At 52.1% G+C, this 55,735-nt stretch carries 69 protein-coding genes, 2 rRNA genes and 1 other annotated feature (1 of these 72 cut by a window edge); all 71 genes read left to right on the forward strand.

Annotated features, from left to right (window positions below):
- Positions 1-232: ribosomal RNA gene (locus HCN83_RS00005) — 23S ribosomal RNA — on the forward strand; the annotation flags it as partial.
- Between the two features lie 79 nt (positions 233-311).
- Positions 312-428: ribosomal RNA gene (gene rrf, locus HCN83_RS00010) — 5S ribosomal RNA — on the forward strand.
- A 706-nt stretch (positions 429-1,134) separates the two neighbouring features.
- Positions 1,135-1,608, forward strand: a complete 474-nt coding sequence (locus HCN83_RS00015; protein ID WP_168004264.1) for a CtsR family transcriptional regulator — start codon at positions 1,135-1,137, stop codon at positions 1,606-1,608.
- A gap of 13 nt (positions 1,609-1,621) precedes the next feature.
- Positions 1,622-2,170: a UvrB/UvrC motif-containing protein gene (locus HCN83_RS00020; RefSeq protein ID WP_168004265.1), complete on the forward strand. Its 549-nt coding sequence runs from the start codon at positions 1,622-1,624 to the stop codon at positions 2,168-2,170.
- Entirely contained in the window at positions 2,167-3,264 is a 1,098-nt protein-coding gene (locus HCN83_RS00025; RefSeq protein ID WP_168004266.1) for a protein arginine kinase, read from the forward strand. Before HCN83_RS00020 ends, HCN83_RS00025 begins: the two co-directional genes overlap by 4 nt.
- A complete protein-coding gene (clpC, locus tag HCN83_RS00030) occupies positions 3,261-5,708 on the forward strand; it encodes an ATP-dependent protease ATP-binding subunit ClpC (protein WP_168004267.1) in 2,448 nt (815 codons plus the stop codon). The genes HCN83_RS00025 and clpC overlap by 4 nt, the downstream gene beginning before the upstream one ends.
- Before the next feature lie 119 nt (positions 5,709-5,827).
- The gene (locus HCN83_RS00035) at positions 5,828-6,034 is read left to right on the forward strand and encodes a hypothetical protein (protein ID WP_168004268.1); all 207 of its coding nucleotides are present in this window, start codon (positions 5,828-5,830) and stop codon (positions 6,032-6,034) included.
- Positions 6,035-6,155: 121 nt separating this feature from the next.
- Complete coding sequence (gene radA, locus HCN83_RS00040) at positions 6,156-7,562, forward strand: DNA repair protein RadA (RefSeq protein WP_168004269.1); 1,407 nt, start codon at positions 6,156-6,158, stop codon at positions 7,560-7,562.
- Positions 7,537-8,619: a DNA integrity scanning diadenylate cyclase DisA gene (disA, locus tag HCN83_RS00045; protein ID WP_168004270.1), complete on the forward strand. Its 1,083-nt coding sequence runs from the start codon at positions 7,537-7,539 to the stop codon at positions 8,617-8,619. The genes radA and disA overlap by 26 nt, the downstream gene beginning before the upstream one ends.
- 89 nt (positions 8,620-8,708) lie before the next feature.
- Positions 8,709-9,812 (forward strand): PIN/TRAM domain-containing protein, encoded by a 1,104-nt coding sequence (locus HCN83_RS00050; protein WP_168004271.1) that lies wholly within the window; start codon positions 8,709-8,711, stop codon positions 9,810-9,812.
- 32 nt (positions 9,813-9,844) lie between these two features.
- A complete protein-coding gene (gene ispD, locus HCN83_RS00055; RefSeq protein WP_168004272.1) occupies positions 9,845-10,552 on the forward strand; it encodes a 2-C-methyl-D-erythritol 4-phosphate cytidylyltransferase in 708 nt (235 codons plus the stop codon).
- The gene (gene ispF / locus HCN83_RS00060; RefSeq protein ID WP_168004273.1) at positions 10,549-11,028 is read left to right on the forward strand and encodes a 2-C-methyl-D-erythritol 2,4-cyclodiphosphate synthase; all 480 of its coding nucleotides are present in this window, start codon (positions 10,549-10,551) and stop codon (positions 11,026-11,028) included. The genes ispD and ispF overlap by 4 nt, the downstream gene beginning before the upstream one ends.
- A gap of 63 nt (positions 11,029-11,091) precedes the next feature.
- Positions 11,092-12,552 (forward strand): glutamate--tRNA ligase, encoded by a 1,461-nt coding sequence (gene gltX, locus HCN83_RS00065; RefSeq protein WP_168004274.1) that lies wholly within the window; start codon positions 11,092-11,094, stop codon positions 12,550-12,552.
- A 378-nt stretch (positions 12,553-12,930) separates the two neighbouring features.
- The gene (gene epsC, locus HCN83_RS00070; RefSeq protein WP_168004275.1) at positions 12,931-13,596 is read left to right on the forward strand and encodes a serine O-acetyltransferase EpsC; all 666 of its coding nucleotides are present in this window, start codon (positions 12,931-12,933) and stop codon (positions 13,594-13,596) included.
- An 8-nt stretch (positions 13,597-13,604) separates the two neighbouring features.
- The gene (gene cysS, locus HCN83_RS00075) at positions 13,605-15,011 is read left to right on the forward strand and encodes a cysteine--tRNA ligase (RefSeq protein ID WP_168004534.1); all 1,407 of its coding nucleotides are present in this window, start codon (positions 13,605-13,607) and stop codon (positions 15,009-15,011) included.
- A gap of 14 nt (positions 15,012-15,025) precedes the next feature.
- Complete coding sequence (locus tag HCN83_RS00080) at positions 15,026-15,427, forward strand: Mini-ribonuclease 3 (protein ID WP_343033635.1); 402 nt, start codon at positions 15,026-15,028, stop codon at positions 15,425-15,427.
- Complete coding sequence (rlmB, locus tag HCN83_RS00085) at positions 15,424-16,176, forward strand: 23S rRNA (guanosine(2251)-2'-O)-methyltransferase RlmB (RefSeq protein ID WP_168004277.1); 753 nt, start codon at positions 15,424-15,426, stop codon at positions 16,174-16,176. Before HCN83_RS00080 ends, rlmB begins: the two co-directional genes overlap by 4 nt.
- Positions 16,177-16,179: 3 nt before the next feature.
- On the forward strand, positions 16,180-16,695 hold the full coding sequence (locus tag HCN83_RS00090) for an NYN domain-containing protein (RefSeq protein ID WP_168004278.1): 516 nt from the start codon (positions 16,180-16,182) through the stop codon (positions 16,693-16,695).
- Positions 16,696-16,826: 131 nt separating this feature from the next.
- Positions 16,827-17,468: an RNA polymerase sporulation sigma factor SigH gene (gene sigH / locus HCN83_RS00095; protein WP_168004535.1), complete on the forward strand. Its 642-nt coding sequence runs from the start codon at positions 16,827-16,829 to the stop codon at positions 17,466-17,468.
- Positions 17,469-17,612: 144 nt separating this feature from the next.
- On the forward strand, positions 17,613-17,756 hold the full coding sequence (rpmG, locus tag HCN83_RS00100; protein ID WP_168004279.1) for a 50S ribosomal protein L33: 144 nt from the start codon (positions 17,613-17,615) through the stop codon (positions 17,754-17,756).
- 70 nt (positions 17,757-17,826) lie between these two features.
- Positions 17,827-18,030 (forward strand): preprotein translocase subunit SecE, encoded by a 204-nt coding sequence (gene secE, locus HCN83_RS00105; protein WP_168004280.1) that lies wholly within the window; start codon positions 17,827-17,829, stop codon positions 18,028-18,030.
- A 57-nt stretch (positions 18,031-18,087) separates the two neighbouring features.
- On the forward strand, positions 18,088-18,624 hold the full coding sequence (nusG, locus tag HCN83_RS00110; RefSeq protein ID WP_168004281.1) for a transcription termination/antitermination protein NusG: 537 nt from the start codon (positions 18,088-18,090) through the stop codon (positions 18,622-18,624).
- A 171-nt stretch (positions 18,625-18,795) separates the two neighbouring features.
- Positions 18,796-19,221, forward strand: coding sequence for a 50S ribosomal protein L11 (rplK, locus tag HCN83_RS00115; protein ID WP_168004282.1), 426 nt, complete (start codon positions 18,796-18,798; stop codon positions 19,219-19,221).
- 126 nt (positions 19,222-19,347) lie between these two features.
- Positions 19,348-20,043, forward strand: a complete 696-nt coding sequence (gene rplA / locus HCN83_RS00120) for a 50S ribosomal protein L1 (RefSeq protein WP_168004283.1) — start codon at positions 19,348-19,350, stop codon at positions 20,041-20,043.
- A gap of 36 nt (positions 20,044-20,079) precedes the next feature.
- Positions 20,080-20,230: a sequence feature (ribosomal protein L10 leader region), on the forward strand.
- A 47-nt stretch (positions 20,231-20,277) separates the two neighbouring features.
- Positions 20,278-20,781, forward strand: a complete 504-nt coding sequence (gene rplJ / locus HCN83_RS00125; protein WP_168004284.1) for a 50S ribosomal protein L10 — start codon at positions 20,278-20,280, stop codon at positions 20,779-20,781.
- A 47-nt stretch (positions 20,782-20,828) separates the two neighbouring features.
- Positions 20,829-21,191, forward strand: coding sequence for a 50S ribosomal protein L7/L12 (gene rplL / locus HCN83_RS00130; RefSeq protein ID WP_168004285.1), 363 nt, complete (start codon positions 20,829-20,831; stop codon positions 21,189-21,191).
- 112 nt (positions 21,192-21,303) lie between these two features.
- Complete coding sequence (locus tag HCN83_RS00135; RefSeq protein WP_168004286.1) at positions 21,304-21,906, forward strand: class I SAM-dependent methyltransferase; 603 nt, start codon at positions 21,304-21,306, stop codon at positions 21,904-21,906.
- Positions 21,907-22,266: 360 nt separating this feature from the next.
- On the forward strand, positions 22,267-25,812 hold the full coding sequence (gene rpoB / locus HCN83_RS00140) for a DNA-directed RNA polymerase subunit beta (RefSeq protein ID WP_168004287.1): 3,546 nt from the start codon (positions 22,267-22,269) through the stop codon (positions 25,810-25,812).
- Positions 25,813-25,848: 36 nt separating this feature from the next.
- On the forward strand, positions 25,849-29,466 hold the full coding sequence (rpoC, locus tag HCN83_RS00145) for a DNA-directed RNA polymerase subunit beta' (RefSeq protein WP_168004288.1): 3,618 nt from the start codon (positions 25,849-25,851) through the stop codon (positions 29,464-29,466).
- A 113-nt stretch (positions 29,467-29,579) separates the two neighbouring features.
- On the forward strand, positions 29,580-29,828 hold the full coding sequence (locus HCN83_RS00150) for a 50S ribosomal protein L7ae-like protein (protein ID WP_168004289.1): 249 nt from the start codon (positions 29,580-29,582) through the stop codon (positions 29,826-29,828).
- A gap of 111 nt (positions 29,829-29,939) precedes the next feature.
- Complete coding sequence (rpsL, locus tag HCN83_RS00155) at positions 29,940-30,353, forward strand: 30S ribosomal protein S12 (RefSeq protein ID WP_168004290.1); 414 nt, start codon at positions 29,940-29,942, stop codon at positions 30,351-30,353.
- Positions 30,354-30,400: 47 nt separating this feature from the next.
- Positions 30,401-30,871 (forward strand): 30S ribosomal protein S7, encoded by a 471-nt coding sequence (gene rpsG / locus HCN83_RS00160; protein ID WP_168004291.1) that lies wholly within the window; start codon positions 30,401-30,403, stop codon positions 30,869-30,871.
- Positions 30,872-30,967: 96 nt separating this feature from the next.
- A complete protein-coding gene (gene fusA, locus HCN83_RS00165; protein ID WP_168004292.1) occupies positions 30,968-33,046 on the forward strand; it encodes an elongation factor G in 2,079 nt (692 codons plus the stop codon).
- A gap of 118 nt (positions 33,047-33,164) precedes the next feature.
- Positions 33,165-34,355, forward strand: coding sequence for an elongation factor Tu (gene tuf, locus HCN83_RS00170; RefSeq protein WP_168004293.1), 1,191 nt, complete (start codon positions 33,165-33,167; stop codon positions 34,353-34,355).
- A 366-nt stretch (positions 34,356-34,721) separates the two neighbouring features.
- Complete coding sequence (locus tag HCN83_RS00175; protein ID WP_168004294.1) at positions 34,722-35,555, forward strand: hypothetical protein; 834 nt, start codon at positions 34,722-34,724, stop codon at positions 35,553-35,555.
- 373 nt (positions 35,556-35,928) lie between these two features.
- The gene (locus tag HCN83_RS00180; protein WP_168004295.1) at positions 35,929-36,744 is read left to right on the forward strand and encodes a hypothetical protein; all 816 of its coding nucleotides are present in this window, start codon (positions 35,929-35,931) and stop codon (positions 36,742-36,744) included.
- Between the two features lie 376 nt (positions 36,745-37,120).
- Positions 37,121-37,429: a 30S ribosomal protein S10 gene (gene rpsJ / locus HCN83_RS00185; RefSeq protein ID WP_168004296.1), complete on the forward strand. Its 309-nt coding sequence runs from the start codon at positions 37,121-37,123 to the stop codon at positions 37,427-37,429.
- 45 nt (positions 37,430-37,474) lie between these two features.
- Positions 37,475-38,104 carry a 50S ribosomal protein L3 gene (gene rplC / locus HCN83_RS00190; protein ID WP_168004297.1) on the forward strand — a complete coding sequence of 210 codons (630 nt, stop codon included), beginning with the start codon at positions 37,475-37,477 and terminating at the stop codon, positions 38,102-38,104.
- A 26-nt stretch (positions 38,105-38,130) separates the two neighbouring features.
- The gene (gene rplD / locus HCN83_RS00195) at positions 38,131-38,754 is read left to right on the forward strand and encodes a 50S ribosomal protein L4 (RefSeq protein WP_168004298.1); all 624 of its coding nucleotides are present in this window, start codon (positions 38,131-38,133) and stop codon (positions 38,752-38,754) included.
- Positions 38,754-39,044, forward strand: a complete 291-nt coding sequence (gene rplW, locus HCN83_RS00200) for a 50S ribosomal protein L23 (protein ID WP_168004299.1) — start codon at positions 38,754-38,756, stop codon at positions 39,042-39,044. The genes rplD and rplW overlap by 1 nt, the downstream gene beginning before the upstream one ends.
- Positions 39,045-39,076: 32 nt before the next feature.
- Complete coding sequence (rplB, locus tag HCN83_RS00205; RefSeq protein ID WP_168004300.1) at positions 39,077-39,910, forward strand: 50S ribosomal protein L2; 834 nt, start codon at positions 39,077-39,079, stop codon at positions 39,908-39,910.
- 60 nt (positions 39,911-39,970) lie between these two features.
- Entirely contained in the window at positions 39,971-40,249 is a 279-nt protein-coding gene (rpsS, locus tag HCN83_RS00210) for a 30S ribosomal protein S19 (RefSeq protein WP_168004301.1), read from the forward strand.
- Positions 40,250-40,271: 22 nt separating this feature from the next.
- A complete protein-coding gene (gene rplV, locus HCN83_RS00215; RefSeq protein ID WP_168004302.1) occupies positions 40,272-40,613 on the forward strand; it encodes a 50S ribosomal protein L22 in 342 nt (113 codons plus the stop codon).
- A gap of 2 nt (positions 40,614-40,615) precedes the next feature.
- Positions 40,616-41,275 carry a 30S ribosomal protein S3 gene (gene rpsC, locus HCN83_RS00220; protein WP_168004303.1) on the forward strand — a complete coding sequence of 220 codons (660 nt, stop codon included), beginning with the start codon at positions 40,616-40,618 and terminating at the stop codon, positions 41,273-41,275.
- A 2-nt stretch (positions 41,276-41,277) separates the two neighbouring features.
- A complete protein-coding gene (gene rplP, locus HCN83_RS00225) occupies positions 41,278-41,712 on the forward strand; it encodes a 50S ribosomal protein L16 (protein WP_168004304.1) in 435 nt (144 codons plus the stop codon).
- Positions 41,702-41,902 carry a 50S ribosomal protein L29 gene (rpmC, locus tag HCN83_RS00230; RefSeq protein ID WP_168004305.1) on the forward strand — a complete coding sequence of 67 codons (201 nt, stop codon included), beginning with the start codon at positions 41,702-41,704 and terminating at the stop codon, positions 41,900-41,902. Before rplP ends, rpmC begins: the two co-directional genes overlap by 11 nt.
- Before the next feature lie 20 nt (positions 41,903-41,922).
- Positions 41,923-42,186: a 30S ribosomal protein S17 gene (gene rpsQ, locus HCN83_RS00235; RefSeq protein WP_168004306.1), complete on the forward strand. Its 264-nt coding sequence runs from the start codon at positions 41,923-41,925 to the stop codon at positions 42,184-42,186.
- Positions 42,187-42,230: 44 nt separating this feature from the next.
- The gene (rplN, locus tag HCN83_RS00240; protein WP_168004307.1) at positions 42,231-42,599 is read left to right on the forward strand and encodes a 50S ribosomal protein L14; all 369 of its coding nucleotides are present in this window, start codon (positions 42,231-42,233) and stop codon (positions 42,597-42,599) included.
- Positions 42,600-42,660: 61 nt separating this feature from the next.
- Positions 42,661-42,972, forward strand: coding sequence for a 50S ribosomal protein L24 (gene rplX, locus HCN83_RS00245; protein ID WP_168004536.1), 312 nt, complete (start codon positions 42,661-42,663; stop codon positions 42,970-42,972).
- 30 nt (positions 42,973-43,002) lie between these two features.
- Positions 43,003-43,542, forward strand: a complete 540-nt coding sequence (gene rplE / locus HCN83_RS00250) for a 50S ribosomal protein L5 (RefSeq protein ID WP_168004308.1) — start codon at positions 43,003-43,005, stop codon at positions 43,540-43,542.
- Positions 43,543-43,571: 29 nt separating this feature from the next.
- Complete coding sequence (locus HCN83_RS00255) at positions 43,572-43,757, forward strand: type Z 30S ribosomal protein S14 (protein ID WP_168004309.1); 186 nt, start codon at positions 43,572-43,574, stop codon at positions 43,755-43,757.
- A 28-nt stretch (positions 43,758-43,785) separates the two neighbouring features.
- Positions 43,786-44,184: a 30S ribosomal protein S8 gene (gene rpsH / locus HCN83_RS00260; protein ID WP_168004310.1), complete on the forward strand. Its 399-nt coding sequence runs from the start codon at positions 43,786-43,788 to the stop codon at positions 44,182-44,184.
- 31 nt (positions 44,185-44,215) lie between these two features.
- Complete coding sequence (gene rplF, locus HCN83_RS00265) at positions 44,216-44,752, forward strand: 50S ribosomal protein L6 (protein WP_168004311.1); 537 nt, start codon at positions 44,216-44,218, stop codon at positions 44,750-44,752.
- A gap of 35 nt (positions 44,753-44,787) precedes the next feature.
- Complete coding sequence (rplR, locus tag HCN83_RS00270) at positions 44,788-45,150, forward strand: 50S ribosomal protein L18 (RefSeq protein ID WP_168004312.1); 363 nt, start codon at positions 44,788-44,790, stop codon at positions 45,148-45,150.
- A gap of 26 nt (positions 45,151-45,176) precedes the next feature.
- Positions 45,177-45,674: a 30S ribosomal protein S5 gene (gene rpsE, locus HCN83_RS00275; RefSeq protein WP_168004313.1), complete on the forward strand. Its 498-nt coding sequence runs from the start codon at positions 45,177-45,179 to the stop codon at positions 45,672-45,674.
- Positions 45,675-45,686: 12 nt separating this feature from the next.
- Entirely contained in the window at positions 45,687-45,875 is a 189-nt protein-coding gene (gene rpmD, locus HCN83_RS00280; RefSeq protein WP_168004314.1) for a 50S ribosomal protein L30, read from the forward strand.
- 29 nt (positions 45,876-45,904) lie between these two features.
- Positions 45,905-46,345 carry a 50S ribosomal protein L15 gene (gene rplO / locus HCN83_RS00285; RefSeq protein WP_168004315.1) on the forward strand — a complete coding sequence of 147 codons (441 nt, stop codon included), beginning with the start codon at positions 45,905-45,907 and terminating at the stop codon, positions 46,343-46,345.
- 718 nt (positions 46,346-47,063) lie between these two features.
- Positions 47,064-47,717, forward strand: a complete 654-nt coding sequence (locus HCN83_RS00290) for an adenylate kinase (RefSeq protein ID WP_168004537.1) — start codon at positions 47,064-47,066, stop codon at positions 47,715-47,717.
- The gene (gene map, locus HCN83_RS00295) at positions 47,714-48,469 is read left to right on the forward strand and encodes a type I methionyl aminopeptidase (protein WP_168004316.1); all 756 of its coding nucleotides are present in this window, start codon (positions 47,714-47,716) and stop codon (positions 48,467-48,469) included. The genes HCN83_RS00290 and map overlap by 4 nt, the downstream gene beginning before the upstream one ends.
- Before the next feature lie 13 nt (positions 48,470-48,482).
- Positions 48,483-48,785 carry a KOW domain-containing RNA-binding protein gene (locus HCN83_RS00300; RefSeq protein WP_168004538.1) on the forward strand — a complete coding sequence of 101 codons (303 nt, stop codon included), beginning with the start codon at positions 48,483-48,485 and terminating at the stop codon, positions 48,783-48,785.
- 4 nt (positions 48,786-48,789) lie between these two features.
- Positions 48,790-49,008 (forward strand): translation initiation factor IF-1, encoded by a 219-nt coding sequence (gene infA / locus HCN83_RS00305; protein ID WP_090842671.1) that lies wholly within the window; start codon positions 48,790-48,792, stop codon positions 49,006-49,008.
- A gap of 48 nt (positions 49,009-49,056) precedes the next feature.
- Entirely contained in the window at positions 49,057-49,170 is a 114-nt protein-coding gene (rpmJ, locus tag HCN83_RS00310) for a 50S ribosomal protein L36 (RefSeq protein WP_090842670.1), read from the forward strand.
- A gap of 18 nt (positions 49,171-49,188) precedes the next feature.
- The gene (gene rpsM / locus HCN83_RS00315) at positions 49,189-49,554 is read left to right on the forward strand and encodes a 30S ribosomal protein S13 (RefSeq protein WP_168004317.1); all 366 of its coding nucleotides are present in this window, start codon (positions 49,189-49,191) and stop codon (positions 49,552-49,554) included.
- 18 nt (positions 49,555-49,572) lie between these two features.
- Complete coding sequence (rpsK, locus tag HCN83_RS00320) at positions 49,573-49,965, forward strand: 30S ribosomal protein S11 (protein WP_168004318.1); 393 nt, start codon at positions 49,573-49,575, stop codon at positions 49,963-49,965.
- Between the two features lie 133 nt (positions 49,966-50,098).
- Positions 50,099-51,043, forward strand: a complete 945-nt coding sequence (locus HCN83_RS00325) for a DNA-directed RNA polymerase subunit alpha (RefSeq protein WP_168004319.1) — start codon at positions 50,099-50,101, stop codon at positions 51,041-51,043.
- A gap of 54 nt (positions 51,044-51,097) precedes the next feature.
- Complete coding sequence (rplQ, locus tag HCN83_RS00330; RefSeq protein ID WP_168004320.1) at positions 51,098-51,460, forward strand: 50S ribosomal protein L17; 363 nt, start codon at positions 51,098-51,100, stop codon at positions 51,458-51,460.
- Positions 51,461-52,170: 710 nt separating this feature from the next.
- Positions 52,171-52,992: an energy-coupling factor transporter ATPase gene (locus tag HCN83_RS00335; RefSeq protein ID WP_168004321.1), complete on the forward strand. Its 822-nt coding sequence runs from the start codon at positions 52,171-52,173 to the stop codon at positions 52,990-52,992.
- Positions 52,977-53,852, forward strand: a complete 876-nt coding sequence (locus HCN83_RS00340) for an energy-coupling factor transporter ATPase (protein ID WP_168004322.1) — start codon at positions 52,977-52,979, stop codon at positions 53,850-53,852. The genes HCN83_RS00335 and HCN83_RS00340 overlap by 16 nt, the downstream gene beginning before the upstream one ends.
- Positions 53,845-54,642, forward strand: a complete 798-nt coding sequence (locus HCN83_RS00345) for an energy-coupling factor transporter transmembrane component T family protein (RefSeq protein WP_168004323.1) — start codon at positions 53,845-53,847, stop codon at positions 54,640-54,642. The genes HCN83_RS00340 and HCN83_RS00345 overlap by 8 nt, the downstream gene beginning before the upstream one ends.
- A gap of 15 nt (positions 54,643-54,657) precedes the next feature.
- Complete coding sequence (truA, locus tag HCN83_RS00350) at positions 54,658-55,443, forward strand: tRNA pseudouridine(38-40) synthase TruA (RefSeq protein ID WP_168004324.1); 786 nt, start codon at positions 54,658-54,660, stop codon at positions 55,441-55,443.
- Between the two features lie 168 nt (positions 55,444-55,611).
- A protein-coding gene (gene rplM, locus HCN83_RS00355; RefSeq protein WP_168004325.1) for a 50S ribosomal protein L13 crosses the window boundary here: on the forward strand, positions 55,612-55,735 show its 5' portion. Its footprint extends 314 nt past the window's final position; the window shows 124 of its 438 coding nt (coding positions 1-124); it begins with the start codon at positions 55,612-55,614; its stop codon lies off the right edge, out of view.

Genomic DNA, 55,735 nt, shown 5'->3' on the forward strand with positions numbered 1-55,735 from the left:
GGATGGACATACCGCTGGTGTACCAGTTGTTCCGCCAGGAGCATCGCTGGGTAGCTACGTGTGGACGGGATAAGTGCTGAAAGCATCTAAGCATGAAGCCCCCCTCAAGATGAGATTTCCCATCACATTTAGTGAGTAAGATCCCTCGGAGATGACGAGGTAGATAGGTCTCGCGTGGAAGCGTGGCGACACGTGCAGCGGAGAGATACTAATCGATCGAGGGCTTAACCAATGAACATCGTCGCTCGGCAGAGCGAGGAAGACACATGATTCGTTTTCGCGTTATCCGGTTTTGAGCGGGTACGCTCACATCCAGTAGCGACAGCGGTGAGGTCACACCCGTTCCCATGCCGAACACGGAAGTTAAGCTCACCAGCGCCGATGATAGTTGGGGGCTCTCCCCCTGCGAAAGTAGGACGTTGCTGGGTCACCTGAGAGGGTGTCTCCCGGAACCAGACCCTGGTTCCCGGGCGGCACCCTCTTTTTTTGCGTTCCGGAGCACGAATCGTCTGCAAGAAGATCAGAACGGGGCACGGATATTTAATCGTTCCGGATTGTACGCAACGTTATGCCGTCAACAAGGGATCTTAACAGCGTGAAGGAAAATTGTGTTCGCCGTTTTTAGCACTTCGCTCGCTTTTACTCAGGTCTGCTCCTGAATTCGTTTCAGCCTTACAAGCACGCGTGTCTATACCAGATATTTTTAAAACCTTGAACGTTCAGCTTCAAGCGTTTATTTTGGCAAAAAGGCTCTGCGAAAACTGTATCAGCCATATGCCTGATGCAAGAAAATCACTTTTTAAACAGCCTGCTGAACTGTGTTTCGTCATGAAGCACGGCTCGGCTTTTTTTGATCATGAACGCTTTATAAAGATCGAAACAATGAAGCTCCGTTTCAGCATGACAGCAGAGCAGGAATCAGAAAAGAAGTTTTAAAACGACGATTAATAAGTGTGTGAATGTGGAATAGATAGAAACGGCTTCATCCATCTGCCGGTGTTTTTCATGATATCTGAACGTCTTAGTTGTGTTTTAAAGCGTTCTTTTATATAATTATAGTCAAATATAGTCAAAGTCAGATAGTGTGCATATATCACCGGGTGTCTGCCTGGCACGAAAGAGAGGGATGATGCCATGAGGAATATTTCGGATGTCATTGAAAAGTATTTAAAACAGATTATAGAAGGAAATGAACAGGCATTAATTGAAGTTAAACGTAGTGAACTGGCCGACCAGTTTGACTGTGTCCCTTCTCAGATTAATTATGTTATCCGCACGCGTTTCACGGAGGAAAAAGGCTACGTTGTGGAGAGCAAGCGTGGAGGCGGCGGCTACATCCGTATCATTAAGGTGGAACTGACCGATCACGTCGACTTATATGACAGACTCATTGAACTGATTGGCACTCAGCTCAGCCAGCAGGCCGCTGAGGGAATCATCAGCCGGCTTGAAGAAGAGGAAGCAGTAACAGCCCGGGAAGCAAAGCTGATGAAAGCAGTGATGGACCGGGAAGTACTGACGGTTCCGCTTCCTGCACGTGATCAGCTTCGAGCTAAACTGATGGTCGCGCTGATCCGGACATTGAAATACAAATTATCGAACCAGTGAAGGAGGGATCTGCATGCTTTGTCAGGAGTGCGGGGAACGCGAAGCATCCCTTCATTTTACGAAAATTATAAACGGTGAGAAAACCGAGTTTCATATTTGCGACGTATGTGCGAAGGACAAAGGCGAATATTTACCGGGCGGAAAAAGCTTTTCGATTCATCAACTGCTGTCGGGTTTGCTTGATGCGAACCAGCCTTTTTCCCAGACAGCAAAGCAGCGCTCTTCGCAAAAGCCGCGGCCTCAGCTCCGCTGTGAATCATGCGGCATGACGTATAAGCAGTTTGCTGACATTGGACGCTTTGGCTGTGCAGACTGCTATCAGCACTTTGACCAGAAGCTGGATCCTGTTCTGAAGCGGATTCACGGAGGAAACTCAGTGCACGGTGGGAAAATTCCGAAGCGCAGAGGGAAGGACATGCATGTTTACCGGGAGATTGAAACACTTAAACAGCAGATGCAGGAACAAATTGAGGCAGAGGAATTTGAGCAGGCGGCAGAGACGCGGGATAAAATCCGCAGCCTTGAGGAAACCGTTCAGAAAAAGGGAGGTGATGCATCATGACCCTTCAGTCTTTTATGAATGATGCGATCAGTCCCTGGATGAAAAACGAGGGACCGGAGGCGGACATTGCGATCAGCAGCAGGGTTCGTCTCGCGCGCAACCTCTCAGACGTCCCGTTCCCGATTGTGGCAAAGGAAGATCAGCTTCGAAACATTCTGGAGCAGACGAATACTGTCTGCCACGAAAAGAGCCGTGAGCCGTTTGGCCAGTTTTCGCTGCTGCGGATGGAAGAGCTTAGCGATAATCAGAAGCGGGTCCTCGTGGAAAAGCATTTGATGAGTCCGAACCTGACCGGGGATGCCGCCGGACGAGGTCTGTTGTTAAGTGAAGATGAGTCGATCAGCGTTATGGTCAATGAAGAAGATCATTTCCGGATTCAGTGTCTCTTGTCCGGTTTTCAGCTGGAAGAAGGGCTGAAGCATGCAGAGCTTATGGATGACTGGCTGGAAGAAGAGCTTGATTTTGCGTTTGATGAACGAAGAGGCTATTTAACGTCTTGTCCGACCAATGTCGGCACCGGCCTCCGCTCTTCTGTCATGATGCATCTTCCGGCGCTCGTGCTGACGAATCAGCTGAACCGGATTCTCCCGGCGATCAACCAGCTGGGGCTTGTTGTACGAGGAATTTACGGAGAAGGCAGTGAAGCACTCGGCAATCTTTATCAGATTTCCAATCAGACGACGCTCGGTCAGGATGAAAGAGAAATTATTAAAGACCTCAGCAGTGTCGTTTCGCAGATGATTCAGCACGAACGGGCAGCTCGTGAACAACTTATGCAGAACTCCCCGCTGAAGCTGGAGGACCGGATTTACCGTTCCTACGGAGCACTGCTTTACAGCCGGACGATAGAAACGAAAGAAGCGATGGAGCGATTGTCGGACGTTCGGCTCGGCATCGACATGGGAATTATTCAACAGGTAAAGGGGAGTATCTTAAACGAGCTGATGGTGATGACGCAGCCCGGCTTTCTGCAGCAATATGCAGGAGCAGCTCTCTCCGCTTCCGAGCGCGATCAGCGCCGCGCCTCCCTCATCCGGGAAAGGCTGCAGCTGGAAGAAGACTCAGATAATAATGATGGAGGTGCAAGTAGATGATGTTTGGACGATTTACTGAAAGAGCCCAGAAGGTATTGGCTTTAGCGCAGGAAGAAGCAGCGCGACTCGGCCACAGCAATATAGGTACGGAGCATATTTTACTCGGACTGGTGCGTGAAGGCGAAGGGATCGCAGCAAAAGCGCTGACTGGCCTCGGACTCGGTGCTGAAAAAATTCAAACCGAAGTTGAAAACTTAATCGGCCGCGGAGAAGAAGTGACGAAGCAGATCCATTACACGCCTAGAGCGAAAAAGGTTATCGAGCTGTCGATGGATGAAGCACGAAAGCTTGGTCACTCCTACGTTGGTACAGAACATATTCTGCTCGGTCTTATCCGCGAAGGAGAGGGCGTCGCTGCAAGAGTGCTTAATAACCTCGGCGTCAGCCTGAATAAAGCGCGCCAGCAGGTGCTTCAGCTGCTTGGCAGCAGCGAAGCCAGCAATCAGCAGCAGCAGGCAAGCTCTGGTGCGGCCAATGCCAGCACACCGACGCTTGACGGGCTTGCCCGTGATTTAACGGCGATTGCAAAAGAAGAACAGATCGATCCGGTCATCGGGCGCGCGAAAGAAATCGAGCGTGTTATTCAGATTTTGAGCCGCCGTACGAAAAACAACCCTGTCCTTATCGGGGAACCGGGTGTTGGTAAAACGGCGATCGCAGAAGGACTGGCGCAGCAGATCGTGAATAACGAAGTGCCGGAGATTCTTCGCAACAAGCGTGTGATGACACTCGATATGGGAACTGTTGTAGCCGGAACGAAATACCGTGGTGAGTTTGAGGACCGTCTGAAAAAGGTGATGGAGGAGATCCGTCAGGCCGGCAACGTAATCCTGTTTATCGATGAGCTTCATACCCTGATTGGCGCAGGTGGAGCGGAAGGTGCAATCGACGCATCCAACATCCTTAAGCCGTCACTGGCGCGTGGAGAGCTGCAGTGTATCGGTGCGACGACACTGGATGAGTACCGTAAATATATCGAAAAAGACTCTGCACTTGAGCGCCGTTTCCAGCCGATTCAGGTGAATGAGCCGACGGTGGAAGAGTCCAAGCAGATTCTTTCCGGGCTGCGCGACCGCTACGAAGCCCATCACCGCGTTAAAATTACCGATGAGGCGATTGATTCCGCAGTAACGCTGTCGGACCGCTATATTTCCGACCGCTTCCTTCCGGACAAAGCGATCGATCTGATCGATGAAGCCGGATCGAAAGTACGTCTGCGTTCGTACACTGCTCCGCCGAATCTGAAGGAAAAAGAGCAGGAGATGGAAGAGCTTCGTAAGGAAAAGGATGCAGCGGTGCAAAGTCAGGAGTTTGAAAAAGCTGCTTCCCTCCGTGACAATGAGCAGAAGCTTCGTGAAGAGCTCGAGTCGCTCAAAGATAAATGGAAAGAAAAGCAGGGCCAGGAAAACTCGGAAGTAACGACTGAAGATATTGCGTCTGTCGTTGCTACCTGGACGGGAATTCCGGTAAGCAAGCTCGCTGAAGAAGAGACAGAGCGTCTTCTGCGCATGGAGGAAATTCTTCACGGCCGCGTGATAGGCCAGGATGAAGCTGTTACCGCGGTATCCAAAGCGGTGCGTCGTGCCCGAGCCGGCCTGAAAGATCCGAAACGTCCAATTGGCTCCTTTATTTTCCTTGGACCGACCGGTGTCGGTAAAACAGAGCTTGCTCGCGCTGTCGCGGAATCCCTCTTCGGTGATGAGGATGCGATTGTAAGAATTGACATGTCCGAATACATGGAAAAGCATACGACAAGCCGTCTTGTTGGTTCGCCTCCAGGGTATGTCGGCCACGAAGAAGGCGGTCAGCTGACCGAAAAAATCCGTCGAAAGCCATACTCTGTCATCCTGCTTGATGAGATCGAGAAAGCGCACCCGGAAGTCTTTAACATTCTGCTTCAGGTGCTCGAAGACGGTTTCCTGACAGATTCCAAGGGCCGCCGCGTCGACTTCCGTAATACGGCGATCATCATGACGTCCAACGTCGGAGCAAGCGTGCTGCGCCAGGAAAAGAGCCTCGGCTTTACTGCCCAGCGAGAAGATGAAAAGTATCAGGATATGAAGGGGAAAGTGATGGGCGAGCTGAAAAAGTCGTTCCGTCCCGAGTTCCTGAACCGGATCGACGAAATCATCGTCTTCCATTCGCTGGAGAGGCAGCACATTAAGCAGATCGTCACGCTTATGGCGGATGCACTGAAGAAACGGCTTAAAGAGCAAGGCATTGAGTTTGAGCTGACGGATGCCGCAAAGGCGAAAATCGCCGATGAAGGCTTCGATCCGGAGTACGGAGCAAGACCGCTCCGCCGGGCCCTTCAAAAAGAAGTGGAAGACCGTCTTTCTGAGGAGCTGCTGAAAGGCAACATCGCGAAAGGAAAGAAAGTTAAGCTCGGGATCCGCGACGGTGACTTTTACGTCACCACTGCTGAAGCAGAGGAAACCGTGTAAGACCGCTATATGTACGAATTTCGCCCCAGGCCTGGTCTGGGGCGTTTTTTTGAAAAGGAATTATCCGGCACTCCGTCGAAGCAGAAGGGAGACGCCAAATCCAATGAAAGGGGATTTTCGTGATTCAGCGACTGCAGCTTTCGCTTTTAGCCCTGGCCGCAGCCTTCATCGCCGGGCTTTTCATTTACCGGCTTTTCGTTTCCGCAGCCGGATTCGGCATTAATTTCTTCATTATTGTACTCGTTCTGTACGTATTGATTGAGACGACGGCTTTTCCCCGGAAAAAACGCCCGCAGTCTAAGCAGAAAAAAACCTATAACCCGTAGCAGCTCTGCTCCAGGTTCATCAACAGCGGTGAGCGGGCTTTTTTAGGCACGAGAGGCGCGCTCACGCCTGTTTTCATGCTAAAATAAAGGGCAGGAGACTTAAAAAGAAAGGAGGAGACGTATGGCCAAGCAAAAGACAAAATTTGTATGCCAGGAATGTGGATACGAATCGACGAAATGGATGGGGAAATGCCCGGGCTGCCAGCAGTGGAATACGCTCGTTGAAGAGATGGAAGCAGCGCCGAAAGCAAAGCGGCGAGGATTTGTCACGTCAGATGGGCCGAGGAAAGTGAAGCCGGAGCCGATCACGAAGATTGAACGAAGGGAAGAAGCCCGCAGCAGCACACATATTGATGAGCTGAACCGGGTGCTTGGCGGCGGTATCGTTCCGGGCTCGCTCGTGCTCGTCGGCGGAGATCCGGGAATCGGGAAATCGACGCTGCTGCTGCAGGTATCAGCGATGCTTGCCTCTCATAAAAAGCGCGTCCTTTACATATCCGGAGAAGAATCTGTCAGACAGACGAAGCTGCGTGCGGATCGCCTCGGCATCGAAGAGGATGAGCTTCTCGTTCTCGCTGAGACAGACGTGCAGATCATTGAACGGGTGATCGAAGAAATGGACCCGGCGCTCGTCATCATTGATTCGATTCAGACCGTCCACCTGGAAGATGTGACGAGTGCACCGGGAAGCGTTTCGCAGGTTCGGGAATGTACGTCGTCTTTTATGCGCATCGCTAAAACGAAGGGGATCGCGATCTTTCTCGTCGGGCACGTGACGAAGCAGGGGGCGATTGCCGGGCCGCGTATTCTCGAGCATATGGTGGATACCGTACTGTATTTTGAAGGGGAACAGCACCATACGTACCGAATCTTGCGGGCGGTCAAAAACCGGTTCGGCTCTACAAATGAAATCGGCATTTTTGAGATGAAGGAAAGCGGACTGGAAGAAGTGCTGAATCCGTCTGAAATTTTTCTGGAAGAACGCTCGGCAGGAGCAGCAGGGTCGGCCGTAGTCGCTTCCATGGAAGGGACACGTACGGTGCTTGTGGAAATTCAGTCGCTCATCTCTCCGACAAGCTTCGGCAATCCGCGCCGCATGGCGACCGGCGTGGATCACAACCGCATTTCCCTCATCATGGCTGTGCTGGAAAAGCGGGTCGGGATGATGCTTCAAAACCAGGATGCGTATATTAAAGTAGCAGGCGGCGTCAAGCTGGACGAGCCGTCGATCGACCTCGCGATCACCGTCGCGATCGCATCGAGCTTCCGGGATGTGCCGACGGAGCCAGGGGACGTCATCATCGGGGAAGTTGGGCTTACCGGGGAAGTCCGCCGCGTTTCCAGGATTGAACAGCGGGTTCAGGAAGCGGCAAAGCTTGGATTTACGAGGGTCATCGTTCCGGCAAAGTGCCTGGAAGGATGGGAGCCTCCAAGCAGTATACAGGTGACTGGCGTCCGTACGGTGAGTGAGGCGCTGGAAGTGACGTTAGGAGGGAAGACGCGTGGAACACCATCGTTCGAATTATGATGAGAACTTTATAAACGATGTACTCAGGCTCGTCGCGCCGGGTACGAAGCTCCGTGAAGGAATCGATAACGTACTGCGGGCGGGCACCGGGGGGCTGATCGTTCTCGGCTACAACAATGAAATGATGAACATCGTCGACGGCGGCTTTTTTATCAACACCGACTTTTCCCCGGCTTATTTGTATGAGCTGGCGAAAATGGACGGCGCGATTATTTTAAGCGAGGACGGGAGCCGCATTCTGTATGCGAACACCCAGCTCGTTCCGGATAACACGATCGATTCAACGGAGACGGGTATTCGGCACCGGACGGCGCAGCGGGTGGCCAGGCAGACAGGCAACCTCGTTATCTCCATCTCGCAGCGCCGAAACGTCATCACGCTGTATCAGGGAGCCTACCGCTATGCGTTAAAGGATATCGGCGTCATTTTGACGAAAGCGAATCAGGCGATCCAGACGCTGGAAAAGTATCAGTCTGTGCTGGACCAGAGCATCACGAACCTGGGGGCGCTGGAATTTGAGGAGCTCGTGACGTTTTCGGAAGTGTCGCAGGTGATGCACCGGATCGAAATGGTGCTTCGTATCAAAGGTGAGATTTTAAACTACGTAAATGAGCTTGGCGATGAAGGAAGGCTTATCTCCATGCAGCTGGAGGAGCTCGTCATGAACACGGAGCAGGAAGCGCTGCTCTTAATCAAGGATTATATGAAAGAAGCCGACTACAGCCCGAAGGAAACGCTGCGAAAGCTGAAGCGGCTGAGCAACGAGGAGCTGCTCGATGATAACGTCATCGTCAAGCTGCTTGGCTACAGTAAAATTGTCAACCTGTCTGAGTATCCGATCGCCCCGAGAGGCTACCGGGTTTTAAGTAAAATTCCGCGCCTGCCGGTGATGGTCATTGAAAACCTGATCAGCCGCTTTGAGCAGCTCCCGCATATTACACGTGCTTCTCAGGAGGAGCTCGACGAGGTGGACGGGATCGGTGAAGCACGGGCGAAGAAAATTAAGGACGGACTGACCAGGCTGCAGGAACAGCTGTTCATCGACAGACACATTTAACGGGTAAAATATGTAAATAGTTGTGAAACGGCCCGCTTTTGGTTCAGCGGAGGTGTTTTTGTCTATATTGATGATAAGGAGGTGAAACAATGCTGCATAAAATCGTACAGTTGGTAATTGTGTTTATCGGCGGGGTGCTCGGCTATTTATTCATGCCGGATTTAATCGCAAGCCTGCCGTTTGAACCGCTGCCGGAATGGTCGACAGGCGCGTTATTCGGAACTCTGCTAGGTGCAATTATCCTTTTTTCCTCTCTTTATTGGTTCACCGATAACATCGTCCACTCCATCCGGTACGTCGAAGAATCTTTAATGAAATACCCGGTGACCGATCTCTTGTTCGGATCGATGGGTCTGTTTGTCGGACTGGGGCTCGCCTATTTGATCACCGTGGCGCTGATCAGCCTGGAAATTCCGATTGTAAGCTCCGTCGTGCCGATCCTGCTCACTCTCTTTATGGGATATTTAGGTGCGCGGATCGGGTTCCAGAAGCGTGAGGAGCTGATGGGTCTGTTTACTCTCGGACGCACGGCGCAGAATAAGAATGAGAAAAAGCAAGATGAAGCAGAGAAAGAAGCAAACCGCTACCGGTTGAAAATTCTGGATACGAGCGTCATCATTGATGGAAGAATTGCAGATATTTGCAGCACCGGCTTTTTGGAAGGAACGCTGCTTGTGCCTGAGTTTGTACTGGAAGAGCTGCAGCACATTGCCGACTCTTCGGACGTGCTGAAGCGGAACCGCGGCCGGCGCGGGCTCGACATTTTAAATAAGATGCAAAAAGAGCTCGATGTCGAAGTGGAGATTTACGAAGGCGACTTTGATGATATCCAGGAAGTGGACAGCAAGCTTGTCAAACTGGCGAAGCTGCTGGATGGCTTTGTCGTTACCAACGACTTCAATCTGAATAAAGTATGCGACCTCCAGGGCGTCGCCGTGCTGAACATCAACGATCTGGCCAACGCCGTTAAGCCGGTCGTCCTGCCGGGAGAAGAAATGCCGGTGCAGGTGATCAAAGACGGCAAGGAGCAGAACCAGGGTATTGCTTATCTCGATGACGGCACGATGATCGTCGTCGAAGGCGGCCGAAATCACATTGGTGAAACGATTGAAGTCATCGTCACAAGCGTGCTGCAGACATCAGCCGGGCGCATGATCTTTGCCAAGCCGAAGCCGGTTGAAAAAGCACTCTGAACATAGACTGAGTTTGAAGAAGGAAGATGCAGATGCAAACGTATCAGACCGTACTGCTTGCTGCCGGCCAGGGCCGGCGCATGCAGGCAGGGAAGAACAAGCAGTTTCTGAGTATAGCCGGGGACCCCCTTCTCCTGCACACGCTTCGTGTGTTTGAGGAGGATTCGCTGTGCACTGAAATCCTGCTCGTCATCAACAAGCAGGAAGAGGCGGACATCCGCATTCTCCTGAATGAGTGGAGCGGCTCGACGCCGATCCGCTTCGTGGAAGGCGGCAGGGAGCGGCAGGACAGCGTTAGGGCCGGCATCCGCGCAGGAGCAGCGTCCGCTGACAGATCCGGGCTCGTATTTATTCACGACGCAGCCCGTCCGTTCGTGCGGCAGGAGCAGCTGCACCGGCTTGCTGTCCGGACGGCTGAGCATGGCGCCGCGATCCTTGCCGTTAAAGTGAAAGACACGGTCAAGGAAGTGCGCGACGGCATCATTCAGAAAACGACCGACCGTTCCCTGCTCTGGGGGGCTCAGACGCCGCAGGCATTCCGCTATGAGGTGATCCTGGATGCTCATCAGGCAGCGGAAGACGGGGAGTGGATCGGCACCGATGATGCGAGCCTCGTCGAACGAAACGGCGGCAGCGTAGCGATTGTGGAAGGCGATTACGAAAATTTTAAAGTAACGACTCCGGAGGACCTTGTCTTTGCTGAGGCGGTCATCCGTTACCGAAAGGACGCGTTGGAATGAGGATTGGACAAGGATTTGACGTACACCAGCTGGCAGAAGGACGTCCGCTTATCTTAGGCGGCATTGACATCCCCTATGAAAAAGGACTGGCCGGACACTCGGACGCCGATGTTCTGCTGCATACGATAGCAGATGCGGCTCTCGGAGCAGTTGCTGAAGGCGATATCGGCCGCCATTTCCCGGATACGGACCCGGCCTTTGAAGGAGCGGACTCAGCGGAGCTGCTCCAACACGTTTGGAATATTATTAAGGGGCACGGCTACCGGCTTGGGAACGTCGACTGCACGATCATGGCAGAGAAGCCGAAAATGGCTCCGTATGTGCCACAGATGCAGGCGCGAATTGCCGAACTGCTGGAAGCAGAACCGGGGCAGGTGAACGTGAAGGCGACGACGACAGAAAAGCTCGGCTTCACCGGCCGCGGCGAAGGCATTGCTTCCCAGGCGGTGATCCTCCTTGTACCTGAAAAGGGTTAAAGCTTGATGCCAGGCATGATAGAATAGGAAAAGATGCTATTGAGAGAGGAAGGGATCACGGACATGAGCAACGACATCCGCGTGCGATTTGCACCGAGTCCGACCGGTCACCTCCATATTGGAGGGGCACGCTCGGCATTGTTCAACTACTTGTTTGCACGCCATCATGGAGGCATATTCGTTCTCCGGATTGAAGATACCGATCAGGCACGAAATGTGGATACAGCAACAGAAAAGCTGATGGAAAGCCTGAAATGGCTCGGCATCGACTGGGACGAAAGCGTCGATAAAGGCGGGGAGTACGGACCGTATAAAAGCATGGACCGGCTTGAGCTTTATCAAACCTACGTAGACCAGCTGCTGGAATCCGGAAAAGCATACCACTGCTATATGACGCAGGAGGAGCTGGAGAAGGAACGGGAAGAGCAGCGTGCCCGCGGGGAAACACCGATGTACAGCGGCCGCGACCGCAACCTTACTGATGAACAAAAGCAGGCGTATGAAGCGGAAGGCCGAAAGCCGGTCGTTCGTTTTCTCGTCCCGTCCGATCAGGAAATCGTCGTTCAGGACGAGGTCCGGGGTGACGTGACGTTCGATTCGAATGGTATCGGCGACTTTGTCATCGTTCGCCAGGATGGCATTCCGACATACAACTTTGCGGTTACGATCGACGATCATCTCATGAAGATTTCGCACGTGATTCGCGGAGAGGAGCACCTGTCCAATACGCCGAATCAGGTTCTGCTTTACGAAGCACTTGGCTTTGAAACGCCGGTATTTGGGCACGCCTCCCTGATTTTGAATCAGGATCGTCAGAAGATGAGCAAGCGTGATGAGTCCATCATTCAGTTTGTCGAGCAGTACCGGGAGCTCGGCTATATGCCGGAGGCGATCGTGAACTTCATCGCCCTGCTCGGATGGTCTCCGGGCGGCGAAGAGGAAATTCTCTCGCTTAAGGAGCTGGAAGCACAGTTCCGGCTGGACCGGGTGATCAAGGCGCCGGCTGTGTTCGACACGCAGAAGCTGGAGTGGATGAACAACCAGTACATGAAGCAGGCCGATCCGGACCGAGTCGTATGGCTGTCGCTGCCGCATCTCGTCAAGGCAGGACGGCTGCCGGAGAATATGAGCGAGCAGCAGCGCCACTGGGCTTATGATCTGATTACCCTGCATCAGGAAAAAATGAGCTACGGTGCGCAGATTGTTGAGCTTACAGAGTTGTTCTTTAAGGAGCAGATCGATTATAATGAAGACGCAAAGGCAGTGCTTGATGAAGAGCAGGTGCCGGAGGTTCTTGACGCGTTCCGCACGAAGGTGAAGGAGCTGACGTGGGAGCCGGATGCCGTGAAAACTGCGCTGAAGGAAGTACAGAAGGAAACCGGTCATAAAGGGAAAAAGCTGTTTATGCCGGTGCGTGTGGCTGTAACCGGTCAGATGCACGGACCGGATTTGCCGAAAACAATTGTACTGCTCGGCCGGGACAAGGTGCTGAAGCGCCTCGACTCACTGCTGGCAGACGCATAACAAGAAGACCGTCCCCCGGACGAAGTACAAACAGATGCTTTCCCAGAGAGATCCGCCGCGGCTGGAAGCGGATCAGGCCGTCTGTTTGGAAATGCACCCGGATAGATATGGACGGTCAAAGCGGAAAAAAGCGGGAGGCAGGTTGCCTTCAAGCAGAGTGGAACCGCGCTTTTACAAAGCGTCTCTGTGCCGATGCGGCACAAAGACGCTTTTTTTCATCGTATCAGGAGCATCGTTTTGAGAGTAGGAGGCGGCCAGGTCGGTTGTGTGGGAAGTAAGACAGTCTTATGCTTCCCTTTAACCTGCAGCGATCTATATGCCTGCCGACCAGAAGGCGCTCTTCGCCTGACGGGCAAGTAGCGAGAGGAGGGAATGCCGGTGTTTACCACGTTGAAAAATGATGTCGATGTCGTCCTGGAGCGCGACCCGGCTGCGCGCAACAGGCTGGAAGTAATTATGACGTATTCCGGTGTGCACGCCGTCTGGGCGCACCGTGCCGCCCACTGGCTCTGGAAGAAGAAGCTTTACTTTTTTGCACGCTTTTTGTCACAGGTGAGCCGTTTTTTTACCGGTATTGAAATCCACCCCGGTGCCACGATCGGTCAGCGCTTGTTTATCGACCACGGCATGGGCGTCGTCATCGGGGAAACGTGTGAGATCGGAGACAGCGTAACGATTTTTCAAGGCGTGACGCTTGGCGGAACCGGTAAAGAAAAGGGCAAACGCCACCCGACGCTGGAGGATCACGTGCTCGTCGCGTCAGGAGCAAAGGTGCTCGGATCGATGAGAATCGGCAAGCATTCGCGGATCGGTGCCGGCTCTGTTGTACTGAAGGAAGTACCGCCGAATTCAACCGTCGTCGGTATTCCGGGACGGATCGTCGTCCAAGACGGCATTAAGGTGGATGATGACTTGGATCACATTAACCTGCCTGACCCTGTCGCTGACAAGTTCCGGCAGCTGGAAAAAGAAATGATCCGGCTCAAGCGGGAAGTGCGCGAGCTGAAGCACGAAAAAGAAGAAGCAGAAAAAAGGAAGGTGTGAGCCAGCTTATGGCGATCCAGCTTTATAATACACTGTCACGTAAAAAAGAAACGTTCGAACCAATCGAGCCCGGCAAGATTAAAATGTACGTCTGCGGTCCGACCGTTTACAACTATATTCATATCGGCAACGCTCGGCCGGCTGTCGTCTTTGATATGGTACGCCGTTATTTTGAGTACCGGGGCTACGACGTGCAGTACGTATCCAACTTTACCGATGTCGATGATAAAATCATTAAGGCAGCAGAAGAGATCGGCGGCGACGTGATGGAAATCGCCGAGCGTTTTATCGATGCGTACCATGAAGATACTGCTGCTCTCGGCGTGAAAAAAGCGGATCTGCACCCTCGGGTTACAGACACGATGGATGACATCATTACCTTTATTAACAAGCTCGTTGAAAAGGGCTATGCCTATGAATCTCAGGGAGATGTCTATTTCCGCACGCGCCGCTTTGACGGCTACGGGAAGCTTTCGCATCAGTCGATCGACGACCTGCAGGCCGGGGCACGCGTCGATGTCGGCGATAAAAAAGAAGATCCGCTCGATTTCGTTCTATGGAAAACAGCGAAGCCGGGAGAAATTTCGTGGACGAGTCCATGGGGCGAAGGGCGCCCGGGCTGGCACATTGAGTGCTCGGCGATGGTGAAAAAGTATCTTGGCGATACAATCGACATCCACGCCGGCGGCCAAGACTTATCGTTTCCGCACCACGAGAACGAAATCGCGCAGTCCGAAGCGCTGAACGAAAAGCCGATGGCCAACTACTGGATTCATAACGGCTATATAAATATTGATAACGAAAAAATGTCCAAATCACTTGGGAACTTCATTCTCGTCCATGACATTATCCGGACATTTGATCCTGAAGTCGTGCGCTTCTTTATCGTAAACGCGCACTACCGGAGCCCGATCAATTTCAGCGACGAGCAGCTGCATACGGCGGCCGCGTCGCTTGAGCGGATCAAAACAACGTACCAGAACGTGCAGCATCGTCTCGATACCGCAGTCGATCTCGGCCTGCAGACGGAAAAGTGGGAGCGTGTGATTACGGAGCACGAATCACGTTTTACCGAGGCGATGGATGATGATTTAAACAGCGCCAATGCGGTTGCCGTTCTGTTTGACCTTGTCCGTCAGGCGAACCTGTACCTGCAGGAAAAGCAGACCGACACGTCCGTACTGAAGGCATTCCTTCAGCAGTTCGATGATATGGGCTATGTGCTCGGCATGCAGCTCAGTACAGCAGAGGAGCTGCTCGATGAGGAAGTCGAGGCGCTGATCGAGGAACGGGAGCAGGCACGCGAGAACCGCGACTTCGCCCGCGCCGATGAAATCCGGGATGAGCTGAAGGAAAAACATATTCTTCTGGAAGATACACCGCAGGGCACTCGCTGGAAGCGGGGAGACGCATGAAGCTGAACGAAACGATTCGCGAGCCTGAACAGCTGAATGCCCTCGCGCTCGCCTACATGGGAGACGGCGTATTCGAAACGTACGTGCGCTACCGGCTGCTCGTCAAAGGCGGCGTAAAGCCGAACCGTCTTCATAAAGCAGCGACCGCTTACGTATCAGCCAAGTCGCAGGCGCGCATTCTGGAAAAACTATTTGAACAGAACGTGCTGACAGAGCAGGAAGAAGCTGTCGTCCGCCGCGGGCGTAATGCCAAATCGGGTACGATTCCAAAACATACTGAACGGTCCGTTTATCAAAGCAGTACGGCGTTTGAGGCGCTCATCGGCTATTTATACGTGACCGGGCAAGAGGAGCGGCTCGATGACATTGTCGCCGCAGCTCTGACGATTGCAGAAGGAAAGGAGGGAGCATCATGAAGGATACCGATTACGTAATTGGGAGAAATCCCGTACTTGAAGCACTCCGCGGAGACCGGACGGTTCATAAAGTGCTCGTTGCGGATACCGCAAAAGGGCAGATCAGCCAGATTCAGAAGCTTTGCCGGGAAAAAAAGGTGCAGCTGCAAAACGTGCCGAAACAGAAGATCGAGCAGATTGCCGGAAACGGAAAAGCTCATCAGGGGGTGCTGGCGTTTCTCGCCGCATTTGAATATGCCGACATGGAGACGCTGTTTGAGCGGGCGGAGAAAAAGAATGAAGCACCGTTTTTTCTTCTGCTTGATGAACTGGAGGACCCGCACAACCTCGGATCGATTCTCCGTACAGCGGATGCATCCGGGGCTCACGGTGTGATCATTCCGAAGCGGCGGGCGGCAGCGCTGACGGCGACGGTTGCCAAAGCATCAGCCGGAGCGATTGAATACGTGCCGGTCGTGCGCGTGACGAACATGGCGAAAACGATGGATGAGCTGAAAGACCGCGGCCTCTGGTTTGTCGGAACGGATGCCTCCGGCCGCGAGGACTACCGCAGTGTTGACCTCGATATGCCGGTGGGACTGGTCATCGGCAGTGAAGGACGCGGGATGAGCAGACTCGTAAAAGAAAAGTGTGATTTTCTCGTGCAGATTCCTCTGCTCGGAAAAGTTACTTCCCTGAACGCGTCTGTCGCGGCATCGCTGTTGATGTACGAAGTATTCCGCCGGCGCACCGTGGCCGGGGAGGCGTAACCGATGCGAAAAGCGTACTTGTTCGTAGATGGCTACAACATCATCGGAGACTGGCCGGAGTTAAAGGCCCTCTCCGATTCCGATCTGGAAAGTGCGCGCGACCTGCTCATTGAAAAGATGGCCGAGTACCAGGCTTATACGGGAACGAGTGTCACGATCGTATTTGACGCTCATATGGTTCCAGGCACCGGCAAGAAGTACCGGCATTACGATCTGGATATCGTTTTTACAAAGGAAAAAGAAACGGCGGACGAGCGGATTGAAAAGCTCGTCATTGAACGCAAACGGGTCGACCGCCAGATTTACGTGGCCACCTCCGACTTTGTGGAGCAGCGGGTGATTTTTGCAAGCGGCGCCTACCGCAAGTCGGCCCGCGAGCTTCGTACGGAAGTAGAGCAGATTGAAAAAGGAATCCAGCAGAGTGTGGCAGAAACGAAGCAGAAGAAGGCTAAAACAAAGCTGCCGATCGACGAGGAAATGGCAGAAATTTTTGAAAAGTGGCGAAGAGGAAAGCGATAACACCTTGACGATTTCCTTTTTTATCTAGTATACTTAACGTTACTATCAGGAGTCCTGCACCACGAAAACCGGAATTTGCGTACGACTTTCACTAAAGACAGGTCGGAGGGATCGCCGTGGCTGTACATCTTATGGAAACTGGCATGCACCAGCACTATCGTGACATTGAGGATGAGAAACTCGTTCGTCTTGTCCGGGAGGGAGATAGCGGCGCGCTCGAATACCTGATTACGAAATACCGCAATTTTGTACGCGCTAAATCAAGATCCTACTTTCTGATCGGCGCCGATCACGAGGATATTGTGCAGGAAGGCATGATTGGTCTCTATAAGGCGATCCGTGATTTTCAGGCGGATAAACTTTCCTCTTTCCGCGCCTTTGCGGAGCTCTGTATCACGAGACAGATCATCACCGCGATCAAAACGGCAACACGTCAGAAGCATATTCCGCTGAATTCCTACGTATCCCTCGATAAGCCGATATACGATGAGGAATCAGAACGGACGCTGCTTGACGTCCTCTGCGGACACGGGGTAACCGACCCGGAGCAGCTGCTGATCAACCGTGAGGAGTTCTCCGACATTGAATCCAAAATGGGCGAGATGCTCAGCGAACTGGAGCGGGAAGTGCTCATGCAGTACCTTGACGGCAGGACGTATCAGGAGATGTCCGAGGATCTGGAGCGCCACGTCAAGTCGATCGACAATGCGCTGCAGCGGGTCAAACGGAAGCTCGAACGGTATGTGGAACTGAAGGAAGTTAAATTTACGTAAACCTGCAGGCACCTCCGGACAAGCGACGTTCCGGCAGGTGCCGTTTCGTTTGTCCGGAATGCCGGAGAAGCATTGACACGCCGCTGATTCCTGTGATAAGTTCGTTTAGTATGTAAACAGCTCACGTAAAAGGAGGGGGAGCAGATGAAGGTCGCTCTCGCCTGCCAGACATGCAACAGCCGTAATTGCTGGACGACGAAATCAACCGACAGCCGTCAGACGCGGCTTCAGATAAAGAAATACTGCAAGACTTGCGGATCACATACGATGCACGCTGAAACGAAGTGACGGCGGTGCAGTGGAAATACGGCTTCCGGCTGAAACAGTCCGGAGCTTAAAGGAAATGGAGGTGTCCGGCATGGCGGAAAACACCAAGACGACGAAAAACCCGGCAGTCTTTCTGAAACAGGTCGTAGCGGAGATGAAGCGCGTTACGTGGCCAAACGGAAAAGAACTGAAGCGCTACACGGGAATTGTTGTTGCAACAGTAACATTCATAGCCATCTTCTTCGCAATTTCCGACTTTATTATTTCATCACTGCTCCAGCTGATCACGAACTAACAGATTCCCGGATCGCACCGGTAGGAGGAGGGAATACGGGGGCATCCCCTGATTCTTATGGAGAAAAACTGGTATGTAGTACACACGTATTCCGGCTACGAAAACAAGGTGAAGACGAACCTTGAGAAGCGGGTCGAGTCCATGGATATGGTCGATAAGATCTTCCGAGTGCTCGTTCCTGTAGAGGAAGAGACAGAGATTAAAAACGGCAAGAAAAAGCAAGTTTCCAAAAAAGTATTTCCAGGCTACGTGATCGTGGAAATGGTGATGACAGATGATTCCTGGTATGTCGTTCGCAACACGCCCGGCGTGACCGGATTCGTCGGGTCCTCCGGTGCCGGATCGAAGCCGACGCCGCTCCTGCCTGAAGAGGCAGAAGGCATCCTGCGTCAGATGGGTGTGGAAGCACCGAAGCAGGAAGTCGATTTCGAGCTGCGGGAAGCTGTCAAAGTGAAGGAAGGTCCGTTTGCGGAATTCGTCGGCACGATCGAAGACATTTCAGCAGAGAAACAGAAGCTGAAGGTAACGGTCAACATGTTCGGCCGCGAAACGCCGGTGGAGCTCGACTTCACGCAGGTAGAAAAATTATCATAGGATCACAAAAACTCCTTGTCAATTTTGGGGTGAAGTGATAGAATTTGAATGTTGCTAATGAACGTGGACATGCTGTTCACGTTTTTCCTGCGAATACGCAGGTTTTTTTGAGTGGGAGAGCGGAAGCAATCGCTCGGTTTACCACATCACGGACTTAAGGAGGTGTGTCGCGTGGCAAAGAAGGTTATTAAGGTTGTAAAACTGCAAATTCCAGCTGGTAAAGCAAACCCAGCACCGCCGGTCGGGCCAGCACTCGGTCAGGCAGGTATAAATATCATGGGCTTCTGTAAGGAATTCAACGCTCAGACTCAAGAGCAGGCAGGTCTTATCATCCCGGTTGAAATCACGGTGTTTGAGGACCGTTCCTTTACATTCATCACAAAAACTCCGCCAGCAGCTGTTCTTCTTAAGAAAGCCGCAGGAATCGAATCCGGTTCCGGCGAGCCGAACAAGACGAAAGTTGCAACAGTGGGGCGTGATAAAGTACGCGAAATCGCGGAAACAAAGATGCCAGACCTTAACGCAGCTGATGTAGAAGCAGCTATGCGTATGGTTGAAGGTACTGCCCGAAGCATGGGTATCACGATCGAAGACTAATGTAGAGACCATAACCGGTCAATGAGGTTGCGAGTAAAGGACGCTGTCCTGCCTGACACGTTCAGGTTCGCAACCTTTATTAGTGGGAGGTTTAACCGCTAAAACCACAACGAGGAGGAAAAAACATTGGCTAAGTTCAGCAAAAAGTACGAAGATGCACTGAAAGTTATTGACCGTGAGAAGAACTACGGTGTAACAGAAGCAGTGGAAGCTGTAAAGCAGACTGCAACAGCCAACTTCGATGAAACTATCGAAATGGCTGCGCGCCTTGGAATCGACACGAAAAAAGCCGACCAGCAGATCCGCGGAGCTGTTGTTCTTCCACACGGAACGGGTAAAACCCAGACCGTTGCTGTATTCGCTAAAGGCGAAAAGGCAAAGGAAGCAGAAGCAGCCGGCGCTGATTTCGTCGGAGAAGAAGACCTGATCAACAAAGTAAGCCAGGGCTGGATGGAGTTCGACGTTGTCGTAGCTACTCCGGACATGATGGCTCAGGTTGGTAAGCTCGGACGAGTTCTCGGACCACGCGGCCTCATGCCGAACCCGAAAACAGGCACTGTTACGTTTGACGTAACGAAAGCGATTGAAGAAATCAAAGCTGGTAAGGTAGAATACCGTGCCGACAAAACTGGTAACATGCACGTACCGATCGGGAAAGCTTCCTTCAGCGAACAGCAGCTGGAAGAAAACCTGCGTGCGATGATGGATGTTATCATGAAGGCCAAGCCTGCTGCTGCAAAAGGTACCTACCTGCGCAACCTTTCCGTTGCTGCAACAATGGGACCTGGCGTACGCGTATCAACAAACGAATTCAAACTGTAGTTGACGGAGCCTTACGGGCGCGTTATACTGTCAGTTGTGAATAAATAAATCATACCGTAGACAGCAGGAGCCTTCGGGCTTAAACGTCCTGCCGAGGTTTGCACCAGATATAGTCCGGGCAACGGTTTGCCCCGGATAACCTGCGGCTTCCTTGCGTCTATGTGAGGAAGCCCTTTTTAATGGGTTAGAACACGGGCGGTATGAACAGCTTCAGGCATAGGAGGTGTCATCTAGATGAGCAGTGTAATTGAGCAGAAACAAAGCGTCGTGGAAGAAATCGCCGGGAAACTGAAGGAAAGCCAGTCTACTATCGTAGTAGATTACCGCGGACTGGACGTGGCAGAAGTAACGGAACTGCGTCAGCAGCTGCGTGAAGCCGGAATCGACTTCAAGGTGTACAAGAACACAATGGTACGCCGCGCGACAGAACAGACAGAACTGACTGGAATCGATGAGCAGCTTGCAGGTCCTACTGCAATTGCATTCGGCTACGACGATGTTGTAGCACCAGCCAAGATTCTCAACGAGTTTGCGAAGAAGCATGAAGCTCTTGAACTCAAGGCAGGAATCATCGAAGGCAAAGTTGTGTCTCTCGACGAAGTAAAAGCACTGGCGGAACTTCCTTCCCAGGAAGCACTCCTTTCCATGCTTGCCAACGTTCTTCAGGCTCCAATCCGCGGACTCGCGATCGGCCTCAAGGCAGTGGCAGACAAGAACGAAGAAGAAAGCGCGTCATAAAAAGCTGCACGGCAGCATAAATTATTATTTACAGGAGGAATTTAATCATGACGAATCAAGAGATTCTCGATGCGGTTAAGGAAATGTCCGTACTCGAACTGAACGACCTGGTAAAAGCAATTGAAGAAGAATTTGGTGTATCTGCAGCAGCTCAGGTAGCTGTAGCAGGCGGCGGCGGAGCAGAAGCTGCTGAAGAGCAGACTGAATTCGACGTAGTACTTGAAGACGCTGGATCTTCCAAGATCGGCGTTATCAAAGCAGTTCGTGAAATCACAGGTCTCGGCCTGAAAGAAGCGAAGGCACTTGTTGACGGCGCACCTTCTGCAGTTAAAGAAGGCGTTGAAAAGTCTGAAGCTGAAGAAATGCAAGCGAAGCTTGAAGAAGCTGGAGCGAAGATCACGGTTAAGTAATCGTGTTCAACGCACGCTTGGAACCCGCGGGAATCATTTCCTGCGGGTTCTTTTTTACCATTCATGGCGGCACGCCGTCATGAGGCTGAATGCAAGGAAAGGAGCGGCAGATATGGCAGACCACTATTATTCAAAAAAGCCGTCGGCTGCAAGCAGTCCGCGCGAGCTGAAGGAGTCCGTCCTCGGTACGGAGCTCTCCTTTACGGTCGACAGCGGCGTGTTTTCCAAAGGAGGACTTGACTTCGGATCGCGTCTCCTGCTGGAATCGCTGGAGGAAGCAAAAGCAGAAGGGCGTCTGATTGATGCCGGCTGCGGCTGGGGACCAATCGGCATATTTGCAGCGGTATGGTATCCGGCACGCCCGGTGCTCATGGTCGACGTGAACGAACGTTCCGTCGAGCTGTCCCGCCGCAACGCCGATCGGAACGGGGCAACGAGGGCTGAAGTACGGCAGCAGGATCTGCTGGAAGGACTCGATGACGACAGCGCAGCGATGATCGTCAGCAACCCGCCGGTCCGGGCCGGCAAGGAAGTTGTCTTCCGGCTTTACGAGCAGGCATGGCGCGTTTTAAAGCAGAACGGCACGCTTACGATTGTCATTCAGAAAAAGCAGGGAGCGCCGTCAACGAAGGCGAAGCTCGAAGAACTTGGCTTCACCGTTGAAACGGCAGCTAAAAAGAAAGGCTATTTCATCTTCCGCGCAGAAAAACATTGACGCAGCAAAGGCCTTGTGTTAATGTTATTTAATGCGTATGAATATGAAAATAGGGCTCTTATGCACTTCTTTATCACAACGCCAGCTGCTTTTATAGAATTTGAATAGAAAACTGCGAAGAAAAAGGGTGGGAACATTAACTACAGTCGTCATCAACATGGATGCATGCCAACGACCTTAGTGCCCTTTTTTTCTTTGTTTCCAGAATCTGCACAAATCTTCCTGCACAGCAGCCTCGAAAAGCACGGCCTGTGATTCCTACAGCATATTCCACCGTAACACACATTATCAGTATACGATCAGTCAGGGGCTGTTTCAGTCTCTTGATGATAAAAACGTTAGGTTTGAGGGGTGAATGAGTTGACAGGTCAACTAGTTCAGTATGGACGCCACCGCCAGAGAAGAAGTTATGCACGAATCAATGAAGTTTTGGATCTGCCGAACTTAATTGAAATTCAGACGGCTTCTTATCAATGGTTTCTTGATGAAGGTATTCAGGACATGTTTCAGGACATTTCACCGATCGAGGATTTTACAGGAAACCTCGTTCTGGAATTTGTCGATTACAGCTTAGGGGAGCCTAAGTATCCGGTCGACGAATCGAAAGAGCGCGACGTGACGTATTCCGCACCGCTCCGCGTGAAAGTACGCCTGATTAATAAAGATACCGGAGAAGTAAAAGAACAGGAAGTATTCATGGGAGATTTCCCTCTCATGACAGACACCGGTACATTCATTATTAACGGGGCAGAGCGGGTCATCGTTTCCCAGCTCGTGCGTTCGCCAAGCGTCTACTTCAGCCAGAAGATGGACAAAAACGGCAAGCGCGGCTACACGGCTACGGTGATTCCGAACCGTGGAGCATGGCTTGAGCTGGAAACAGATGCCAAGGATGTTGTATATGTTCGCATTGACCGTACGCGGAAAATTCCGGTGACGGTGCTCCTGCGTGCGCTCGGTTTCGGCTCTGATCAGGAAATCATTGATCTGCTTGGAGAAGACGAGTATCTCCGCAATACGCTGGAGAAAGATAACACAGATGGTTCCGAAAAGGCGCTGCTTGAAATTTATGAGCGTCTCCGCCCTGGTGAGCCGCCGACTGTAGACAGCGCGAAAAGCCTGCTGGAGTCCCGCTTCTTTGATCCGAAGCGCTACGACCTGGCAAATGTCGGCCGCTATAAAATGAACAAAAAGCTTCATATTAAGAACCGTCTGTTCAATCAGCGCCTTGCGGAAACGCTCGTTGACTCGGAAACAGGCGAAATTCTTGCAGAAGAAGGCACGGTCATTGACCGGCGCGTCCTGGATAAACTCATTCCTTACTTTGAAGACGGGCTCTCGTTTGAGCGCCACAACCTGAACGGGGGCGTCATCGAAGACGAAGACGTTGATCTTCAGACAGTGATGATCTACTCCCAGAAGGATGGCGACGAAGAGCAGCCGGTCAAGATCATTGCCAACGGCGGCATTGATACGAAGATTAAAAACATCACGCCGGCTGATATCATTTCATCTGTCAGCTACTTCTTTAACCTGCTGCACGGAACAGGTCAGACCGATGATATTGACCATCTCGGCAACCGTCGTCTCCGTTCTGTAGGGGAACTGCTGCAAAACCAGTTCCGTATTGGACTTTCCCGAATGGAGCGTGTCGTCCGCGAACGTATGTCCATTCAGGATGCCAACATGATTACGCCGCAGGCGCTGATCAACATCCGACCGGTTATCGCGTCGATTAAAGAGTTTTTCGGAAGCTCCCAGCTGTCCCAGTTCATGGACCAGACGAACCCGCTTGCGGAATTAACGCATAAGCGCCGTCTGTCTGCGCTTGGACCCGGTGGTCTGACGCGTGAACGCGCCGGCTTCGAAGTGCGTGACGTTCACTACTCCCACTACGGGCGCATGTGTCCGATCGAGACGCCGGAAGGACCGAACATCGGTCTGATCAACTCGCTTTCCTCTTTTGCGAAAGTGAATCCATTCGGCTTTATCGAATCGCCTTACCGCCGCGTGGACCATGAGAAAGGACTCGTGACACGGGAAGTGGATTACCTGACAGCGGATGAAGAGGACAACTACGTCGTAGCGCAGGCGAACGCCAAGCTCGATGAAGAAGGCCACTTCGTGGATGAAAACATCATCTGCCGTTTCCGCGGGGAAAACATTATCGTGGCACGCGACCGCGTTGACTACATGGACGTATCGCCAAAGCAAGTAGTATCTGCTGCGACCGCGTGTATTCCGTTCCTTGAAAATGATGACTCCAACCGTGCCCTCATGGGTGCGAACATGCAGCGTCAGGCAGTGCCGCTTCTTGAGCCGCACTCCCCGCTCGTCGGTACAGGCATGGAATACGTGTCTGCTAAAGACTCCGGTGCTGCAGTCGTAGCCCGAAAGCCGGGCCGCGTCGAAAAGGTATCCGCCGACTTCGTGGACGTTCGTGAGCAGAAAACGATCGACGGCCGTGAAGTGGAAGGCGATGTTACCCGCTATAACCTGATGAAATTTGAACGTTCCAACCAGGGGACGTGCTATAATCAGCGCCCAATCGTCTCCGAAGGCATGATCGTGGAAAAAGGAGAAATCCTTGCAGACGGCTCTTCCATGGAAAAAGGCGAAATGGCACTCGGTCAGAACGTACTCGTTGGCTTTATGACGTGGGACGGCTACAACTATGAGGATGCCATTATTCTCAGCGAGCGTCTCGTCAAGGACGACGTGTATACGTCGATCCACATTGAAGAGTACGAATCCGAAGCCCGCGACACGAAGCTCGGACCGGAAGAAATCACGCGTGATATTCCAAACGTCGGGGACGATGCGCTCCGCAACCTGGATGAGCGCGGTATTATCCGCGTCGGTGCTGAAGTGAAAGACGGCGACATTCTCGTCGGTAAAGTAACGCCTAAAGGGGTTACGGAGCTGACAGCGGAAGAGCGTCTTCTGCACGCAATCTTCGGAGAAAAAGCACGTGAAGTCCGCGATACGTCCCTGCGTGCTCCGCACGGCGGCGACGGCATCGTGCTTGATGTGAAGATTTTCAACCGTGAAGACGGCGACGAGCTGCCGCCTGGCGTGAATCAGCTTGTACGTGTATACATCGTGCAGAAGCGTAAGATTCACGAAGGGGATAAGATGGCCGGACGTCACGGAAACAAAGGTGTTATTTCCAAGATTCTTCCGGAAGAAGACATGCCGTTCCTGCCGGATGGCACTCCAATCGACATCATGCTGAACCCGCTCGGGGTACCTTCCCGTATGAACATCGGACAGGTGCTGGAGCTGCACATGGGTATGGCTGCACGTCAGCTGAACATGCACATTGCAACCCCGGTATTTGACGGTGCGAACGAGGAAGATGTATGGTCCACGATCGAAGAAGCCGGTATGGCCCGCGACGGAAAAACCGTACTGTACGACGGCCGCTCAGGTGAGCCGTTCGACAGCCGTGTCTCCGTCGGCGTCATGTATATGATTAAGCTTGCGCACATGGTTGATGACAAGCTGCACGCCCGTTCCACAGGTCCTTACTCTCTCGTCACGCAGCAGCCGCTCGGTGGTAAAGCACAGTTCGGCGGACAGCGTTTCGGTGAGATGGAGGTATGGGCACTTGAAGCATACGGTGCTGCCTACACGCTTCAGGAAATTCTCACGGTTAAGTCCGATGATACGATCGGTCGTGTGAAGACGTACGAAGCAATTGTAAAAGGTGAAAACGTACCGGAGCCGGGTGTACCGGAGTCGTTCAAAGTTCTCATCAAAGAGCTGCAGAGTCTCGGTATGGACGTTAAAATGCTGTCCAGCAACGATGAAGAGATCGACATGCTCGAAATTGATGAAGAAGAAGATCAGGCGAACGATAAGCTGAACCTGAATCTGGAGTCAGGCGGAGAATCGAACGCGTAATCGGTGAATTCGAATGCTGAAAGGGAGGTTGGCCCCTTGATAGATGTAAATAACTTTGAATATATGAAAATCGGCCTCGCTTCCTCCGACAAGATCCGTTCTTGGTCCCGGGGAGAAGTCAAGAAGCCGGAAACGATCAACTATCGTACGCTGAAGCCGGAAAAGGACGGTCTTTTCTGTGAGCGTATCTTCGGTCCGACAAAGGACTGGGAGTGCCACTGCGGGAAATACAAGCGCGTCCGCTACAAGGGCGTTGTCTGTGACCGCTGCGGCGTGGAAGTAACACGTGCAAAAGTCCGCCGTGAGCGCATGGGGCATATTGAGCTTGCTGCCCCTGTCTCCCACATCTGGTACTTCAAAGGAATTCCGAGCCGTATGGGCCTCGTGCTCGATATGTCTCCGCGTTCCCTCGAGGAAGTGATTTACTTTGCTTCCTATGTTGTAACAGACACCGGCGACACACCGCTTGAGCTGAAGCAGCTGCTTTCTGAAAAAGAATACCGCAGCTACCGCGAGAAATACGGACGTTCGTTCACCGCTAACATGGGAGCGGAAGCGATCCGCCAATTGCTCGAGGACATTGACCTCGACAAAGAGGCGGCTTCCCTGAAAGAAGAGCTCGAAACAGCTCAGGGACAGCGCCGTACGCGTGCAATCAAGCGCCTGGAAGTGATCGAAGCATTCCGTCACTCCGACAATGATCCGGACTGGATGGTCCTCGATGTGCTTCCGGTCATTCCGCCGGAGCTTCGTCCGATGGTGCAGCTGGACGGCGGGCGTTTTGCGACGTCTGACCTGAACGACCTGTACCGCCGCGTGATCAACCGGAACAACCGTCTGAAGCGCCTGCTCGACCTCGGAGCACCAAGCATCATCGTGCAGAACGAGAAGCGTATGCTGCAGGAAGCAGTAGACGCCCTGATCGACAACGGCCGCCGTGGACGTCCGGTCACAGGACCAGGTAACCGCCCGCTTAAATCCCTTTCCCACATGCTTAAAGGGAAGCAGGGACGTTTCCGTCAGAACCTTCTCGGTAAGCGTGTTGACTATTCCGGCCGTTCCGTTATCGTCGTAGGTCCGCACCTGCAGATGTACCAGTGCGGTCTGCCGAAGGAAATGGCGCTCGAGCTGTTCAAGCCGTTCGTCATGAAAGAGCTCGTCGGTCGCGGTCTTGCACACAACATCAAGAGTGCAAAGCGCAAGGTAGAGCGCGTGAATCCGGAAGTGTGGGACGTGCTGGAAGAGGTTATCCGCGAGCACCCGGTGCTGTTAAACCGTGCACCGACGCTTCACCGTCTCGGTATCCAGGCGTTTGAGCCGACGCTCGTCGAAGGCCGTGCGATCAAGCTTCACCCGCTCGTATGTACAGCTTACAACGCTGACTTTGACGGGGACCAGATGGCGGTGCACGTACCGCTTTCCGCTGAAGCACAGGCCGAATCCCGCCTGCTTATGCTCGCTGCTCAGAACATCCTGAACCCGAAGGACGGCAAGCCGGTCGTAACACCTTCCCAGGACATGGTTCTCGGTAACTACTACCTGACGCTCGAGCGTGAAGGCGCAATCGGTGAAGGCGGCGTTTTCAATAATCCGAACGAAGTACTCACCGCTTACCAGAACGGCTACGCGCATCTTCATACGCGCATCGCGCTGCCGGTAAGCTCTATAGATAAAGACAACTTCCGTGAAGAATTCCAGAACCACCTGCTGCTGACGACAGTCGGTAAGGTGATCTTTAACGAGATTCTTCCAAAGTCCTTCCCGTACGTGAACGAGCCGACGTCGGAAAACCTGGAGATTGAAACACCGGAACGGTTCTTCGTCCCAGGCACGACGGATATAAAGGAGCACTTTAAAAACAGCGAGCTTGTAGCGCCGTTTAAGAAAGGCTTCCTCGGCGACATCATTGCGGAAGTATTCAAGAAATTCAAGATTTCCGAAACGTCCGTCATGCTCGATAAGATGAAGGCGCTCGGTTTCTATTACTCCACGAAAGCCGGTATTACGGTAGGGGTATCCGACATCGTCGTACTCGAGGACAAGCAGGAAATCCTCGACGAGGCTGAGGAAAAAGTATCCAGAATTTCGAAGCAGTTCCGCCGTGGTCTGATCACGGAGGAAGAGCGCTACGATAAAGTCATTGAAGTATGGAGCAAAGCGAAAGATGTGATCCAGGAGAAGCTTCTCGGCACGCTGGAGAAGACGAACCCGATCTTTATGATGAGTGACTCCGGTGCCCGTGGTAACGCCTCAAACTTTACGCAGCTTGCGGGTATGCGTGGTCTGATGGCGAACCCGTCCGGACGAATCATCGAGCTTCCGATCAAGTCCAGCTTCCGTGAAGGCCTGACGGTACTCGAGTACTTTATCTCCACTCACGGTGCCCGTAAAGGTCTTGCCGATACGGCACTGAAAACAGCGGATTCCGGTTACCTGACACGACGACTCGTTGACGTGGCTCAGGACGTCATTATCCGTGAAACAGACTGCGGCACGGACCGCGGACTGGAAGTAAAGGCGATCACAGAAGGTGCTGAAGTGATCGAAAGCCTGTACGACCGCCTAGTCGGCCGTGTATCCTTCCAGAACGTGTATCATCCGGAAACAAACGAGCTGCTCGTCGGCCGTAACGAAGATATTTCAGAAGACGTTGCGAAGGTCATCGAAGAATCAGGCATTAAAACGGTTCTGATCCGCTCTGTCTTCACATGTGATACGAAACACGGTTCCTGTAAGCGATGCTACGGACGCAACCTGGCGACAGGCGCGGAAGTGGAAGTCGGCGAAGCAGTCGGCATCATCGCGGCCCAGTCAATCGGTGAGCCGGGTACCCAGCTCACGATGCGTACGTTCCACACAGGCGGCGTAGCCGGGGATGACATCACGCAAGGTCTTCCTCGTATTCAGGAAGTATTCGAAGCGCGTAACCCAAAAGGTCAGGCTGTTATTTCCGAGATCGAAGGTAAGGTTACGGATATCCGCGAAGCGAGCGAGAAGAAAGAAATCGTCGTTTCCAACAAGCTTGAAACGCGCACGTATACGGCTCTGTTCGCAGCCCGCTTTAAAGTGGAGATCGGCGATGAAGTGAAGCCTGGTCAGGAACTGACAGAAGGTTCCATCGATCCGAAGGAGCTTCTCACTGTCTCCGGTGTACACGGCGTACAGGAATACCTGCTGCGTGAAGTACAAAAGGTTTACCGTATGCAGGGTGTTGAAATCGGCGATAAGCACGTCGAGGTCATGGTACGTCAGATGATGCGCAAAGTACGCGTGATCGATGCCGGTGACACGACGGTGCTGCCTGGATCCCTCGTGGAAATCCACCAGTTTAACGACGTTAACCGCGAGATTCTTCTGCGCGGAGGCCGTCCTGCAACTGGCCTGCCGGTTCTGCTCGGTATCACGAAAGCATCACTCGAAACGGATTCGTTCCTGTCCGCTGCATCCTTCCAGGAAACGACACGTGTTCTCACCGACGCTGCCATCAAAGGCAAGCGCGACGAACTGGTCGGCCTGAAGGAGAACGTCATCATCGGGAAGCTTGTACCTGCCGGAACCGGCATGCAGCGCTACCGTCAGATGAAGCACGTCGACACGAGCGAGCCGGAAGAACAGTCGTTTGAAGAAGTAACGGTGCCAGAAGAAGAAATGTAGGATCACCTGGCCGGGCACAGCACAAAATTCCCTTCAGGAAAGTGTTGACACTGCCCGGCCCCGGTGATACTATATCTAAGTGTGCCAAATACCTGATGCTTTGGAGGATGACGATGTCTTATGAAAAAGTAGCACAGGCAGCTGAGAAAGTGGTCGGCACGAAACAAACTTTAAAAGCACTGGAAAGTGAACAGGTTAGGGAGCTCGTCGTTGCAGAAGACGCCGATCAGGAAGTGCTTGCAAAAGCACTCGAAACAGCACGGGAATTAAACGTTCCTATCTCTTATGCCGATTCGATGAAGAAACTCGGCAGAGCGTGCGGAATTGATGTCAACGCAGCGATCGTAGCAATTAAAAAATGAAAAAAGTTTTGGCTGTATTCTTATAGGTGCAGCGAAAACTTTCCTTTTACCCATTTGTGAACCACCTGGACCAGTGGGCTTGCATTTTGAGATCAGAAGGGAGGAAACATCATGCCTACAATTAACCAGCTAGTACGTCAGGGACGCCAGTCTAAAGGGAAGAAGTCTGACTCTCCTGCACTTAACAAAGGTTATAACAGCTACAAGAAGCGCCAGACAGACGAAGCTTCTCCACAGAAGCGCGGTGTCTGCACGCGTGTTGGTACTATGACTCCGAAGAAGCCGAACTCGGCCCTTCGTAAGTACGCACGTGTACGTCTGACAAACCAGATTGAGGTGAACGCCTACATCCCTGGTATCGGACACAACCTGCAGGAGCACAGCGTTGTGCTTATCCGCGGTGGACGAGTAAAGGACCTTCCTGGTGTGCGTTACCACATCGTGCGCGGTGCACTTGACACTGCAGCAGTTGACGGTCGTATGCAGGGCCGTTCCAAGTACGGAACAAAGCGTCCTAAGAAATAAGTCGCTGCACGTAAGCAGCCGAATCATATTGAAAGGAGGGACCTTTAATGCCTCGTAAAGGACCAGTACCTCGCCGAGATGTATTAGCAGATCCTATCTATAAATCTAAGCTTGTGACACGCCTGATCAACCGCATCATGATCGACGGTAAGAAGGGTGTCGCACAGAAGTCTCTTTATGCAGCTTTCGACCTCGTCCGCGAACGATCCGGCAAGGATCCACAGGAAGTATTCGAAGAAGCGCTGAAGAACATCATGCCAGTACTTGAAGTAAAAGCACGCCGTGTCGGTGGTGCCAACTATCAGGTGCCGATCGAAGTAAAGCCTGACCGCCGCACCACGCTTGGTCTCCGCTGGCTCGTGAACTACGCGCGCCTCCGCGGTGAGAAGACGATGGAAGAGCGTCTTGCTAACGAAATCCTCGACGCAGCTAACAACACTGGCGCAGCCGTGAAGAAGCGTGAGGAAACACACAAAATGGCAGAAGCGAACAAAGCATTCGCTCACTACCGCTGGTAGGATCCACTGTCATGATAAACCTGCAGCAGAGGCGGAGTGTTCTTCGCCTTTGCGGCAGTCAATCAAATTCCGATTCACAGGAAGGAGAAAAGACACATGGCACGAGAGTTCTCCTTGGAAAAGACTCGTAATATCGGGATCATGGCTCACATTGATGCCGGTAAAACGACCGCAACCGAGCGTATTCTTTTCTACACAGGACGTATCCATAAAATCGGTGAAACGCATGACGGCGGTTCTCAGATGGACTGGATGGAGCAGGAGCAGGAGCGTGGAATCACGATCACCTCTGCTGCAACAACAGCCCAGTGGGAAGGCCACCGCATTAACATCATCGATACGCCAGGTCACGTAGACTTCACAGTAGAAGTTGAACGTTCCCTGCGTGTACTCGACGGTGCAGTAGCCGTACTTGACGCCCAGTCCGGAGTTGAACCACAGACTGAAACGGTTTGGCGTCAAGCTACAACGTATGGCGTACCTCGTATTGTTTTCGTCAACAAGATGGATAAGCTTGGTGCAGACTTCATCTACTCTCTCGGAACGCTTAAAGATCGTCTAGGTGCAAACGCTGCAGCAGTTCAGCTGCCAATCGGTGCGGAAGATGACTTCGAAGGAATCATCGACCTCGTCGAAATGGAGGCGTTCTACTACCTGGATGACCAGGGCACGCGCACAGAAGCACGCGAAATTCCGGAAGAGTACAAAGCACAGGCTGATGAATATCGTGAGAAGCTTGTTGAGGCCGTATCCGACCTTGACGAAGATCTCATGATGCTCTATCTCGAAGGTGAAGAGATCGACACGCCAACGCTCAAAAAAGCAATTCGTACAGCAACATGTAACGTAGAATTCTATCCGGTACTCTGCGGTTCCGCATTTAAGAACAAAGGTGTCCAGCTTCTTCTTGATGCTGTTATTGACTACCTGCCGGCTCCGACAGACGTTAAGGATATTGAAGGTCACATCCCGGACACAGAAGAGCAGGTTGTCCGCAAGTCCGGCGACGATCAGCCGTTCGCGGCACTCGCCTTCAAGGTTGCCACGGATCCGTTCGTTGGTAAGCTGACATTCTTCCGCGTTTATTCCGGTACCGTTAACGCAGGTTCCTACGTAGTGAACTCTACAAAGGGCAAGCGTGAGCGTATGGGCCGTATTCTTCAGATGCACGCCAACCACCGTGAAGAGATCCCGACTTGTTACTCCGGGGACATCGCAGCAGGTGTTGGTCTGAAGGACACATCTACAGGAGATACACTCTGTGACGAAAAGAATCTCGTTATTCTTGAGTCTATGGAATTCCCTGAGCCGGTTATCCACCTTTCCGTTGAGCCTGCTTCTAAAGCAGACCAGGACAAGATGGGTATGGCACTCGCCAAGCTGGCAGAGGAAGACCCTACTTTCCGCACGCACACAGACGACGAAACGGGTCAGACGATCATCGGTGGTATGGGTGAGCTTCACCTCGACATCATCGTTGACCGCATGAAGCGTGAGTTTAAAGTGGAAGCAAATGTTGGTGCGCCTCAGGTATCTTACCGTGAGACAATCCGACAGGCTGCAAAGTGTGAAGGTAAGTTCGTCCGACAGTCCGGTGGACGCGGTCAGTTCGGTCACGTTTGGATCGAGTTCTCTCCAAACGACGAAGGCGGCGGATTTGAATTCATCGACAACGTTGTCGGTGGTGTCGTTCCACGTGAGTATATCGGTTCTGTTGAACAGGGCGTAAGAGAATCCCTTGAAAACGGTATGCTTGCAGGATATCCGGTTGTTGACGTAAAAGCACGTCTTTACGACGGTTCCTACCACGATGTCGACTCCAACGAGATGGCGTTTAAGGTAGCAGCTTCCCTCGCACTGAAGGAAGCTAAGGGCAAGTGCAGCCCGGTTCTGCTTGAGCCTGTTATGCGCGTCGAAGTTGTTATCCCGGAAGAGTACATGGGTGACATCATGGGTGACATTACGTCACGCCGCGGACGCGTAGAAGGCATGGAAGCACGCGGAAACGCACAGATCGTTAAGGCGATGGTGCCGCTTGCTGAAATGTTCGGTTATGCAACTTCCCTGCGTTCCAACACACAAGGCCGTGGACAGTATACGATGCACTTCGATCACTACGAAGAAGTTCCAAAGAGCATCTCTGAGGAAATCGTAAAAAAGTCTTCCGGTAGATAAGTACGGTCGTTGTCACTGTTTTCGTTTTGTTGTAAGCTAGAAAAGGTGACAGATGCGCTCTTCACCTTTTCAAATAGAAATAAAAATAACTCTACTATATGTAAGGAGGATTTCGATCATGGCTAAAGAAAAATTTGATCGTTCCAAAACGCATGCGAACATTGGTACAATCGGTCACGTTGACCACGGTAAAACAACACTGACTGCTGCTATCACTTACGTACTTCACAAGAAGTCCGGTAAGGGTACTGCAATGGCGTACGACCAGATCGATGGTGCACCAGAAGAGCGTGAGCGTGGAATCACTATCTCCACTGCACACGTAGAGTACGAGACTGATTCTCGTCACTACGCACACGTTGACTGCCCAGGTCACGCCGACTACGTTAAGAACATGATCACTGGTGCAGCACAGATGGACGGAGCAATCCTCGTTGTATCTGCTGCTGACGGCCCAATGCCACAGACGCGTGAGCACATTCTGCTTTCCCGTCAGGTTGGTGTACCTTCCATCGTTGTATTCCTGAACAAAACGGACCAGGTTGACGACGAAGAGCTTCTCGAGCTCGTAGAAATGGAAGTACGTGAGCTTCTTTCCGAGTATGACTTCCCAGGAGACGACATCCCAGTCGTTAAAGGTTCTGCTCTTAAGGCTCTCGAAGGTGACGAAGAGCACGAAAATGCAATCCTTGAACTGATGCAGCAGGTGGATGACTACATCCCAACACCTGACCGCGACAAGGATAAGCCATTCATGATGCCTGTAGAGGACGTATTCTCTATCACAGGCCGTGGTACAGTAGCAACTGGCCGTGTTGAGCGTGGACAGCTTAACGTTGGTGACGAAGTTGAGATCATCGGTCTTGCTGAAGCTCCATCCAAGACTACTGTAACTGGTGTTGAAATGTTCCGTAAGCTTCTTGACTACGCTGAAGCTGGTGACAACATTGGTGCACTGCTTCGTGGTGTATCCCGTGACGACATCAACCGTGGACAAGTACTTGCTAAGCCAGGTTCTATCACTCCACACACAAAGTTCAAAGCAGAAGTTTACGTTCTGTCTAAAGAAGAAGGTGGACGTCACACTCCATTCTTCACTAACTACCGTCCACAGTTCTACTTCCGTACTACGGACGTAACTGGTGTTACTCACCTTCCAGAAGGTGTAGAGATGGTTATGCCTGGTGACAACGTAGAGATGACTGTTGAACTGATCTCCCCAATCGCGATTGAAGAAGGTACTAAATTCTCAATCCGTGAAGGCGGACGTACAGTAGGCGCAGGCGTCGTTGCTGAAATCACTGAGTAATTGAATGACTAAATGCGGATCTTGATCCGCATCTCCAGCCGGGCAGGCTTACCTGCCCGGTTTTTTTGTGGATTCCTTTGCCAATGTCAGACAATGTTTGCCATTTATATTTGTAAATAATTTCTACGAGAATGGTCTTTACCTATTTCTTGTGGTGGATTACTGTTTATGCTGGAAGGCAGGGTTCCGCTTATATGATCATGCCGCTAAGTATTCAAGAAGTTAAAGAATGGCGGAGTTCGCATCTTTTCTCGGGGCCCGCTAACCTGCATCAAATAAAGCAGATCTATTTCATACAAGTTTACAAATCAAACGGTTATTTGTTAGCATTGGAAACGAATTACAAATAAAAAGGGGCGTCCAAATTTGCAGAAATACATACAATCATCCGCTCTCCTTTCACTGGCTTTCCTAACTGCATGCGGTGAAGGAGAAAACGCAGAATTAAACGAAGGACAATTAGAAGACGATCAGAATAATATCGAAGCTATGGCTGATGAAGAGAATGCAGGTGAAGAGGGGCAGTTATCTTATTTTGATGAACTGAGAAATAGAACATATGACACGCCGGAGTCGTATTTAGATGAAGAAAAGTATCGATCTATCGAAGAAACGTTGCGAAATTTGAATCTTCCTGAAAAGGGGAAATCGATTGAGGGTGACCTGATCGTTTATGAGAACGGTTTTGAATTTGAGCGGGAAACGAAAGTAGCCACACACGGACATTTGCCGTCACCGGAATTTCATCAAAGGGATCCTGAAATTCCTGAAGCAAGTCAGGCGGTAGGCTTAATGATGAAACGCGCAAGTATTAGTTATGACTCATTTAACACACCATCCGGTGAATTTGGCCTGCCCCTAAACGGCGGCACAGATTATTACGGTGAATATATAACGGAACCAATGGGGACATTCGAAACAGAGCAAATCGAAGAAGAAGGACGGCCAACTGAAATCATACATTACGGTTGGGACGCTATCCAAAATACTTCTATAAATATTAATCGTGAGCTCTACGAATTGGAACAACATTATAAGAGTGAAGAATATCAATTGATTCATGAATGGTCATACGAGACGCGCCATCTTTTATATAGAGCAGTAACAAATAATGCTGAACAATATGAAACGGGTTTTGAATACTATGAACTTGCGGTTGAAAACATTGAACGTATGAATGAAATTATTGAATCCTTATAAGATTCTTGTCCGCTGTCAATTTTGGCAGCGGATTTATATGTAAGAAGCTTAGCAGCGTATAAAAACAGGCAGGCATGTTGAAAACTAGAATGAAAAAGTAAAGCTCGGGGCTTCAAAAAGAACGTAACGGGAACGGAAAGTAACACAGCTCGTCCCATAATTAACTTTCGCGGACCCAATTGTCACTTGCGCAACACAAGCGGACCGATATAACGAAAAAAGTGACACAAGAAGCTGCAAATCTAACTTAACGCTTCTCAAAACGAACAGAAGCTTGTCTGCTCACGATCGACAGGCGGGCGGAGCATCAGCCTTCGATGGTCACAGCTACTTGCGTTTGTTCAAACAATTCAGCTCAAAAAGGAGAGATACGATGCCTGACTTACAAGCACATTACCTGCGAACGGCGCGCACGTTTCAAAAGATCGGAACCGCCTGCATGATTGCGGCGCTTTCCCTGGCAGGCTACTGGACGCTGAGCGGCTGGCCGGTCGAGCTCGAGCCGCTCGTTCTGTTCATCACGCTTGCCTTAGCAGGACAGGGACACTTCATCGCTGCTGCTGTAAAGAAGCGGCGAGCAGCACAAATTCTCACCACTGTTCCAGAGGTGCCACCCGCACTCGATCAGGAGAGACGAATTATGCTCGTCCCCGCCGTGCACTGGCTCCAGAACATGCACTACATCACGATGGACGGAGAAGGGGCGGCGATCGTCCGGGAGCAGGCAGATGGATTTAAGAAAATAACGACAGCTGCGCTTCACCTGCTTGGCCTGCGTCCCTATTTACAAAAAAGAATCCTCGTTGAAAACCAGCAGGGCGTCATGTACCGGCTTGAAAAGAAGCGCGGTTTGCGTCAGTACACGTATCTTTACGACCAGCACGGGACGAAGCTTGGCTCCTATAAAATGAACGTCTGGAACGTAACGCGACGCTACACCACGTTCTACAATGCAGAGGGTGAGCCGATCGGCGAGAGCGACGGCGGGTTCAGCGGCACGCAGTTCAAGGTGAAAAATGGGGCAGGGGTCGTGCTGATCGACGTTCGCCATGACGGCATCCCGGCCGAGGCGCTGCACTTATTTGCCGGTACGCGAGGTGACATTCTGCAGTTCCATGAGGATCCCGCCGAGCTGCATCCAGTTCACCTGCTGGCTCCGGCTTTGATTCAGCTTCACTACCGTTCTTGACGAGTTTCTTCTATAAAATAGCCGTCCTCTGGGAAGGATCTGTCCGAGGTTTGGTTAAACTACACAAAAACGCCTTTATTCCGCTCTTAATAACTATCAGAAAATTCCGCCCTTCGTAATTTGTGAAATTACATCAAATACCCCTTGAAATCAGCGTTTCGAGGCTGTATACTACACAAAGTGTGGCTGTAGAAATAAGCGTAAAAAGCATTGCGTATACAGCGCGTTTCCTGTATACTATACAATGTTGGTCACAGAAAGGCTTTGATTCGGGAGGTTACCGACACACCCGATCCCGTTGCCATGGATCGGCTGGCGGAAAATTTCCGAGGAGCAAGTCTATTTCCAAAAATGGGCGAAAAAAGGAGGTAAAAAAATGGCAAAGCAAAAGATTCGTATTCGTTTAAAGGCGTATGATCACCGCGTACTTGACGCTTCTGCTGAGAAGATTGTTGAGACTGCCAAGCGTTCAGGTGCCGGAGTAGGCGGTCCTATCCCGCTTCCGACAGAACGTTCTGTATACACAGTCCTTCGTGCGGTGCACAAGTACAAGGATTCCCGTGAGCAGTTCGAAATGCGCACGCACAAGCGTCTTATCGACATTCTTGAGCCGACACCACAGACAGTTGATGCGCTGATGCGTCTTGACCTGCCGTCTGGTGTGGACATTGAAATCAAGCTTTAATTTGTTTATATAAAAATATTTAATTAATAACAGGAGGTGTGACGGATGACCAAAGGAATCTTAGGAAAAAAGCTCGGCATGACGCAAGTTTTTACAGAAGCCGGTGAAGCAGTGCCTGTCACTGTAATCCAGGCGGAGCCAAACGTTGTGCTTCAGAAGAAGTCAGCAGAAGGCGACGGCTACGAAGCGATTCAGCTTGGTGCTTTTGACCAGAAGGAAAACAACCAGAACAAGCCGAGAAAAGGACACGCTGCTAAAGCAGACACAACGCCTAAGCGCTTCGTGAAGGAAATCCGCGACGCTGACACAGCTGAACTTGAGGTTGGTCAGGAAGTCAAGGTAGATGTATTTGCTGAGGGAGATATCGTAGACGTCACTGGGAAATCTAAAGGAAAAGGTTTCCAGGGTGCGATCAAGCGACACAATCAGTCCCGCGGGCCAATGTCCCACGGTTCTCACTACCACCGCTCGCCAGGTTCCATGGGGCCTGTTGACCCGAACCACGTACGTCCGGGTAAACTGCTTCCAGGACGCATGGGCGGAGACACTGTAACCGTTCAGAACCTTGAAGTTGTAAAAGTTGATGCAGAGCGTAACGTACTGCTCGTTAAGGGTAACGTACCTGGCGCAAAGCGCAGCTTTGTAACTGTTCAGTCTGCTGTAAAAGCTAACTAATTTCGGATAAGAAAGGAGGAGCCCCGATGCCTAAAGTAACTCTGTACAAACAGGATGGCTCACAAGCCGGCGATATCGAGCTGGCAGAAGGCGTATTCGGTATTGAACCGAACGAAAACGTACTTTATGAAGCTGTAATCATGCAGCAAGCATCACTTCGTCAAGGAACACATTCTACTAAAAACCGCTCGGAAGTACGCGGCGGTGGACGTAAGCCTTGGCGCCAGAAAGGAACAGGCCGTGCACGTCATGGTTCTACTCGTTCCCCAATCTGGGTAGGAGGCGGTGTAGCGTTTGGTCCAACACCACGCAGCTACGCATACAAGCTTCCAAAGAAGCAGCGTCGTCTTGCACTGAAATCCGCTCTTTCTTCAAAGGTAAACGAGAATAACATTCTTGTCCTTGAAGAGCTGAGCTTCGAAGCTCCAAAAACGAAGGAAATGAAAGCTGTACTCGCAGGTCTTTCTGCTAACACGAAGACACTGATCGTAACAGCGGACGAAAACGAAGCAGTAGCACTGTCCGCCCGTAACCTTCCAGGAGTAACTTCTGTAAAAGCTTCCGGTGTAAACGTACTGGATCTTCTCAAGCACGAGAAGCTCGTTATTACACAGGATGCTGTTAAACAGGTAGAGGAGGTGCTTGCATAATGGCTAACGCACGCGATATTATTAAGCGCCCGATCATCACAGAAAACTCTGCTGAGCTGATGGAGCACAAGAAGTACACGTTCGAAGTTTCCCCATCAGCAACAAAGCCTCAGATCCGCGCAGCGGTTGAAGAGATCTTTGGCGTGGAAGTCGAGTCTGTCAACACGATGAACTACAAAGGTAAGTTCAAGCGTTTCGGACGTCACAGCGGCTATACCCGCAAGCGCAAAAAAGCAATTGTACAACTTTCTGCAGACAGCAAAGAACTCGAATTCTTTGAAGGTGCGTAAATAAAACGTCTTAACGAAGGAGGGAAAAGCTCATGGCTATCAAAAAGTATAAACCGATTACGAACGGCCGTCGTTTCATGACAACTCTTCAGAACGAAGAACTCACGACCGACAAGCCGGAAAAATCACTGCTTGCTCCGCTTTCGAAAAAAGCCGGACGCAACAACCAGGGACGCCTGACAGTACGCCACCAGGGCGGCGGTCATAAGCGTCAATACCGTGTCATCGACTTTAAGCGTGACAAAGATGGAATTCCAGGCCGCGTTGCTACGATCGAATACGATCCGAACCGTTCTGCGAACATCGCACTGATCAACTATGTTGACGGTGAGAAGCGCTACATCCTTGCGCCAAAAGGCATCAAGGTTGGAACTGAAATCATGTCCGGTAAGGATGCCGATATCAAAGTCGGAAATGCACTTCAGCTGAAGGACATTCCGGTAGGTACGATCATCCACAACATCGAGCTCCGCCCAGGAAAAGGTGGACAGCTTGTACGTTCTGCAGGAGCTGAAGCACAGGTTCTCGGACGCGAAGAAAAGTACGTTCTCGTACGTCTGCGCTCCGGTGAAACACGCCTCATCCTTGGAACTTGCCGTGCTACTGTCGGCCAGGTCGGCAACATTGAGCACGAGCTTGTTACAATCGGTAAAGCAGGCCGTTCCCGCTGGATGAACAAGCGCCCGACTGTACGTGGTTCTGTAATGAACCCGAACGATCACCCACACGGTGGTGGTGAAGGCCGCGCTCCAATCGGACGTCCTTCTCCAATGTCTCCATGGGGCAAGCCGACTCTTGGTTACAAGACACGAAACAAGAACAAAGAGTCCAACAAATATATCGTGCGTCGTCGCCGTAAAAAATAACGGGGTTGTCCTACGGTTCTCACGGAGAGCCGTAGCGCAATCGCGAAGGGAGGTACCATTATGGGTCGCAGTTTGAAAAAGGGACCATTTGTAGATGATCATCTGATGAAGAAGGTAGAAGCACAGGCTGATTCCAGCAACAAGAAGGTAATCAAGACCTGGTCCCGCCGTTCTACAATTTTCCCACAGTTCATCGGTCACACGATCGCTGTATACGATGGCCGGAAACACGTGCCGGTTTACGTTCAGGAAGACATGGTAGGCCACAAGCTTGGCGAATTCGCGCCAACGCGTACGTACAGGGGCCACGCTTCTGACGATAAGAAAACACGACGTTAATAAAGAGGGGAGGTACTGACTCATGGAAGCCAAAGCAGTAGCAAAACAAGTACGTGTTGCTCCTCGCAAAGCTCGTCTGGTCGTTGACCTGATCCGTGGCAAGGAAGTTGGAGAAGCAATCTCCATTCTGAACCACACGCCGAAAAAAGCATCCCCTATTGTAGAGAAGCTTTTGAATTCAGCGATCGCGAACGCGGAGCATAACTACGAAATGGAGCCGGACAACCTCGTCGTTGCTCAGGCATTCGTAGACGAAGGAGTTACACTCAAGCGGTTCCGTCCAAGAGCACAGGGACGCGCAAGCCGTATCAATAAGCGTACGAGCCACATCACATTAGTGCTAACAGAAAAGAAGGAGGGATAAGTGTGGGTCAAAAAGTAAATCCTCATGGACTGCGTGTCGGCGTCATCAAAGACTGGGAGTCCAAATGGTATGCTGATAAAGACTATGCTGATCTGCTTCACGAAGATATCCGCATCCGCGACTATCTCGAGCAGCGTCTCAGCGAAGCGTCCGTTTCCACGATTGAAATCGAACGAGCGGCAAATCGTGTGAACGTTACGATCTATACTGCCAAGCCAGGTATGGTTATTGGTAAAGGCGGTTCTGAAGTAGAAGTACTTCGCAGAACACTCAACCAGATGACTGGCAAGCGTGTTCACATTAACATTAATGAAATCAAGAAGCCTGATATGGATGCAACACTCGTTTCTCAGAACATTGCACGCCAGCTGGAAAGCCGTATTTCTTTCCGCCGCGCAATGAAGCAGTCCATGCAGCGCACAATGCGTTCAGGCGCAAAAGGTATCAAAACAGAAGTATCCGGACGTCTCGGCGGAGCCGATATCGCCCGATCAGAATCATACAACGAAGGTACTGTTCCACTTCACACACTCCGTGCTGACATCGACTATGGTACTGCAGAAGCAGATACTACGTACGGCAAGCTCGGTATTAAAACTTGGATCTACAAGGGTGAAGTCCTTCCAACTAAAGGAACGAACGCAGAGGAAGGAGGAAATTAATCATGCTAATGCCTAAACGTGTTAAATTCCGTCGCGAGCACCGTGGTAAGATGCGCGGACGAGCTAAAGGCGGAACGGAAGTATCTTTCGGTGAGTATGGTCTTCAGGCAGTTGAAGCTTCCTGGATCACAAACCGTCAGATCGAAGCTGCGCGTATCGCAATGACGCGTTACATGAAGCGTGGCGGTAAGGTATGGATTAAGATCTTCCCGGACAAGCCTTACACTGCCAAGCCGCTAGAAGTCCGAATGGGTTCCGGTAAAGGTTCTCCTGAAGGCTGGGTAGCAGTCGTAAAGCCAGGGAAGGTAATGTTCGAGATCGCCGGTGTATCAGAAGAGGTTGCACGCGAAGCACTTCGTCTTGCAAGCCACAAGCTGCCGATCCGTACGAAAGTAATTAAACGTGAAGAAGTGGGTGGTGACGCAAATGAAAGCTAATGAAATCCGCAACCTAACCACTGCAGAAATTGAACAGAAAGCCACTTCTCTTAAAGAAGAGCTTTTCAACCTTCGCTTTCAGCTTGCGACTGGTCAGCTGGATAACCCGGCTCGCATCAGCGAAGTGAAGAAGTCAATCGCACGAGCTAAGACCGTACTACGCGAGCGCGAACTCGGTATTGCGGAATAGTCCCGAGAGGAGGAATTACCGTGGAACAACGTAACAACCGTAAAGTTTACGTAGGCCGCGTGACATCTGACAAGATGGATAAGACAATCACTGTTTCCATCGAGTCCTACAAGATGCACCCGCTGTATAAAAAGCGTGTTAAGCACACGAAGAAATATAAAGCGCACGATGAGAACAACACTGCAAAGGTGAACGACATCGTCCGCATCATGGAAACCCGCCCGCTTTCCAAAGACAAGCGCTTCCGCCTTGTTGAGGTAGTGGAAGAGGCCGTAATCATCTAAGCACGCAATAGCGTCTTCGCATCCGAAGGGAGGTAAAGGAATCTATGATTCAACAGGAAAGCCGTTTAAAAGTAGCTGATAACTCCGGTGCCCGTGAAGTACAGTGCATTAAAGTACTCGGTGGTACAGGCCGTAAGACTGCGAACATCGGTGACGTAATCGTCTGCTCTGTAAAGCAGGCAACACCTGGTGGCGTTGTCAAGAAAGGTGAAGTAGTTCGTGCCGTAATTGTACGCACTCGCAGCGGTGCGCGCCGTCCGGACGGATCTTATATCAAGTTCGACGAAAATGCAGCTGTTATCGTACGTGACGACAAGAGCCCACGAGGAACTCGTATCTTTGGACCGGTTGCACGTGAACTGCGTGAAAACAAGTTCATGAAGATCGTTTCTCTGGCGCCGGAAGTACTGTAAGAACGTATAGAGATCGGAAACAACCGAGTAAAGAGGAGGTGCCCTCATGTCCCAGGCGAAACTGCACGTAAAAAAGGGAGATAACGTTAAAATCATCTCCGGTAAGGATAAAGGCAAAGAAGGAAAAATCCTTGAAGCCTATCCGAAGAAAGACCGCGTTCTCGTGGAAGGCGTAAACATGGTAAAGAAACACGCTAAGCCATCCCAGACGAACCCACAAGGCGGAATTCTTAACCAGGAAGCGCCTATTCACGTTTCCAACGTCATGGTAATTGACCCGAAGACGAACGAGCCGACACGCGTTGGTTTCAAAGTCGAAGACGGCAAGAAAGTACGTATTGCTAAAAAATCCGGCGAAGCGCTTGATAACTAAGCAGCCGGCTGCTGAAAGGAGGTTCATTCAATGAGTCGTTTGAAGGAAAGATTCAATCAGGAAATCACACCTTCTCTGAAGGAGAAGTTTGAATACTCTTCCGTAATGGAAGTACCGAAGCTCGAAAAGATCGTTGTAAACATGGGTGTCGGTGACGCTGTACAGAACTCCAAGGTGCTTGACAAAGCAGTGGAAGAGCTCGCAACGATCACTGGTCAGAAGCCGCTTGTAACGAAGGCGAAGAAATCCATCGCAGGCTTTAAAGTCCGTGAAGGAATGCCAATCGGTGCGAAAGTTACACTGCGCGGTGAGCGTATGTATGACTTCCTCGACAAGCTTGTCTCTGTATCTCTTCCACGAGTGCGTGACTTCCGTGGGGTATCGAAGAAAGCATTTGACGGAAGAGGCAACTACACGCTCGGCGTGAAAGAGCAGCTGATCTTCCCAGAGATCAACTATGATGATGTAGACAAGGTCCGCGGAATGGATATTGTCATTGTAACAACTGCCAACACAGACGAAGAAGCTCGTGAGCTTCTCACACAGTTCGGTATGCCGTTCCAAAAATAAAACTCTTATAAACGAGAGGAGTGAAGACCTTGGCGAAAAAATCGATGGTCGCTAAACAGAAGCGTACGAAAAAGTTTGGTGTACAAGAGTACTCCCGCTGCGAACGCTGTGGACGCCCTCACAGTGTATTGCGCAAATTCAAGCTCTGCCGTATCTGCTTCCGTGAACTTGCACACAAAGGTCAAATTCCGGGCGTCAAAAAAGCTAGCTGGTAATTCCGCTTAAAGGAAGGAGGTAACTACGATGGTCATGACAGATCCTATTTCTGATATGCTAACCCGCATCCGCAACGCGAACATGGTGCGTCACACAAGCCTGGAGCTCCCGGCTTCCAACATGAAGAAAGAAATCGCAGACATCCTCAAGCGCGAGGGTTTCATCCGCGATTACGAATCCGTTGAGGACAACAAGCAGGGTATGCTGCGTATTTTCCTTAAGTATGGTGCTAACAACGAAAAGGTTATCACTGGTCTTAAGAAAATCAGCAAGCCTGGCCTGCGCGTTTATGCAAAGTCTGACGAAGTACCACGTGTACTCGGTGGACTCGGTATTGCAATCATTTCGTCATCTACTGGCGTTATCACAGATAAAGAAGCACGACAGCAAAAAGTCGGCGGCGAAGTAATCGCCTACGTCTGGTAATCCACTACGTAATAGAACGGAGGTGTCACGTATGTCCCGAGTTGGTTTAAAACCGATCGAAGTTCCATCTGGAGTTGAATTTAAGCTTGATGGCACAACTGTAACCGTGAAAGGCCCTAAAGGGGAACTGACACGTGAAATGCACGAAGCCATGACAATCAAGCACGAAGATAACACGATCACAGTCGAGCGTCCTTCCGATCACAAGGAGCACCGTTCCCTGCACGGTACAACGCGCAGCCTGATCAGCAACATGATCGAAGGTGTTTCCAAAGGATACGAGAAGAAGCTTGAGCTCGTCGGTGTCGGTTACCGTGCACAGAAGACCGGCAACAAGCTGGTTCTGAACGTAGGCCTGTCCCACCCGGTAGAGTTTGTTCCGGAAGACGGTCTCGAAATTGAAGTTCCTGCCAACACGCAGGTAACGGTAAAAGGAATTGACAAGGAGCGCGTAGGCGCACTTGCTTCCAACATCCGTGCCGTACGTATTCCAGAGCCTTACAAAGGCAAGGGAATCCGCTACGAGGGCGAGTACGTTCGCCGTAAGGAAGGTAAGACAGGGAAGTAAGCCCTGAATTAACGGAAAGAAAGGACTGACGTTCGATGATCACGAAGACTGCTAAGAACGCGGTACGTAAGAAAAGACACGCCCACGTTCGTCGTTCGATCACAGGCACAGCTGAACGTCCGCGTTTGAATGTTTTCCGTTCTAATAAGCACATCTATGCACAGCTGATTGATGACGTTGCAGGCGTCACAGTCGCGAGTGCTTCCAGCTTAGATACAGAACTTAACGTTGAAAACGGCGGAAACAAAGACGCTGCTCGCCAGGTCGGAGAACTTGTAGCGAAGCGTGCCATTGATAATGGCCAGGAAACGGTTGTATTTGACCGCGGCGGCTACCTGTACCACGGTCGAGTTAAAGAACTTGCAGACGCTGCGCGTGAAGCCGGCCTCAAGTTTTAATCAACGGAATAAAGGAGGGAAACACATTGCGTATCGATGCAAGCAAACTGGAAATTGAAGAGAGAGTTGTCACGGTCAACCGTGTCGCGAAGGTAGTGAAAGGCGGACGCCGCTTTCGCTTCGCAGCACTCGTTGTTGTAGGCGACAAGAACGGACATGTCGGTTTCGGTATGGGTAAAGCACTTGAAGTGCCGGAAGCGATCCGTAAAGCAATTGAAGAAGGCAAGAAAAACCTGATTCAGGTGCCAATGCAGGGAACAACGATCCCTCACCAGATCACAGGCCAGTTCGGTGCAGGCTCTGTCCTTCTGAAGCCAGCTTCTGAAGGTACTGGAGTTATTGCCGGCGGACCAGTCCGTGCGGTACTTGAACTTGCAGGTGTAGGTGACATCCTTTCCAAGTCACTAGGTTCCAACAACCCTATTAACATGGTACGTGCAACAATGCAGGGTCTGGAAAGCCTGAAGAGCCCTGAAGAGGTTGCTAAACTACGCGGCAAATCTGTTGAAGAGTTGCTAGGTTAAGGAGGGATTGACATGGCAAAGAAACTCGAAATTACCCTCACCCGCAGCCTGATCGGACGTCCTGAAGATCAGCGCGTGACTGTGAAGACTCTCGGTCTTGGCAAAGTCAACAGCACTGTTGTTCAAGAAGACAACGCTGCAATGCGCGGGATGGTAAACAAAGTATCCCATCTCATTAAAGTTAACGAGATCGAAGCGTAAGACACGAAAAAACCTGAGGAGGTGTCATCATGCAACTTCACGAACTTAAGCCTGCTGTCGGGTCCCGCAAAGAGCGCAAGCGTAAAGGCCGTGGTATCGCAACTGGTAACGGTAAAACAGCCGGTCGCGGACACAAAGGTCAAAACGCTCGTTCCGGAGGCGGTGTACGCCCTGGTTTCGAAGGTGGACAGATGCCAATCTTCCGCCGTCTGCCTAAGCGAGGGTTCAAAAACCCTAACCGCGCAGAGTACGCTGTAGTGAACCTGGAAACACTGAACCGTTTCGAAGACGGAACAGAGGTTACACCGGCTCTGCTTGTGGAAACAGGCGTAGTGAAAAATGAAAAGAACGGCATCAAGGTGCTTGGCAACGGCAGCCTTGAGCGCAAGCTTACTGTTAAGGCAACTAAATTCTCCGGATCTGCAAAAGATGCAATCGAAGCAGCCGGCGGAACTGCTGAACTCGTTTAATCACCCGTTCACGCATCTTCCGGCAGGCTGAGGGCTTTTGCCTTCACCTGCAGCGCTCACGTCTTTCGAAATCGGTGCCCCATGCCCCTGAAGGTTCAATTTGCCGCCAAGGAGCGGGGAGATCGACGCCTTCGGGCTGCACCTTTCGGGATAGGGCGCGTCAATGACCTTCCTTGCCGTTCAGACGGCAGCGGAGGAACAGGTCGCAGGAAAGCTGGCACAAGTGACAAGAGACAGGCAGAATGTGATCGTCTTTTGACAACCGCATATGCTGTTTTAGCAGCAGGTCAGGCGGATCCAGAGAGGGATCATCATTCTCCTCGTTGCTGGGATTGCTGCTGGGATTCCGAATGGAGTTACCTGTGAATGTAACGCTATTCGAAGGCGCAGGAGATGCCATATAAAAGCACCTCGTTACTGTGCCGCTGAGCCGGTACTGTCAGCGGTCTTTACAGAATAGGGCTTTTGGAAGATGGAAATACCTGTTCAGCGCGCCGTACGATTCGGCGGGCAGACCGGACTGCCGGAGCCCGTAATCCGTCCCGGAAACAAGGACGCAGGATCAGCACGTGTTTATTCTCTCGTTTAACTTTCCACGGAATACGAATCGTCGCAGATGCCGCTGCTTAAAACGATGAAACAAGTTGAAAGTGAAGATGTTCCACCGGTACGGCCGAATTTTGGCCGGCCGCATCAAAACGCTGGAGGGAATCGACGCATGAATTTAATCCTTATGGGTCTTCCGGGAGCCGGAAAAGGGACTCAGGCAGAAAAAATCGTTGAAAAATACGGTGTTCCACACATCTCGACAGGCGACATGTTCCGCGCTGCCATTAAAAACGGCACGGAACTGGGGCTGAAGGCGAAAGCGTTTATGGATGAAGGCGCCCTCGTCCCGGATGAGGTCACGATCGGCATCGTCCGTGAGCGTCTGAGTCAGGACGACTGTGCGAAAGGCTTCCTCCTGGACGGCTTTCCACGGACTCCGGCCCAGGCCCAGGCACTGGAAGAGATGACTACGGATCTCGGGCGCACGCTCGATCACGTAATTTACATCAAAGTACCGCGTGACGATCTGTTTAAGCGTCTGACAGGCCGCTGGATCTGTCCTGACTGCGGCACGGCCTACCACGAGGTATTCAATCCTCCGAAGGAAGCCGGCAAATGCGACAAGGACGGCAGCGAGCTGATTCAACGGGACGACGACAAGCCGGAAACGGTTGATAAGCGTCTCGAAGTCAATCTCGAGCAGACAAAGCCACTCGTTGACTTTTATGAAGAGAAAGGCTATCTTCGTAATATTGACGGCCAGCAGGATATCAGCGACGTCTTTGCAGATGTGGACAAGCTTCTGCAGGAGTCGCGTGCATGATCATCCGCAAGTCTGCGGATGAACTGGCCCTGATGCGGAAAGCAGGCGGCATTGTCGCCCGCACCCATCAGGAGCTTCAGGCACACATCCAGCCGGGAGTCACAACGCAGGAGCTGGATCAGATCGCCGACAGGTATATCCGATCTCAACATGCGGTTCCATCCTTCAAAGGGCTCTATGGATTTACGGGAAGTATTTGTACTTCAGTAAACGAAGAGTTGGTGCATGGAATACCCGGATCCCGGGTGCTCCAGGATGGTGACATTATCAGCATTGACATCGGCGCCTTGTACGAGGGCTTTCACGGGGACTCCGCCTGGACTTATCCAGTCGGCACTATCTCCCCGGAGTCGAAGCGTCTTCTGGACGTGACCGAAGCCTCGCTGTACGAAGGCCTGCGCGCTGCCGCGCCGGGGAAGCATCTCTCCGATATCTCCCATGCCGTGCAGTCATATGCAGAAGCAGAGGGATTTTCTGTTGTGAGAGAATACACCGGGCACGGAATTGGACGCAGTCTTCACGAAGATCCGGCCATTCCCCACTTCGGGCCTCCCGGCAAGGGACCTCGACTGGAAACAGGAATGGCGCTGGCCGTGGAGCCGATGATCAATGCTGGGAAACGGCACGTACGGACGCTGTCTGATAACTGGACGGTCGTCACGAGTGACGGTTCCCGGTGCGCCCATTTTGAACACACGATTGCTATTGTCGAAACAGGATATGAAATACTGACAAAATCCAGTGATGGATGAAGGTGGTCAAGGAATGAAAGATCCTGACTCGGTTCCACAGGCCGGTGAGCTTGTGCGAATACTGAATGGAAGGGATAGAGATCAATATGCGTGCATCATAGAGGTTCTTGACGAGCGTTTTGTGCACATCGCCGACGGCGACAAGCGCAAAGTCGATCGTCCGAAACGCAAGAATCTGCAGCATTTAGAACGCATGGAGATCGTTGCCCCCGAAGTGAGGACCAGTATAATAGAAACAGGTCGTGTCACCAATGCGAAACTGCGTTTTGCAATTTCGTCCCATATCAACGATAATTTACTGAAGGAAGGAGAGTAAATTCATGGCCAAAGAAGATGTTATTGAAGTTGAAGGCACGGTCATAGAGCCGCTTCCAAACGCGATGTTCCGTGTCGAGCTGGATAACGGGCACAAGGTGCTCGCACATGTATCCGGCAAAATTCGTATGCACTATATCCGTATTCTTCCGGGAGACAAGGTCACCGTCGAATTATCTCCGTATGATCTGACTCGCGGTCGAATCACGTATCGATATAAATAACACCGGCAAAAGTCGCGCAGTACTCCGACTATCAAGGAGGTAAAGAACATGAAGGTAAGACCATCCGTCAAACCAATTTGCGAAAAGTGCAAAGTTATTCGCCGCAAACGTACCGTCATGGTAATTTGCGAGAATCCAAAACACAAGCAGAAGCAAGGATAAATACAGGAGGTGTAATGTATGGCACGAGTTGCAGGTATTGACATTCCCCGCGACAAGCGAGTAGTCATTTCCCTGACGTATATCTACGGAATCGGAAAGTCCCGCGCTGCGGAAATTCTCGAGGAAGCCGGCGTATCTCCTGATACCCGCGTCCGCGATCTTACAGAAGAAGAGCTCGGTAAAATCCGAAGCGTTGTCGACAGCGTGAAGGTAGAAGGGGACCTCCGTCGTGAAGTTTCCCTCAACATCAAGCGTCTGATCGAAATCGGATCCTACCGTGGAATCCGTCACCGTCGCGGTCTGCCAGTCCGTGGTCAGAAGACGAAGAACAATGCGCGTTCCCGTAAAGGTGCACGCCGCACTGTAGCGAACAAGAAAAAGTAAAGGAGGTAACGGAATACTATGGCTAAACCAAAAACGACTCGCGCAAAGCGCCGTCAGCGTAAAAATATAGAGTCCGGTATTGCACACATCCGTTCCACGTTCAACAACACGATTGTAACGATCACAGACCCTCAGGGAAATGCCGTATCCTGGGCAAGTGCAGGCGGTCTTGGATTCAAAGGCTCCCGTAAGTCCACTCCATTCGCAGCTCAGACTGCAGCAGAAGCAGCAGCTAAAGCAGCAATGGACCACGGCATGAAGGAAGTTGAAGTTTCCGTTAAAGGACCGGGTGCAGGACGTGAAGCAGCGATCCGTTCCCTTCAGGCTACTGGTCTTGAAGTGAGCATGATCCGTGACGTAACACCTGTTCCACACAACGGCTGCCGTCCACCAAAACGTCGCCGCGTATAATTGCAACGAGCACAATGTCTCGTTCCACCTGAACGGGATGAAAATCGTAACAGTTCAAGGTGTGCCCAGTGAGGGATTCCGGTTGTGGTCACTCACAACCGGGGTTTCGACGTTTTGAAGGAGGGTTTGTTGAATGATCGAGATAGAAAAGCCGAAGATTGAAACAGTCGAATTAAGCGACGATCAAACGCACGGAAAATTCGTCGTAGAACCTCTGGAACGTGGATACGGAACAACGCTTGGGAACTCTCTGCGCCGCATCATGCTCTCCTCACTGCCGGGAGCAGCGGTCACGTCTGTTTCGTTTAACAGCGTGCTGCACGAGTTTTCAACCATTGAAGGTGTCGTGGAGGATGTAACCACGATCATTCTGAATCTGAAAAAGCTCGCGCTTAAAATCTACTCCGATGAGGAGAAGACGATTGAGATCGAAGCAAACGGAGAGGGAGTTGTCACTGCTGCGGACTTCACGCACGACAGCGACGTTGAAATCCTGAATCCGGAGCTTCACATCGCAACGCTCTCCAAAGGCGCGCAGTTCCAAATGAAAGTATCAGCGTCACGCGGCCGCGGGTATGTTCTCGCTGAGGACAACAATACCGGCGACCTGCCGATCGGTGTTATTCCGATCGACTCCATCTTCACGCCGGTCGTGCGTGCGAACTACCAGGTGGAAAACACGCGTGTCGGTCAGGTAACCAACTATGACAAGCTGACGCTCGACGTTTGGACAGATGGAAGTATCCGTCCGGAAGAAGCCGTATCGCTCGGAGCAAAGATCCTGACAGAACATCTGAACATCTTCGTCGGCCTCACCGATCAGGCGCAAAACGCCGAGATCATGGTCGAAAAAGAAGAAGATCAGAAGGAAAAAGTACTCGAGATGACGATTGAGGAACTCGACCTTTCTGTGCGATCATACAACTGCCTGAAGCGTGCCGGTATTAATACAGTTCAGGAACTGACGCAGAAGTCCGAAGAGGACATGATGAAAGTGCGCAACCTCGGACGTAAATCCCTTGAGGAAGTCCAGGAAAAGCTGCACGAACTCAGCCTCGGCCTGCGTAAAGAAGACTGACGACTTTGCATCCGGCTTTGACCGGATGGATTCAGCGAAGGAGGGAAATGACTCATGGCATACAGAAAGCTCGGTCGTGACAGCAGTGCGCGTAAAGCCCTGCTCCGCGATCTCACTACAGATCTGATTATCAATGAGCGCATTGAAACGACAGAAGCGAAAGCAAAGGAAATCCGTTCGACTGTCGAGAAGATGATCACGCTCGGTAAGCGTGGAGACCTGCATGCACGCCGTCAGGCTGCTGCATTCGTCCGCAAGGAAACAGCGAACGAAGAAACTGGTCAGGACGCAGTCCAGAAGCTTTTCGATGACATCGCAAAGCGCTACGACGAACGCCAGGGTGGCTACACTCGCGTGATGAAGCTTGGACCACGCCGCGGAGACGGTGCGGAAATGGCAATCATCGAGCTCGTATAAGGAAGCGAAAGGGGCGGACAGCCAATGCTGGAAACAGTTATTGCGCGACGCCCTTTTTTTGTTGATAACGGCCGGCTGCAGGAGGAGAAACCCCGTGCCGGGCGGCTACGTTCCCCGATTGAGGCGGAAGCCGTTCTCCGGATAAAGCTGGGAGTACCTCGTAAAAAGGGGAAGGCTGCTCGTAAAGCGGAGGAAGCACCTCGTAAACGGGGGAAAGCTGCTCGTAAAGCGGAGGAAGCACCTCGTAAACGGGGAAACCTTCCTCGTAAAGGACGTCGCCTCCTCGTATCGAGCATTCACTTCCTCATAAAAGGACTGCGCCTGCGCAGAAGCGGGCACTCCTTACGCATAACGCGGGTAACGCTACGCACAAAGCAGCGATCTCTACGCACAGCGGCGGAATCCGCTGCGAATAAGGATCGTGAGTTACGAATAGCATCTCAGAAGGAAGGTTCCGGCCGGTGCCGGAACCCGCAAACACATCTATTGAGGCAGAACGCGGCGTTTCAGTTATAGTGCCTGCTTTCGCGTAACAGCCGTCTATCTGCGCATAAACGGCGGTTTTATACGCATAACGAGACTCCCGGTACGCATAAAGCACTGGACTCTGCGCACAGCGCCTGAATCCGCTGCGAATAACGGCCGGAAGTTACGACTAGCACTTCAGTAGAAATCCATCATTCATCCACACGTGAAAGGGGCGGGCAGACATGAGCCGGGTAATCGTAGAAAACGTCTCGTTTTCCTATGATGGGGAGACAGACGTCGTAAAAAACGTGTCGTTTACCGCTGCAGCCGGTGAATGGCTCGCGGTGACCGGCCACAACGGTTCCGGCAAGTCGACGCTCGCCCGCTGTCTGAACGGCCTTCTGCTTCCACGGAATGGCACGGTGACGACGTGCGGCTTTATTACGACGGATCCGGAGACGATTATGACGCTCCGCCGCCGCGCGGGGATGGTGTTTCAGCAGCCGGATAATCAGCTGGTCGCCCCGACGGTCGCAGACGACATCGCCTTCGGTCTCGAAAATGCAGGTGTTCCGTATGACGAGATGAAGGAGCGTGTGGAAGCGGCGGTTAAGCGGCTCGGGCTAAGCGGACTCGAGGACCGCGAGCCGCACCGCCTTTCCGGCGGGCAGAAGCAGCGTGTGGCGCTTGCAGGCATCACGGCGTTAAAGCCGGATGTGATCATTCTGGACGAGGCGTCGTCGATGCTGGACCCGGCCGGACGAAGTGACGTACGTGACGTCGTCCGCAGGCTTTGCCGCGAGGACGGAATCACGGTCATTATGATCACGCACGACTTGGAGGAAGCCGCGGAAGCGGACCGTATGCTCGTCATGCGCGAAGGGCAGCTGACAGCCGACGCACCGCCGGCTGAGCTGTTCAAAAAGCCTGATCTCTTAAAAGAGGCGGGTCTCGTGCTGCCGCTTGCGGTGCTGATGGCGGAGCGGCTTCGCCTGGAAGGGTTTGACCCCGGGTCCCCTACGTCAGAAGAAGAGCTGGTGAGGGCGCTGTGCAACTACGTGTAGAGAACGTCTCGTATGCCTATATGCCGGGTGGCCCGTTTGAAGCGAAGGCGCTTCAGGGCACGTCGGTCTCATTTGCCTCCGGTGCCTTTCACGCCTGCGTCGGTCATACCGGTTCGGGTAAGTCGACGCTGCTGCAGCTGTTAAACGGCCTGCTCCGTCCGCAGGAGGGAACGGTCTACGTCGGCGACTGGACGATCACCCCGGAAACGAAGCAGAAGCACATAGCGGGTCTTCGCCGCAAAGCAGGCGTCGTGTTTCAGTTTCCCGAGGCCCAGCTGTTTGATGAAACGGTAATCGACGACGTCATGTACGGGCCGAAAAATCTCGGTTTCAAAAATGACGAGGCCCGCCGTCTTGCGGAGGAAGCACTTGCACGCACCGGCATCAGTACCGAGCTGTTCACTCGTTCGCCGTTCGATTTGAGCGGGGGACAGATGCGCCGGGCTGCGATTGCAGGCGTGCTCGCAATGGAACCGGAGCTGCTGTTACTCGATGAGCCGACGGCAGGACTCGATCCGGCCGGCCGTGAAAGCATGATGGAGCTGTTCCGTTCCTGGCAGCAGGAACAGCCGGAGCGGACCATCGTCATGATTTCCCACGACATGAACGCCGTCGCCCGCTATGCGGACACGGTGACAGTCATGGAGGATGGAAAAGCGATCGCGCAGAAAGCGCCGCATGAGCTGTTTACGGATGCAGAGCTTTTAGAGCGCCACCAGCTGGAAATGCCGGACACCGTCAGGCTCCTGTACCGGCTGAGAGAGGCTTCCGGGGTAAACATGGATATCAGTGCCTTTGATGAGAAAGAGACGTTCTCGCGCATTCTGGCGCTTCTGAAAGGGGGCGTACAGGATGCTTGAGCACGTCATCATCGGCCAGTACGTGCCGGGGAAATCGTTCGTTCATTCGCTTGATCCCCGGGCAAAGCTGATTGCCGTCATCATTTTTATGATCTTTCTGTTCGTCTCACGCGACCCGCTCGTGCTCGGGACGGCAGCGGCGCTCACGGTCGCCGCCTTTTTATCCGCCGGGATCCCGTTCCGCTTTTTCTGGAAAGGAATCCGCGTGATTCTGCTCATCGTCGTCTTTACGTTCCTCCTGCATCTGTTTATGACGCGGGATGGAACAGTGCTCGTCAGTCTCGGCTGGCTCACGATTTACAGCGGCGGCGTTATAGAGGGCAGCCTGATTGCGACGCGCCTGTTTTTATTAATCGTGCTCGCGACGATGCTGACTCTCACGACGACCCCGGTTGATCTGACCGACGGGATGGAGCGGCTCATGCATCCGCTCAACCGTTTCCGCGTGCCGGTGCATGAGCTTGCGCTGACGATGTCGATCGCGCTCCGCTTTATCCCGACGCTTTTAACGGAAACGGAAAAGATTTTAAAGGCACAGACCGCCCGGGGCGCCACGTTCTCCAGCGGCTCGATCTGGAAGCGGCTTAACGCGTTTATCCCCGTGCTCGTGCCGCTGTTTGTCCAGTCGTTTCAGCGGGCCGAAGAGCTTGCAGAAGCGATGGAGGCGAGAGGCTATTCGGGCGGTGAAGGACGCACGAAGTTCCGGCAGCTCGCCTGGCGGAACCGCGATACGATCGTGCTGTTCGTGTTTGCAGGATTCGGTGTGTGGAGCGTGCTGTCTGTTGTATAAGAAGGAGCGTTGTTCATGAAACGTATGGTGATGCAGATCAGCTATGACGGGAGCGGCTTTCGCGGCTACCAGAAGCAGCCGGACGCGCGCTCGGTCCAGGGAGAGGTCGAGCGGGCGCTCGCTAAATTGCATAAAGCAGCCAGCTGGCCGTCCACGTCGTCGGGGCGAACGGACACCGGCGTGCATGCACTAAGCCAGCCGGTTCACTTCGATACGCCGCTCGCTATTCCGGAGGAGCGCTGGCCGATGGCACTGAACAGCCTGCTGCCGGATGACATCCACGTGAGACACACTGAGACGGCTCCTGAAGGGTTCCACGCCCGCTACGGAGCTGTGGCGAAGGAATACCGCTACCGGCTCACGACAGCCCGGGAGCGGGACGTCTTCCGCAGGCACTACGTGTACCAGCTGCGGCACGAGCCGGATGCAGAGCGCATGCGGAAAGCGGCTGCCTATCTGCTCGGTACGCATAACTTTGCGAGCCTTTCCTCGCCCCGCACGGACGTCGAGGACAAAGTAAGAACGATGTACGCGATCGATGTGATCCGGGAAGGCGAGGAGTGGGTGCTGCGCTTTATCGGGAGCGGCTTTTTGTACCAGATGGTGCGCGTCATGACCGGCACGCTGTTAGACATCGGGTACGGCAGCCGCGAGCCGGAGTCCCTTCCGGAGCTGCTTGAGGCAGAGGACCGCACGCTTGCTGCGAAAACAGCCCCCGGCCACGGCCTTTATTTAGCCGGCGTCGACTATTCGGAAGAGGCGCTGCAGGCACGTCTCGCAGCAAAAATCCGCCCGCAGTAAAAAAAAGATGGAAAAACAACTCGGCCGTGTGTTTTTTCGTATTGACAGGACGGATCATCTATTATATGATGGTTAACGGTATTCTTATGCCCACTTGCCCCGGGTACGGAATCGATTAGATCGTAAGTTGTTTTTTGGAATGAGTCACATTTAGGAGGGAAATTAATCATGCGTACAACATATATGGCGAAGCCAACTGAAGTAGAACGCAAATGGCTGGTTGTTGACGCAGAAGGCCAGACGCTCGGTCGTCTGTCTTCTGAGGTTGCAAGCCTGCTCCGCGGGAAGCACA

Origin of the sequence: Alkalicoccus luteus (assembly GCF_012034335.1) — a bacterium.
GTDB lineage: Bacteria > Bacillota > Bacilli > Bacillales > Salisediminibacteriaceae > Alkalicoccus > Alkalicoccus luteus_A.

Excerpts from the sequence above, each read along its gene's own strand:
- HCN83_RS00015 (WP_168004264.1), top strand. The coding sequence starts at position 1,135 with ATGAGGAATATTTCGGATGTCATTGAAAAGTATTTAAAACAGATTATA.
- HCN83_RS00020 (WP_168004265.1), top strand. The coding sequence starts at position 1,622 with ATGCTTTGTCAGGAGTGCGGGGAACGCGAAGCATCCCTTCATTTTACG.
- HCN83_RS00025 (WP_168004266.1), top strand. The coding sequence starts at position 2,167 with ATGACCCTTCAGTCTTTTATGAATGATGCGATCAGTCCCTGGATGAAA.
- clpC (WP_168004267.1), top strand. The coding sequence starts at position 3,261 with ATGATGTTTGGACGATTTACTGAAAGAGCCCAGAAGGTATTGGCTTTA.
- radA (WP_168004269.1), top strand. The coding sequence starts at position 6,156 with ATGGCCAAGCAAAAGACAAAATTTGTATGCCAGGAATGTGGATACGAA.
- HCN83_RS00050 (WP_168004271.1), top strand. The coding sequence starts at position 8,709 with ATGCTGCATAAAATCGTACAGTTGGTAATTGTGTTTATCGGCGGGGTG.
- ispD (WP_168004272.1), top strand. The coding sequence starts at position 9,845 with ATGCAAACGTATCAGACCGTACTGCTTGCTGCCGGCCAGGGCCGGCGC.
- ispF (WP_168004273.1), top strand. The coding sequence starts at position 10,549 with ATGAGGATTGGACAAGGATTTGACGTACACCAGCTGGCAGAAGGACGT.
- gltX (WP_168004274.1), top strand. The coding sequence starts at position 11,092 with ATGAGCAACGACATCCGCGTGCGATTTGCACCGAGTCCGACCGGTCAC.
- cysS (WP_168004534.1), top strand. The coding sequence starts at position 13,605 with ATGGCGATCCAGCTTTATAATACACTGTCACGTAAAAAAGAAACGTTC.
- rlmB (WP_168004277.1), top strand. The coding sequence starts at position 15,424 with ATGAAGGATACCGATTACGTAATTGGGAGAAATCCCGTACTTGAAGCA.
- HCN83_RS00090 (WP_168004278.1), top strand. The coding sequence starts at position 16,180 with ATGCGAAAAGCGTACTTGTTCGTAGATGGCTACAACATCATCGGAGAC.
- sigH (WP_168004535.1), top strand. The coding sequence starts at position 16,827 with ATGGAAACTGGCATGCACCAGCACTATCGTGACATTGAGGATGAGAAA.
- rpmG (WP_168004279.1), top strand. The coding sequence starts at position 17,613 with ATGAAGGTCGCTCTCGCCTGCCAGACATGCAACAGCCGTAATTGCTGG.
- secE (WP_168004280.1), top strand. The coding sequence starts at position 17,827 with ATGGCGGAAAACACCAAGACGACGAAAAACCCGGCAGTCTTTCTGAAA.
- nusG (WP_168004281.1), top strand. The coding sequence starts at position 18,088 with ATGGAGAAAAACTGGTATGTAGTACACACGTATTCCGGCTACGAAAAC.
- rplJ (WP_168004284.1), top strand. The coding sequence starts at position 20,278 with ATGAGCAGTGTAATTGAGCAGAAACAAAGCGTCGTGGAAGAAATCGCC.
- rplL (WP_168004285.1), top strand. The coding sequence starts at position 20,829 with ATGACGAATCAAGAGATTCTCGATGCGGTTAAGGAAATGTCCGTACTC.
- HCN83_RS00135 (WP_168004286.1), top strand. The coding sequence starts at position 21,304 with ATGGCAGACCACTATTATTCAAAAAAGCCGTCGGCTGCAAGCAGTCCG.
- HCN83_RS00150 (WP_168004289.1), top strand. The coding sequence starts at position 29,580 with ATGTCTTATGAAAAAGTAGCACAGGCAGCTGAGAAAGTGGTCGGCACG.
- rpsL (WP_168004290.1), top strand. The coding sequence starts at position 29,940 with ATGCCTACAATTAACCAGCTAGTACGTCAGGGACGCCAGTCTAAAGGG.
- rpsG (WP_168004291.1), top strand. The coding sequence starts at position 30,401 with ATGCCTCGTAAAGGACCAGTACCTCGCCGAGATGTATTAGCAGATCCT.
- fusA (WP_168004292.1), top strand. The coding sequence starts at position 30,968 with ATGGCACGAGAGTTCTCCTTGGAAAAGACTCGTAATATCGGGATCATG.
- tuf (WP_168004293.1), top strand. The coding sequence starts at position 33,165 with ATGGCTAAAGAAAAATTTGATCGTTCCAAAACGCATGCGAACATTGGT.
- HCN83_RS00180 (WP_168004295.1), top strand. The coding sequence starts at position 35,929 with ATGCCTGACTTACAAGCACATTACCTGCGAACGGCGCGCACGTTTCAA.
- rpsJ (WP_168004296.1), top strand. The coding sequence starts at position 37,121 with ATGGCAAAGCAAAAGATTCGTATTCGTTTAAAGGCGTATGATCACCGC.
- rplC (WP_168004297.1), top strand. The coding sequence starts at position 37,475 with ATGACCAAAGGAATCTTAGGAAAAAAGCTCGGCATGACGCAAGTTTTT.
- rplD (WP_168004298.1), top strand. The coding sequence starts at position 38,131 with ATGCCTAAAGTAACTCTGTACAAACAGGATGGCTCACAAGCCGGCGAT.
- rplW (WP_168004299.1), top strand. The coding sequence starts at position 38,754 with ATGGCTAACGCACGCGATATTATTAAGCGCCCGATCATCACAGAAAAC.
- rplB (WP_168004300.1), top strand. The coding sequence starts at position 39,077 with ATGGCTATCAAAAAGTATAAACCGATTACGAACGGCCGTCGTTTCATG.
- rpsS (WP_168004301.1), top strand. The coding sequence starts at position 39,971 with ATGGGTCGCAGTTTGAAAAAGGGACCATTTGTAGATGATCATCTGATG.
- rplV (WP_168004302.1), top strand. The coding sequence starts at position 40,272 with ATGGAAGCCAAAGCAGTAGCAAAACAAGTACGTGTTGCTCCTCGCAAA.
- rplP (WP_168004304.1), top strand. The coding sequence starts at position 41,278 with ATGCTAATGCCTAAACGTGTTAAATTCCGTCGCGAGCACCGTGGTAAG.
- rpmC (WP_168004305.1), top strand. The coding sequence starts at position 41,702 with ATGAAAGCTAATGAAATCCGCAACCTAACCACTGCAGAAATTGAACAG.
- rplN (WP_168004307.1), top strand. The coding sequence starts at position 42,231 with ATGATTCAACAGGAAAGCCGTTTAAAAGTAGCTGATAACTCCGGTGCC.
- rplE (WP_168004308.1), top strand. The coding sequence starts at position 43,003 with ATGAGTCGTTTGAAGGAAAGATTCAATCAGGAAATCACACCTTCTCTG.
- rpsH (WP_168004310.1), top strand. The coding sequence starts at position 43,786 with ATGGTCATGACAGATCCTATTTCTGATATGCTAACCCGCATCCGCAAC.
- rplF (WP_168004311.1), top strand. The coding sequence starts at position 44,216 with ATGTCCCGAGTTGGTTTAAAACCGATCGAAGTTCCATCTGGAGTTGAA.
- rplR (WP_168004312.1), top strand. The coding sequence starts at position 44,788 with ATGATCACGAAGACTGCTAAGAACGCGGTACGTAAGAAAAGACACGCC.
- rpmD (WP_168004314.1), top strand. The coding sequence starts at position 45,687 with ATGGCAAAGAAACTCGAAATTACCCTCACCCGCAGCCTGATCGGACGT.
- rplO (WP_168004315.1), top strand. The coding sequence starts at position 45,905 with ATGCAACTTCACGAACTTAAGCCTGCTGTCGGGTCCCGCAAAGAGCGC.
- HCN83_RS00290 (WP_168004537.1), top strand. The coding sequence starts at position 47,064 with ATGAATTTAATCCTTATGGGTCTTCCGGGAGCCGGAAAAGGGACTCAG.
- map (WP_168004316.1), top strand. The coding sequence starts at position 47,714 with ATGATCATCCGCAAGTCTGCGGATGAACTGGCCCTGATGCGGAAAGCA.
- HCN83_RS00300 (WP_168004538.1), top strand. The coding sequence starts at position 48,483 with ATGAAAGATCCTGACTCGGTTCCACAGGCCGGTGAGCTTGTGCGAATA.
- infA (WP_090842671.1), top strand. The coding sequence starts at position 48,790 with ATGGCCAAAGAAGATGTTATTGAAGTTGAAGGCACGGTCATAGAGCCG.
- rpmJ (WP_090842670.1), top strand. The coding sequence starts at position 49,057 with ATGAAGGTAAGACCATCCGTCAAACCAATTTGCGAAAAGTGCAAAGTT.
- rpsM (WP_168004317.1), top strand. The coding sequence starts at position 49,189 with ATGGCACGAGTTGCAGGTATTGACATTCCCCGCGACAAGCGAGTAGTC.
- rpsK (WP_168004318.1), top strand. The coding sequence starts at position 49,573 with ATGGCTAAACCAAAAACGACTCGCGCAAAGCGCCGTCAGCGTAAAAAT.
- HCN83_RS00325 (WP_168004319.1), top strand. The coding sequence starts at position 50,099 with ATGATCGAGATAGAAAAGCCGAAGATTGAAACAGTCGAATTAAGCGAC.
- rplQ (WP_168004320.1), top strand. The coding sequence starts at position 51,098 with ATGGCATACAGAAAGCTCGGTCGTGACAGCAGTGCGCGTAAAGCCCTG.
- HCN83_RS00335 (WP_168004321.1), top strand. The coding sequence starts at position 52,171 with ATGAGCCGGGTAATCGTAGAAAACGTCTCGTTTTCCTATGATGGGGAG.
- HCN83_RS00345 (WP_168004323.1), top strand. The coding sequence starts at position 53,845 with ATGCTTGAGCACGTCATCATCGGCCAGTACGTGCCGGGGAAATCGTTC.
- truA (WP_168004324.1), top strand. The coding sequence starts at position 54,658 with ATGAAACGTATGGTGATGCAGATCAGCTATGACGGGAGCGGCTTTCGC.